Genomic DNA, 57671 nt, shown 5'->3' on the forward strand with positions numbered 1-57671 from the left:
TGGCTAAGCGTGACCTACACAATGTACTGTTTCCAAAGCAGCGCAAAATCCTGACTCATTTTGGTGAAGACTTGCTGTTGGCGATGAAACGACGTGGTTTTACAAAAAAACTGCTGTGTGAACGTACTGGCTTTGATCATAAAACCGTGAACAAAGTCTTCGCCGGTGATCCGGGCGTTGCCATAGGCACTTACTTAAAAGTCATGGCCGTTCTTGGCATGGAAAGCAACTTTGCAGAAATGGCCGCTCATGATGAAGTGGGTATTAAGCTGCAAAATATAAAATTGCTGGAAGGTTCAAGATGAGTCGTGAAATCGTTGAAGTCTATGCCGACTGGGAGCCAATTGAAGCGCCTTTGCTAATAGGGCGGCTTTCTTACAGCGATTCAAGCCGAGGTGGCGTGTTTAGTTTTGCCTACGATAAAGCATTTTTAACTTCAGCCTATCGCTTGCAAATTGATCCAATCCTGACGCTTCACTCCGGTGAACTCTACAACGATGAAGCCGATAAAAACTTTCGTGCATTTCTCGATTCATCTCCCGATAGATGGGGACGTATTTTAATGCAGCGGCGTACGGCCATTGAAGCGCGCAAAGGCATTCGAGCGACAAGTCGATTAAACGAGCTAGATTACCTGCTGGGCGTACACGACTCTTACCGGATGGGTGGTATTCGATTTAAGCGAACAGGCTCGGATGCTTTTTTGGACGACAACTCTGAGTTTACTGCGCCGCCAATGGCTTCTTTGCGAGAGCTAGAGCACGCAGCAATGCAGATTGAAAAAGACGATAACATCGACAGTGACGAGTATTACCGCTGGTTGAAAATGCTGATTTCTCCAGGCTCATCATTAGGTGGTGCAAGGCCCAAGGCTTGTGTCACAGATGAACAAGGCCACTTGTGGATTGCCAAGTTTCCCAATTTAAACGATACCCATGACGTGGGCGCATGGGAGATGGTCTGTTATGAATTGGCTCTGGCGGCAGGTGTTGACATGTATCCAAGTGAGATCAGGCAGTTTTCCTCTGGGCATCATACCTTTTTAACCAAACGGTTTGACCGCGACGGTGAAAAGCGGCTGCATTTTTCGTCGGCCATGACACAGCTTCAATACTATGATGGTGAACAATCTCAAGGTGCCAGCTACTTAGAGATTGCTGAATTTATTTCCAATTCTGGTGCACAAACCGAAGCCGATTTAGCACAGTTATGGCGACGTATCGTGTTTAATATTGCGGTGTCCAACACCGATGATCACCTGCGTAACCATGGATTTTTATTAACAAAGAATGGCTGGAAGTTATCACCCGCTTATGATTTAAACCCGATAGTGGGTAAGCATGGCCTGCATCTGAATATTACCGATGCAGACAACGCTTTAGACTACCAGCTAGCCTTTGATGTGAAAGACTTCTTCAGACTTTCGCAAACCCAAGCCACGCAAATTTACGATGAAGTATTAATGGCGGTTAAGCAATGGCAAACCGTTGCTAAGCGGCTAGGGATCAGCCGAGCGGAGCAAGCCATGAAACAATCAGCGTTTAACGTTTAATGAGTCAGTGAAACACTATTTTCATTTTTCAGCAGATAAAGAAGTTTTAGTTTCACTTTATGCTTTGCCTCATACTCCATGTGTTTTAACACTTCGCTCATCCCTTGGGCTTTTGGGGCAGTTTGGGCAAAGCCTTAGTTCACGCCACTTAGCCACGCACTAACTCTGCCCACAGAGCATTTATTGTTTTGGGCACTATCTACAAACTGGGGCAACTAGCTACCTGCACCCTCAGAAAGCTGCACGATCTGGGCATTTATCTGCCTACTGCGTCCGTTTAGTACTGGCAAACTCCTAACTGAACTTAACAGATCAGTGAGGAAGCAAACGATGAACCCAACTACACAATCATCCACCACATCAACACACCCAGCGCGTCAGCAGCGGATTTTGCGCTTGCCCGAGGTAAAGGCCAAAACAGGCTTTGGCCGTAGCACCATTTATGCCTTGATGGCCAACGGAGAATTCCCCCGTTCCATTCGTATTGGTGCGCGTGCCGTGGGCTGGTTAGAAAGCGATATCGACCAGTGGATTGAAACCCGCCGTATCGGTGCTGCTTATGGCCGTGGATAAACCATCAGCATCAACCCCGTTACCTGCCAGTGAAATGCATAGCAACGCACCAACATTACCGGCTGGTTTTGCCTATAACGCGCAAAACTGGCTGGTGATGCAACCAGCAGGGCAAGATAGTCCTGTTAAAATCTGCTCTTGGTTGCAAGTGGCCGCCCGCACCCGCGATCCGCAAGGGGACAACTACGGCTATTTATTGCACTGGTTAGACGATGACAATCGCCATCGCTATTGGGCTATGCCAGCAGAACTATTGGCCGGAGACGGCAGCGAGTACCGCCGAATTCTACTCAGCCGAGGCATGCGGCTAAGCAACAGTGTCAAAGCGCGGCAGTTGCTCTCGCTGTTTATTCAACAAATGGGCGAACTGGCCACGCAAAAGGCCATCAGCGTCAACTGCATTGGCTGGCATCATAACGCTTATGTGCATCCGCGCCTCACTTTTTACCCAAGCGAACACAGCAACAACCCGCGCATGGTGCTGCAAACCATGCACCCGATAGAAGGCTTTATTCAACAAGGCAGTAGCGATAGTTGGCGGCAGCACGTTGGCCGTTATTGTCTGGATAACCCGCTATTAATCGTTGGTGTCTGCGCTGCACTGGCCGCACCTTTATTGCATTTATGTGGGGTGGATGGTTTTGGTTTACACCTCTACGGTGCCAGCAGTACCGGTAAAACCGCAGCACTGTATCCGGCGTTATCGGTGTGGGGCGAACCTAATCAGCTGCGCCACAGTTGGCGTGCCACGGCCAACGGTTTAGAAGGCACAGCCTTAGCGCATAACGATGCCTTACTTGCGCTCGACGAAATGGGCGAAGTGGATCCCAAGGAGGCGGGCGATGTCGCTTATATGCTTGCCAATGGCCAAGGTAAAACCCGTGCAGGCAAATACGGTGAAATGCGCTTACCCGCTCGTTGGCGCTTGGTGTTTTTATCAACTGGCGAAGTCACACTCGAAAGCCACCTCGCCAGTATCGGCAAGCGTGTAAAAGCAGGCCAGCAGGTGCGCGTGATTGATCTAAGTGCCGATGCCGGAGCGCAAATGGGCGTGTTTAACCATAGCCACGGTATGAACGCCGCCGATTTAGCCGATCACCTAAAACAGCAAAGCCGCCAATATTACGGCAGCGTGGCCTTGAACTGGTTACGGTATTTAACGCAGCACAGCGCGCAGGTGCGGCCCGTTTTCCAAAATGTACGCCAACACTTTTTAGCCAGTTTGCCAACCGAGGCTGATGGCCAAGTGCGTCGGGTCGCCGAAAAGTTTGCCTTACTGGCCAGTGCAGGCCTGTTAGCCATTCAAGCCAAAGTACTCGATTGGCCAACCCAAAGTGTCGAAGCTGCCTGTTTAAGCCAGCTAAACCAATGGATACTCGCCCGCGGTGGTGTGGCTGCCAATGAAGACCAACAAGCCGTTCGCCAAGTACGCAGCTTTATTGAGCAGCATGGCGAAAGCCGCTTTACGCCTAAACAAACCGGTTACAGCAGCCAAGTACGCCAGCGTGCGGGTTGGCTTGATACTTCTGGCCCACAAACCCTCTACCTGTTTTACCCAACCGGCTGGCGTGAAGCTACCGAAGGCCTTAGCCCAGATCGCGCCGCCAAAGCACTGATGGCCGCAGGCTACCTAATCCCCGATGGCAACCGACCACAGCGCAAAGTCAGCCTGCCCGACAACACCCGACCACGCATGTACTGCGTGAAAGGCAACATCTTAGATGACTAAAAAGGCGATAAATCCTGTGTGGGCTTGTCGCCTTGTAGTGTACTGGCAGTAAACATCAGGACTGGGCGAGGTTCAAAGTCTAACGCGGACAATACCGCTAGTGTACTGGTTGTGTACTTAGCTATTCGATACAGCGTGCTGACTAAATCAATGCCATTTCCAGTTTATGTTTGCGCTTCACCCAATCTGGTAAAGAGCGTTCGAGTAAGCGATAAAACTCTGGGCCGTGGTTGTGGTGCTCTAGGTGACACAGTTCATGAATGATCACGTACTCAATACACTCTTTCGGTGCTTTAATTAAGTTGCGGTTTAAGGTCAGCGTTCCGTTTTTCGATAGGCTGCCCCAACGCTTTTTGAGTTGCATTATTTTAATGGTTGGCTTGTTGTCATCTGAATGTTTGAACTTCTCCCAACAATCAGAAAACACCTTATTTAAATGAAAATCGGCCTTTTCTCGATACCAATCACTCAGTAGTGACTCCACATGGTCTGGTTTACCATTGGCAGACGTTACCCAAAAAAAGCCCGCTTTCAGCACCACACTGTTGTCAGCGCCTACTTCAATTTTTAGCCGATACTTCTTACCAAGATACAAATGGCTTTCACCACTGACGTATTTGCGAGAAGGGGTTCTTGGGTCAAACTGGTCAAAGTAGCGAATTTGACGTTTGATCCACCGAGCACGCTTCTTCACCTTGGCTTCAATGGCCTCACGGTCGGTGCCTTCAGGGGCTTTCACAAAAACTGATTTATCAGGGTGAACTGATATTTCCAGCGACTTGCGTTTAGAAAAAGCCAGCTGAAAGGGGATTTCTCCCCCTCCGTATACAACCGCTAGCTTTTCAGCGCTCTCGGCCTGCTTGATGGTTGACGACATCAAGAATGCCTCCGGTGCTTCGCAACCTGCATGGTTTTCTCAATGATTTCGTCCATTTGCTCTAGGCTCAGCGTCACGCCGTATTGCTCTTTGACTTCGTCATAAAGAAAATCGTCAATATCATTCATCGCCGTTTTTTGAACGTCGGCATCATCCCAAAAATCGACCTTCCAATGAGCATCAATTATCTTTTGTATCGCTAACGATGTTTGTGCCGCAATGGCATCAAGCTGAGCATCATCTAACTCGTTGAGTGTTGCCACTTGCTGAAACTGCGGCTTAATTAAGCCAAAGTAGGCACACGCTTCGTCGTTTTCACGAATGCAATCAGGCATATCATCATGCTGCTTCGTGGCCACTTTGTTACGAATATCAATCACTCGGTTGAGATATTCTAAGTCTGAGATGCGCTTAGCCTTAAAGTCATCAATAGCGGCTTGGATCAGCTTCGAAAACTTCTCATAAAACGCAGGGTCTTCGTCCATATTCTCCGAAATGCTGCGCTTCGTGGCGTGGGCGATGGTGTCCGCTTTTGATGCCGTGGTTTTGGTTTGATAAACCCCTTGCTCTTCTTTCACGGCGGTAAACATTTTTTCATCAAAAATATTTACGGGTTCGTTAAGCTGAGTCACTTCATTAGCCTGAATATGAGTATCCAACAGCTTTTTAATTTTCGGCTCGTAATCGCGATAATCAATCGCCTCAGCGTAACGCAACTTAACCGCTGCCTTTAAGTTCTGAAAACGTTTTAAATCGTTTTTATAGGTTTGTAGCTTTTTCTCATCAGAGCTCATGATGAACTGCTCAGACGATAAAGCGATGGCTAAAGATTTACTGTATGCCGATAAACACTCGTAAAACTCTTCACGCAGCTCGTCATCGGCCAACAACACCTCATAGGCTTCTTCGTCTTTTGAGTTTTTAACGGCTTTAAACAAATCCCACAAGTCAGAGTAACGCTGTGGCAGCTTAAACACTTCTTCATTGATGGAGGTGAGCGTGCCTGCTAAGTCATCTTCGTCAAACCCTTCAAAGGCTTCGTACATGGTTAGGGCTTTATCCAGCTCGCCCAATACGCTGGCATAGTCGATGATATAGCCAAACTCTTTGCCTTCGTAAAGGCGGTTAACCCGAGCGATAGCCTGTAATAGCGTGTGCTCTCGCAGAGTTCGGCATAGATACAGCACGGTGTTGCGCGGCGCATCAAAACCCGTTAACAGCTTATCCACCACAATGAGTATTTCAGGATCATCACCGTATTTAAACTGATTGATGATTTGCTTGGTGTACTCCTCTTCAGAGCCAAAGCGCTTCATCATTTTGTCCCAGAATTTACCTACCTCATCGGTTGGTCCTTCGTCCACTTCGTCGTGACCTTCGCGGGTATCAGGGCCAGAAATTACTACCTCTGTGGTGACGGTGCCAATCTCTTGCAAAAACTGCTGGTACTTTAATGCCGCTGGTTTGCCTGGGGCGACTAGCTGAGCTTTAAAGCCGGTACCTTGCCAGTTAGCACGAAAATGCTCGCTGATATCAAAGGCGCGCATATAAATAGCTTGATCAGATTTGTTTAGCATTTCAGCGCGGGCGTATTTCTTTTTAAGGTCGGCCTTTTGCTCTTTGCTTAAATCGGCGGTGTGGCGCTCAAACCAGAGATCGATAGCCGACTGATTCTGCTCCATCTCAACATGTCGGCCTTCGTACAGCAGTGGCAATACTGCTTCGTCGGCAACCGCTTGTTTAATGGTATAGTGCGGCTCAATCAGGCCACCAAACTTGGCAAAGTTATTCTTTTCTTTTTTAAGTAGTGGCGTACCGGTAAAGCCAAGAAAACAGGCATTGGGCAACATTTGGCGCATTCGGGCCGCCAATGAGCCAAAGTTAGTGCGGTGACTTTCATCGACCAATACAAAAATATCGTGCGACTCATCAACAAACTTCTCGGCCACCCAGCCTTTGTCAAATTTGTGGATCAGTGTGGTGATCAGACCCACTTTGTTTTTCAGGTGCTTCACCAAATTTCGACCAGACGTGGCACGTTCGCGACTTAAACCACAGGCCGCAAAGGTATTGCCCAGTTGTTTATCAAGATCATCCCGGTCGGTAACCAAAATGATTCTTGGATTGATAAGCTGTGGCTCTAGCGCCATAGCGCGGGTGAGCATCACCATGGTAAGCGACTTACCCGAGCCTTGAGTATGCCAAATAACACCACCTTGGCGGTTTTCTGAGCTATTGCCGTTATTGGTCAGGCGCTTAATTCGAGCGATGGTCGCTTTAATCACAAAATATTGTTGATAGCGGGCTACTTTCTTAACGCCACCATCAAACAGGGTAAAGCGATACACCAAATCTAATAAACGCTCTGGGCGGCACAGGCTGTGAATGGCATTGTCTTGTTCCGTTACCAAGCGTTTGCCTTCTGCCTCTAGCGCATCAAAAAACGGCCGTGCGGCAGCAAACTCGCCACTGAATAGCTGTGCTTTAGTGTCTTCGTCTAAAGTGGTATTTATGCCTTTATCGACATCGTCCGGTTTGTCTTCTTGCTCTTTCCACACGCCCCAGAATTTCTTAGGTGTGCCAGCTGTAGCGTATTGGGCGGCGTTTTTATTTACTGCCAACACTTGCTGCACATAAGTAAACAGGCGCGGAATATAATCATCACCCTGGTTACGAATATTTTGTGATACGGCTTGCTCTACATCCACTTTGGGTGATTTACATTCAATCACGCTAAAGGGAATACCATTGACAAACAGGACGATATCGGGGCGCACGGTATCGGTGCTGCGTGCGCGCTCAACCGAGAACTCCGCCACCACATGAAAGCTGTTGTTGCTTGGTTTTTTCCAATCAATGTAATTGAGGGTAAAGCTTTTTGAATCCCCCTCAATGGTTTGCTCCATGGCTGAGCCTAAGGTGATTAAATCGTAAATCGACTCATTGGTTTTTTGCAGGCCATCAAACTTAATATTTTTGAGCTTTTGGATCGCGGTTTGAATGTTCTCTTCGCTAAACAGATACTCGCCACCTTTATAGTTAATGCGATTAATCTTTTTTAGCTGCTGACGTAGCACCCCTTCCAAAATCACATTGGCACTGCGCCCACCCCGTTCGGCCAAAGCCTGCTCAGGGGTGAGGTATTGGTAACCTAAATTGATCAACTGTTGCAGGGCTGGAATTTGCGACAAGTACTTTTCGTTAAACTCGAAGCCCGAAGGCTCCGAGTTTGCTGCGTAATTGACTGGAGGTGTGCTCATGCGACGCTCTCCTTAGAAAGCTCCTGACAAGTCTCCTCAGAGAGGTACTGAGAACTACCAACTTGCCACTCACCAGTAAGCAGCTTTTGCATCAAACCGCGCTTTTGGCTGCGGTATTGTTCTAAGGTCTTTTTGAGTAAGCTGATTTCCTTTTGAGCAAGGTTGAGCTTGTAGGTTACGTCTTTTTGCACGTCCATTGCGGGCAATGGAATATCAATTGCGCCAAGATCTTTAAAACTGACTGTCTCACGTACGCTACCCTGAGCACTGTTCTTAATACGTTGGCGTGCTTCACTTGAATTAAGCCAGTGCAAAAAGTAGTCGCTACATACCTTTTTCGTATCTAGTTTAAACACGACGTACATTGGGCTTAAAATGCCGTTTTCCCAGTCATCAAGACGAGCAATAGAACCTACATTGATTCGAGACGGGTTATAAGCGTATTGGCCTTGTTCAACAACTTTGTAATTTGACACGTTCGCGCTGGCCACGCGTCGCTCAAATTGCTCTTCTGGCAACACAAAGCCACTGTGATTTGTCACGCTTAAAACGCGTTCAATCGTACTGTTTTTGTTGCGTTTAGAAACTTCTGTCATCAAACCAGAAGCTGCCGTGCGTTTATAACCAGCACGGTTGATCAAGTTAGAAGTTAACCACTCAAACTGCTTTTCCTTGGCCGCAATTAACGCCTCCGTTTTTTCGATGGCGTTGTCCCAAGTGGTAAATAACTTATAGATTTCAAGTTGCTCATTTAAAGGCGGCACAAGTATCGGGAGTTTGCTTAAAGTATCTTTATTTAGCTTATAGCGGCTTGCGCCCTGCCTACTAATCAGATGTGTAATATCTCTGTGGTGAAAATAAAGAAAAAACCATTCAGAAGAACACTTTTCTGTTCCTTGGATCAGGTGAGCATGATTGTTAACATTAAACTTTCCATTAACTAAAAGCGTTTGGGCTTTTTGCTCTGGTTTTAAAAAATGATCGCCATCTTCACCAATTAAAGCAAACTGTCCTTCAACTAAATGATGATCGATAAAATCCAATACACCGGTAGGTCCATAATACGGATACGAACCTTGAATCTTAGCCCGTTCTTCGGTTGATAATGGTTTTCTTAAATCATTTCTTATTTTGCAAACCTTACCGACAGTTGTAAGTTTCCAACCAGCAGGAACAGTGTTAATTCGACCTAGTTTTTTGAGCAGATCAGTCTTCATTTTTACCACCCTCCAACTTCTTCTGTGCACGCGCCAACTGGGGAATGCCTTTTTCCGGCGTTGGTAAATCCTCTGGCATGGTGCCGCCCAGCTCTTCAATGGTGGCGCGCACTTTGGCACCTACCTCAAAATGAGTTTGGTTGGAATGGGCTTTATTGCTGACCTGATCGCGCTTTAGTTTCTCTTCCGTTTGCGTGGCACGGAACAGGTTTGCGGCAAGCTCGGTACTGCCCATGTGTTGGTGGGCGACCATATTTCCCACTTGGGAAAAATGGCGTGTTGTGTTTAACATCATTTTTCCTCCTTGGCATCTTTGGGTAGCTCCGCCGCTTTGATCAGGCGTTTTTCATCTGATTTCACTCGGCGTTCTAGCTTTTGTAGGTCTTCTTCAGCAGGCAATTCCTCTGGCTTAATGCCACGTTCTGCGAGCATATCGCGCAGGCTTTTGTTGTTTTGCACGTGTTCATCAGTAATCGACCGTTCACCTTGCAGATCATTTTGACGCACGTTGTGATTGGTGATTTCGGTAGCTAGGTTTTTGGCTGCAATGGTCACCGTCGGCAAAAAGTCAGCCAAAGCACGGCTTTTGGGTACGCTAAGCTTATTCTTCATGCTTAGGGTAGTATTACCGCCAAACAATGCAGCATCACCGCGCGAACGAATGCGGCCGAAGCCTCTATCGTCGACACCGCGCTCATAAATATTTTTAGACAGCTCTGTTTCTGACTCTCGAAGCTTCTCTCGCGCTTGAATGCGATCTTGCAGACGTAGCTGTTCTTCAATGAGCTCTTGCTTGCGCGTTTGCAAAGCAAAGTAGGTTTGAGCAAAGGCAATGGCGTCTTTGCGAGGGTTACCATTCTGCGCAATTAAATAGCAGGCGTAACGAGTGAGCATAATATCGTCAATTTCACGCTCTGCACCCGAGCCAATCACAACCATTTTGTTGACGGCAACAAAATGGTTTTCAACCTTACCGCCACTGTTTTCGCAGGCTTCCTTGGCCTTTTCTATTACTTTTAGAAAGTTACGCCACTCACTGTATTCAAGTAACTCTTGAAGATCGCGCGCGAACCAGTATTCAATGCCTGAATCTTCCCAAGTTTGGGAAATCTGATTAAAGCTCTGGTTCAGTTGAGTGATTAATTCTTGATTCATTCAGCCACCTCCGTTGTGTTGCTTTGCGCCTCGTTAGGCACGATATCCTTTAACAGCGCCGCCATTTTGCTGCGAACCTCGGCAAGTTCGCTTTCAAGGCTAGTGATTTCAGCCTGTACCGCCACAATATCGATCTCGACTTCTTCTTCGAAGGTGTCGACGTAGCGCGGGATATTCAGGTTAAAGTCGTTCTCTTTGATCTCCTCAAAGGTGGCTAAATGGGCGTATTTTTCTACTTCTTCACGGGCTGTTACCGCCGCAACAATTTTGTCTAAGTGCTCATCCAGCAGGATGTTTTGGTTTTTCCCTGCTTGGTAATGGTCTTTGCCGCTGGCATCGACAAACAGTACGTCTTTGCAGTTTTCATTGGCGCCGCCTTTTTCACGGGAGCGGTCAAATATCAGAATTGCCACTGGAATGCCGGTACTTGGGAACAAGTTACCAGGTAAACCGATCACAGCATCTAATAGGTTTTCTTCAATCAGTTGTTGACGAATACGGCCTTCAGCTGCGCCTCTAAACAGCACACCATGAGGCACCACTACGGCAATGCGGCCTTCTTTTTCAACGGCGGCTTCAACCATATGGCTGATAAAGGCAAAGTCGGCTTTTGATTTAGGTGGTAGCCCGCGCCAGTAGCGGTTGTATCTGTCGGATTCAACGTCTTCTGAACCCCATTTGTCGAGTGAAAACGGAGGGTTGGCAACCACGTTATCAAACTTCATCAGTCTGTCATTTTCGACCAGCGCTGGAGAGGTGAGGGTGTTACACCATTCGATACGAGCAGAATCTGAGCCGTGCAAGAACATATTCATACGCGCAAGCGCCCAGGTACTGCCGTTGACTTCCATGCCGTAGAGTGAGTAATTGCGGTCGCCCACTTGGCGTGCGGCTTCAATCAATAAACCGGCTGAGCCACAGGCAGGGTCACAAATACGCGCCCCCGATTTTGGTGCGGACAGACGGGCTACTAGCTCAGAGACTTTATGGGGGGTGTAGAATTCACCGGCTTTTTTACCTGCATCGGAACCAAAGCGCTCAATAAGGTAGATATAAGTATTACCAATCACATCTTCAGACACGCGCGACGGGCTCATGTCGAGTGCGGGCTTGTTGAAGTCGTCCAGCAAGGTTTTTAGGCGGCGGTTGCGGTCTTTGGTTTTACCCAAATTGGCTTCGCTGTTGAAGTCGATGTTACGGAATACGCCTTCTAACTTGGCTTTGTTCGCGGTTTCAATATGCTCTAAAACAATGTTGATCAACTCGCCAATGTTGGGTTCGTTTTTACGCTCTAACAATGAATAGTAGTTGGCCAAAAAGGTATCGGTAACGACGGTTTTTTTCTCTTTGGTTGCTGGATCTTCAACTTCTTCTGTCAGTTCAACCATTGGCAGTACAAAACGCTCGCGCTCAAGCTTACGTCTGATACGGACATCGTCGTCACCGTACTGCTTTTTATATTCTGCGTAGTGATCATTCCACACATCGGAGATGTATTTTACGAACAGCATTACTAGGATATAGTCTTTGTATTGCGCAGGGTCTACCGCGCCACGGAAAGTATCGCATGCAGCCCATGCTGCATTGTTGATGTCTTTTTGTTGAATCTTGTCGTTCATATCTTTAGTCATATAAATTCCTCAAATCTGGTCAGTGTCATAAAGCGGGGCAGGCTATACCGATAGCGCCCCGCTAGCTGTAAGTTAAAAGGTTAAGAATCGAGTACGGCTGATTGAGTCCAGGTAATCGACCGCCCAAATGGAGGGTAAATCGATGTACTGTCCTTTATGGTGTACCGTGCAATGACTTCACCTTGCTCGTTTAGCTCTTCACATTCATAGGTATCAGTGTCTTGGCCTTTTCGTTGCGACCACTGACTACTTACGATGTTGAGGGTATGCGATTCAGGTACACCTATTTTCTTTTTGTATTCATCACTCATAAGGGCTCCTATCCTTTAATGTCTTTTGGGTCGTTACCGTGGCTATCTTTGCGTTGTATCTGGCCGTCTTTGCCATGTACAACAAGCTCAGAACCTTCGCGCTTGCTTTGCTCGCGCGCCGCAGCTTCGGCCTCTCGTTTGGTGCTGTGTACGCTTGAAGCGCGTTCGGCACCGCCTTTTTTGTTCGCCCATCCATCAGGATGTGGTACGACATGTCGGGTATTGCCCTTGCTTGATGATGTATTCTTTGCCATAATTTCGGCTCCTGTTTTTTGAAATGAAACGTGGATTAAAGTTTTGCTAAAAGTGCTGTCACACTTTCGGCTCGTCTAAACCCAGTAACTGTCATTACTGGGTATTCATTGCTAAATTCATTAATATTGCGTCAGTTAACACCTCCTTTTTCTTTGCTAATGCATTCATTAGCTTCTGTTCGTTGATGGATAATTGGTAAATCTCAATGATCTTTTTCTGCACATCGAGACTAGGGACGACTATCTCCAGATCCTCAAGTGCAGGTTTGCCAATCATTCTTACCGCCGTTCCGGTTGCCTTACTTTGCAATACTGCTTGTGAAGTCGGTTGATTAATAAACCAGCATAAATACGCTGGCATAACCGAATCACTTTCAACCCGAATTCGCAACAGTGGTGCAGCAATAACAGCATCACTCAACTCATGATCAATCAACGCTGCCGTATTAGTTTGACCTCTAGAGCGAAATGCTAAGTCGTTATGCTTAACTCTGTGATGATCCTTCAAATCTTGCATAGCAATCTGCACTAGCTCTTGGGCATTTAGTCGGTTATCTTCGGTTAAATCCTTCATCTGTATAACAGAGATATTTCCATTAGTGTCTGGTTCAAGCTTTGACCTAAAAGAGTGTCCCATCTGTACAGAGGCAATTTTTTTCAAATTAACTTTCATTGTCACCTCAAATGCGTTGTAATGGCGTTTCTGCAACTTGTGAGTAAGCTTAAGCTGAGATCCTCAAGTTGTCAAATGTTTATTTTGCAAAAACGTCGTTACTGTAAAGTTGTTTTCCGTGTGGCGTTTGGAAATGCTTGAATTGACCGGATACCTGGCTGTAATGAGAGGGTTGAGTGGTCGTTGCCTGGTACCGACATTTATGTCGGTACCAGGTATCTTGCTGATAAAAAATAGTTAAATATTAAGAGACATATAATCAAGCTGGTAGAGCTGTACAAAACGCAACCATCTGGAAATTCCGAATAGTTCAAAGTGAAGCCTGAGTAAAAGCCTAGCGAACAACGGTCTAGCCAAAAATATTGAGTTATTTGACTTTTTGATATTAAAATCGCTCTAACAACACCCCTCCCGCTACCCGTTAGATCAGCGCCCTGTGAGGGGTTACTCTTTTTTAAGGGTTGGTGTCGTTTTCAGGCTTATGATTTTGGAGTGGCAATTTGTCACTTGTTGGTACCCTCATCATTGAGGGCACCAAAACTTGCTTTAATCCACACATCATTCTCCGGTCCACAAAGGTGGTGCAGCAGCGCTATATTGATTTGGTGGCTGATCACGTTGCCATTTCGTTTTTGGCTCTCTTTTCTCAAACCTCTCAGTAATAACCCCGTACATGATTTGCCCATTTGCTCCGGCGAACTGGGCAGGCAAAAGGCGCGATTTTGCTGTTTGGGGTGCAAGGTAGTGCGTTTTCCTGTTTTAGATAAAGGCGTGATGCACCAAAAAATACAGGTGTTGGCCGGTGTGTTTGCTTGCAATTGCAATGTTCTAGTTTGGCTCGTGCCATCCTCATATACCGGTAAAAAATGTGCCGGTAACAAAACCAACCCACCTTGCGCGTGGCCATCAACCTCAGGTAAAGGCAGCCAATACAGGTTTGGCCATTGCTCGGGGCTTTGCCACTTTTCTACGATCACTTGTGTGCCAATGCTGTTCAGCCATTGGTGAATCGGGCAGCCTGGGTGTGCTTGTTTAACGCGCGGTAACTGATAGGCCAGCCATCGGGTTAAACGTTCGGCGGCATTATCGCACTGGCTTAGTGCTGGGTAGAGGGTAAACGCGCCATGTCCAACCAGTAACGCGACCACCTGCTGTATCCATTCTCTATCCCAATCGTTAACACTTGCCCATAACACGTCACTTATCACCTTGTTGTTTTTTAATGACACCTATTTTCAGTGGTCGGGTGCAGACTCAGTGGTGAATTAGATGAAAGAAATGGCCATCAAACTAACCAGTCAAATCGGTTTGTCCTGATTGACCTGTGCGCGGCTAACTGTTTGATATACATAGTCCAATACGGCGCTGTTTGGCGGCATTTGGCTAGTGCAAAAAAATCGAGACGCCAAACGATCGTTTGCATTCTGGGTTTAAAAAATCAAACGGTTTGTACTTTGATGCCGAGGTTGGTTTAGGGTAAAAAAAGTGCCAAACCTTGCTTTGATCCAGTAATGGCAAGGCCTACCAGCGTTGGATTTCAATCGAGAAGCCAAACAGTAAATGGGCTAATTTCCCTGTTTGGCGTTTCGATCCAAAAGCCAAACGGATAGTGGTTTTGGCGTATGGGGGTAAAGGCATGGGGAAGTGTTTAATGAAGTGTTGCTGTTTATTTTGGCTTGGTATTTGATAAAGGGACGTTTTCTAACTTCAGTGAAGGTTGCTTGTTACTGTTGTCATCAATGTACTCAAGGGCGTACCCCATAGCCTTGTAGCTTTTCTCGCGTTTTTTAAACATGCGTTGCAGCATAGGGAGGGCGCAGTCCACATAGTCGTGAATGGTGACTTGTGTTTTTCCTTCCGATTCACGATGAATTCGACCGGCATATTGGGCCAATGTACCTTTCCATGCGATTGGCATGGCCAAAAACAACGTATCCAGTCTTGGTAGGTCAAACCCTTCACCCACATATTTTCCTGTTGCGACGACAACTTGAGCCGATTGCAGATGATTGTCAGCATTCTTGCGTTCGGCAGCTTTCATGGCGCCTTTGAGTACGACAGTGCTTATACCCATCTTGGTAAGTTGTGAGTGTATGTACTCTGCGTGCTCTCTACGCTCTGTAAGGACTAACGGGTGTCCACCATTTTGAACACACTGAGAGGCGTCTGAGACAATTTTTGAAGTGCGCTGTCCATTATCGGCGAGCCAGCGATAGGCATCGCTTATTTTTGGGCGCTCATCTGTTTTTATTAGCTCAGCTGGCGGTATATCGTAGAACTGATGAATCATTACGGTTTGAGTAAATTGCTCATCAGGGCTTTGTTTCACTTTATAGCGAATGGGCCCTGCCGCCATAAAAATGATCTTCTGATGGCCATCTTGTCGCTCTGGCGTTGCTGTTAGGCCCAATACATATTTTGCTCTTACCTCGTTGAGTACCATTTCAAACCTTGGCGCAGACAGATGGTGGCATTCATCAACAATAATGTGGCCGTAGTCTTGGATGAGAGGCGTGATGGAATTGTCTTTTTTATTAACCAAGCTTTGGTAGGTGGCAATGTCGATAATGCCACTCGGCTTTCTTTTACCCCCGCCTATACTGCCAATGTTTACTTCTGGTAGGAACGTGCGTAATCGCGCTTGCCACTGTTCAAGCAGTTGTCGGCTATGAACCAGTATTAGGGTATTTACTTTGCGTTTTACGATCATGCCGATGGCAGTAACCGTTTTTCCAAATGCGGTCGGCGCATGCAAAATACCGAAGTCATGTTTAGATATTGCGGCCACTGCGTCTCGCTGGTTCTTTCGTAAAGTGAACTCGGGGGTAAGTTTTAATAATGGTCTGCCGATTTCACGCTTATCGTCAAACAGTGGCGAAATATTGTGCTCTTGTAGCAAAGCAATCGCGTCATCGAGACAGCCTCGCGGTAGTGCTAGATAACCGTTTTCAATACGAGCACAGGAAATAAACCTCGGAATGCCATGGGTTGAAAAGCGCAACGCTTGTGTTTTAAAAAACACAGGATTAGAAAAACTAGCTAATCGCTTTAGTCCTGCCAGTAGTGGCCCTGGTAACTCGCTTATCAAAAAGTAGATATGGTTGGCCAAGGTAATGGTCACGGTTTTCGGCAAAGACTCTAATTTTATTGGTGCGGCTTTGGCTGTGATTTCCCAAGGAGGGCGGTTGTCTATTAGACCTTGTTCGGACAGTAATAGGGTATTGGGTGAAATGGTTGTTATGAGTTGATCAATACTCGATTGCGTGAGCGTTTTAAGCTCAGCAAGGTACTGCCATTGATCGTCAATCGCATTCAGTTCACTGTCAACAAAGCAGCTACGGCCTGAAAGGCGAGCCTCCTTTTGAAGTGGTAGCGCAATGAGATTGCCAAACCCTCCTTCAGGAAGGACATCTTGGTTAGGAAATAGCCTGTCATAGGAGTCAAACGATAGATTTGGAAATATTTCCATGGCCTTATCAAGCAAAGCGAAACCCAGTGCCCGAGCTTGGTTAGCTGGGATATTGGTTTCAAAAAAGATCCATAAGTGCGCTCCGTTGCCAGAACGCGAGATTTCTATCGCGTGCGGAATATCAAACTCTTGGCACGCTTTAGACATTGCTTTGACTTCTTCTTGCCAACAGCCTTTGTCAAAATCGGCTGCCAACAAATAGCACGTATTATCTTTCAGTAAGGGATACAGCCCCACCACTTGATGACCGGCAAGGTGCCTGTAAATAATGCGCTTGTTTAGTTCGCTAAACTTGCGGTGTGAACAGTCTTGGCATTTAATGCGGGGTTTGTTGCAAACCCCGTTTACCCATTCATTATCACAGGCTACGGAATAGCCACTGCGGCCCTGTTGATTTTGCCAACGATTGGCAAAGATATCCTCTCGTCCACGAAATCGTTGTCTGAATAGGGCGACCTTTTGTTCTGGCGTGAATGTCTGTACTGAACGCTCGTTTTGAGCGCTACGCAAAGCCTCTCTTAATGCGAGAAGCTGCTGCTTTTCGTTTTCAAGCTCAGCTAGCCTGTTATCAATAGCAGAAATGTTTGGGTAGCGAGCGTCATTCATAACAAACTAATTTTGATTCGCAGCGCTATGAAGCGCGAACTTGCGGTGGCTTGATCAGTGACTCTGCTGGAATACCTAACCCTTCATGAAGTTTCCAAATCATTTTTAGCGTGAGTGATCGCTTATGGTTTAGGATTTCATAAACACGATTGCTTTTACCTATCATGGGTTCAAGATCTTTAACCGTTAAGCCTTTGCGCTCCATCTCAAACTTTATTGCCTCAACAGGGTCTGGCAAATCCATTGGGAAATGCTTTGCTTCGTAGGCTTCAACTAACGTAACCAAAATGTCCAGCTTTTCGCCTTCGACGGTATCAGGCTCCGCCATCATTAGGTTTTCGATGTCGTTTAATGCCGCGCGGTAGTCGGCATCTGTTTTAATAGGTCTAATGTCCATTATATTTACCTCTTGTTACTACCTCTTGGCTTTAAATCGTTTGCACATCAATTTTTTATTCGGCTCGTCCATGAGCCTTACCCCTCGGGCTCGCGTTGCTCATGAAAATTCGTTCCCGACGAATTTTTCGTATTGCGCATGGCTGCCGATAAACCGTATGTAAACCACCTTGTAGGCATAATTGATCCAAACGACTAATCGGTATTTATTACCGGCAATGTTAAACACGACACGCCCATCTTTGAGGATGCTGGCATTTCTAAAGTCCTGTTTCATATCCGACGGTGATCCCCAATCAGCGTTTAATGCATGCCTATACCACGCTAAAGTTGGCTCTTTCGCGTCAATGTATTCTGGGCTGTCTTCCCAAAATGTTTTTAAGGTTGATAGTGCGATAATTCTCATAAACAGATGTTAGTCCCATATTGGGACTTTTGCAAGTTTGGCATTTTTGATGCGGTTAGGAGTTCTTACCGCATCCCCGATTGCCCCATTCCTTGGGGCAGTTTAATATCCTCTTATTCACCCTCTAAAGCTTGTGGTATCAAGTGTTGCCCCATTGTCCCAAATGCCCACGGTAAGTGAGTAAATGGGGGCTGCTAGTTTCGCCTGATGGGCTTTTTCGGCATGCGGCTGCGTTTGCCATCGAAGAAGGCCAATACTCTGAACCAATAGAGTGATTCTTCATAACCTAGGCTATGCGTTGGGCGTGCAGGCGGTATGAGCCCCAGTTTGCGTCCTAGGCTGACAATCACGTAGAACGTGAGTTTTAACGTCAGCCAAGGAGCGAGTACCACGAGTACCCTCAGGCAATGCTGGGTAAGTGCGTAGCCTACGCCATGAGGTTGTTCGAGTAAGGCAATGCCAATACACCAACCAAGGCCTGCCAGCATGGCTATTGGAAAGGTAATGGGGGCGAGTCGCATCATAAATTGCATGTTAATGCCCTCCTGCGTGCTGTTGCGAATGTGGCTCAAAGTTCACCAGTGGCTCAACTACATCAGCCACGGTTTGATGGGCAATTCGGCGCTCTTCAAAGTAATCGTGGCGGTCGTAGATACCCTCAACGCCTTTTAGCTTATGGTTAAGACAGCGTTCGGCCACATTGCCTGCAATGCCCAAAGAGGCGGCAAGGCTGCGAAAGGTGCGGCGCAGATCGTGTACGGTGAAGTGTTCAAGTTTGCCCATTTTATTGGGAGGCTGTTTTTTGCGCCCTGGCTCGCGACCAAAGAGTTTAGAAATGGCGCGGTTTAGCGTATCTGGCCCCATATGTGGACGATGGCTTGCTCGTCTGGCTGGGAAAACATAAGGTGAGCCACAAGCGCGGATTTGCAGCTCGTTAAACCAGGCAATGGCTTGGCGTGGTAAGGGAATGCTGATTGGCACGCCAGTTTTACTGCGTTCTTTGGGCAGATCCCATACGCCCGTGGTTAAATCCATTTCACGCCACATGGCTTCGCACAGTTCGCTTTTGCGCACGCCCAATACCAAAAACAGGCAGCAAGCGAGGTAGTTGTCGCGGCCAAAGCTATTGATATGGGTATGAAACACGCTAAAGGCGTAGTGAATTTCCTCTTTGCTGAGCATCCTGTCTTTACTGGACTCCACACCACCGGCATCGTCCACGGTAAATGCTGCGGCGGGGTTGTTCAGCGTTAAGTCGAGCTTTATCGCATGTCGAAACAGCTGCTTCATGTACATCAAGGTATCGTTGGCAATGGTAGGACGGTTACTTTCTCGAATGCGCTCTAATACTTCGCGTACGTCACGTGCGGTCACCTCAGCAATACACTTTATGCCAATGACTGGGCTTATGTCTTTGGTGTAAACCCGATACGGAATCTTGGGATGCTTAAGTCGTCTACTCAGATCGGTTCGATACCAGTCATGAAACAGTTGATCCACGGTTTCAATGTCAGGTAACTCGATTTTCTGTTTTTCCAGAAGAGGATCTATGCCGTCACGTACTTCCTTTCGAAAGTATGCGGCGGCAATTCTGGCGTCTGCCAACGACATTAAAGGAAATTGCCCCAAGGTTGCTTCTCGTCTTCCTTTGGCTGTGGTGTAGCGGATCATCCAGTAAGGCGAGCCTTGTTTGCGGACGCAAAAGTATAACCCTTCACCATCTGAATATTTTTTTGGGTCGGCTTTGCTGTATGCAATAACCTGTTTTGCTGTGAGTTTTCCCATGTTTACTCCATAGTTGCTGAAATAATGGAGGGGGCAATAATGGCTGCCCACCACCGATTTGCTTATTGAATCAGCAGCTAACCTGTTGTGGTGGCGAGTTAAATGCGAAAATTGGGTAACTTACTGCCCACCAATTTGCTCACCGCAAAATGCTTATTGAGCAAAAATGAGGGGACTGCCCACCATTCTGCCCACCACTAAACAGGTAGTTGGTAACGGACATCTGCAAACCGATTTGGACGGGAAAAATAAAAAAGCCCTGTATTTACAAGCAAATAACAGGGCTTCTAAGACATTCTTGGACGGGTAAAAAAACTATTCGATATTTTGGATCTGCTCTCTCATTTGTTCAATCAATACCTTCAGTTCCACAGCGCTTTGAGTGGTTTCAACCACGATAGATTTCGATGATAGGGTGTTGGCTTCGCGGTTGAGTTCTTGCATTAAGAAATCGAGTCGACGGCCAATAGGGCCTTTTTGTTGCATCTGACGGCGCACTTCCTTAGTGTGGGTCGCGAGGCGATCGAGTTCCTCAGCCACGTCGGCTTTTTGTGCTAGAACAACAATTTCCGCCTCAACACGCATGGGGTCAAGTTCCACTTTCGCCGCGGCCAATTTATCCAATAAGTTTTGTTTTTGCGCGGCAATGATCTCTGGTAGTTTCGCCTGCACTTCTACCACAATGGCGTCGATCGCATCCAAACGTTGTTCAATAATGTCCTTTAATTCCGCGCCTTCACGCAAGCGCACCTGAATCAGCTCTTCAACCGCCTGATGGAATAAGTCTACGACCGCTTTTTTGATCTTATCGAAGTCGGTACTTTCTTCGCTCAAAATCCCCGGCCACTTCAAGATATCCAACGGATTGGCTGGATCAAGGTCTTTAAACCAAGTGCCAAGAGAATCAATGGCCGACGCCAATGCTTGCGCGTTTTCAGGGTTAATTGTGAGACCCGTAGCGGCTTTATCGACCGCTTGAAAGCGCAACTGACACTCGAGTTTGCCGCGATTAAGTTTCTTGCGTAGCACATCACGAAAAGCAAATTCCAACTCGCGAAAATTCTCTGGCAAACGGAAATTAGGCTCTAGATAGCGTTGGTTTACCGAGCGCACTTCCCAGCTAATGCTGCCCCAGTCGTATACAGCTTCTTGGCGTGAAAAGGCGGTCATGCTTGCAGTCATATTGAGTTCCTAAGGTGAGGCAAATTGAAAGATGAAAAAACAATATTGTAGCCTAACCCCACCGGCTTCAACAGAGCCCGCTTCTAAGGGGGTTTTGTTCTATCAGGGGCGCAATTTTACGTCAGTTCGTTATAATTGCGCCCTTATGACGATTCGATAAAAGAGAGAATAAGTATGCGCCCAAGCGGAAGAGAAGTAGACCAGTTACGTCCCCTGAAAATTACCCGCAACTTCACAAAACATGCGGAAGGTTCCGTGCTTATTGAATGTGGCGATACCAAGGTTATCTGTACCGCCACGGTTGTACACGGCGTGCCACGATTTCTGCGAGGCAAGGGTCAAGGCTGGATAACAGCAGAATACGGTATGTTGCCACGCTCTACGGGCAACCGTATGGACCGCGAAGCCGCTCGAGGTAAACAAGGTGGCCGTACGGTCGAAATTCAGCGTCTGATTGGCCGTTCTTTGCGTGCGGCGGTGGATCTGAAAAAACTCGGTGAAAACACCATCACCATCGACTGTGACGTCATTCAAGCCGACGGTGGTACGCGTACTGCCTCGATCACTGGCGGTTTCGTCGCACTGGCCGACGCCATGCGGGTATTAGTCGAAAACAAAAAAATTAAACAAAACCCCATTGTGTCGCAAATCGCGGCGATTTCAGTGGGTGTGTACAAGGGCGTTCCCGTATTGGACTTGGATTACCCAGAAGACTCGAATGCCGAAACGGACATGAACGTTATTATGAATGATAAGGGCGGTTTTATTGAAATTCAGGGCACGGCTGAAGGTGAGGCGTTTAGTGACGAACACATGATGGGCATGTTAAAAGTGGCACGTAAGGGCATCGCTGAAATCATTGAAGCGCAACGCGCGGCTTTGTTTGATAAATAAGCGGTCTAATTGCGAGCCAAGTGGATCAATATAACCGACTCTTGGTGAGTATCCGCGTTACATCCGTAAATCCAGCTTAGGCTGGATTTTTTTATGCGAAGGATTGGCGTTTATTGTCAGTTATTGTGCGTGTTTTTGCGCCTCACACGGCCCCTGATCTCTGCGATTATTCTTGGCACCATAAGAATAAAAATAAGGAGAAGAACAGTGAGCCAACGAATCAAAACAGGCCTGACAGGCGCCTTGTTACTCACCAGCTTGACTGTGGCAGCCCAGCAAAATCCCCCCGACGTAACCGGTAAATGGCAGCTACAAAATGCCGATCAGACCCAAGCAACATTGGAAGTGGCGGTAAATAAGGTCGCAAAAGAGATGAATTTCTTTATCAGAGCCTTGGCCAAACCGGTTCTTCGCGAACAAACGCAGATTTGTGATCAATGGCAATTAGATTGGCAAAAAGCGCAATTCCAGTGGCAGTGCGACGACACTGAAACCGAGGTGGTACCCATGATTGCACAGGGCGAGAAGATCAAAACGGATGACGAAGGGGTGGATATTTTTGCAACCTATCAGCACACGGCAGACTCCGTGGTGGTGATTTTAACGTCAGAGCGGGGTAAAAGAACCAACACATGGCAACGATTGAACGATCAGAGACTGCTTTACACCGCTAAACTGGAATCAGAGAAGCTACCGACGCCACTAACCTGGTCATTGAATTACCGACGAGTTCCTTAATACGTACTGACAACGCAGATTAAAAAAGGCGCAATTTAGCGCCTTTTTTAGTGAAACGGTTTGCGCCAAGCAGACGGCTTATTGCTGTTACTCTTATTGCTGTTATTTACGAGGTAGTTTGCAGGAGTTGATCCCCAACAAAGTGTATAAACCACAAAAATTAAACAACCCTGTCAACAAAGGCAATACGCCAATGTAACCCCATACACCAATTACATTGGTTAAGGCTAATGCGATCAGTGCCGCGCCAACAATGATTCTCAATGCCTTATCTATGCCGCCAACGTTTGCTTTCATGATTGATTTCCTTATTTTAAAAGATGAGATAATGATAGAGCGTTATAGGATAACATTATTTTAAAAACATTAGATATATCTAATTTAATAATGTTGTGTTTATTTTCTTCTCTCGCTCGTCATTGCTCTGTGGTCGCTTTGTAGCGTCATGCCCAAAAAAAAGAGCAAACTCAATGAGCTTTGCTCTTTCTATACAACCAAAACAACGCAACAGCGCTTTTAACGCATCACGGCACCGTCAGGGGCAAAGTCAGCCGCTTTCAACGGTGAATGTGACTGGATGTATTCTACCAGCACATCGGCGTCGACATAGCCTGAGTTCACGTAGTTAGGGTGATTGACAATTTTAGGATAGCCATCACCACCCGAAGCGGTGTAGTTGTTCATGGCGATACGATACGTCTGGCTGGCATTCAGCGCTTCGCCATTGATCATGATATCCGTTGCTTGATCGTCTTCTAGGGTCAAAGATACACCATCAAATTGAGCAAAGGCACCGGTACCCGCTTGTTTCGCCGCCGCCGCAGACAAATACTCAGTCAGCTCATCTGCGGTGAAGTCAACATAAGAGACCATGTTGCCGAACGGTTGTACTTTCAACACGCTCTTGTAGGTCACAGTGCCTTTTTCAAGGTTATCGCGAATACCGCCAGAGTTCATGATGCCGATGTCTGCGTTGACTTTTTCTTTCATGGCAATGGAAATAAGGTTGCCTAGGTTGGTTTCTTCGTTTCGTACCACACTGCGATCACCGACAAAATCCACTTCGGAAAAACCAATTTCAACGTTTAATTCCGCTTGGCCTTTTTCTTGGAAAGGTGTCAGCATTTCCAGCATCGCAGGGTCCTGAGCGATTTCATTTTCTAAGAAAACACGCACAGAATTGCCATCCGCGTCTTTGATTTTCTTTTTCAAATTTACTGGAATCAAACGGTATTCGTAGTCAACAATGTCACCGTTTTTATAGACGAAATCCAAACGACCGACGTATTTACCCCATTCGTGCGCTTGAAGAATCAAGGTACCGTTTTGCTCATCTGGTTCAAATAAAGGGTTTTGAGAGTGACCACCAACGACCACATCAATGCCTGGAACCGCACGGGCTAGAGCAACGTCACCGGGTGCATTGCCACCGTGATCGCCATTTTTATAGTGCCCCATATGCGTCACTGCAACAACAAGATCGGCTTTTTTACGCAACGTTGGAATGAGGTCTTTTGCCACTTCAATAGGCGACTCAATCTTAATGCCATCAAGGTATTCTGGGTTGCCCAGTTTGACGGTATCGTCCGTTGTGAAACCGACCACAGCGACTTTTAAATCGTCTACTTGGAAAATTTGATAGGCATCAAACAGAGGTTTGCCGGTTTTTTCATCTAAAATGTTGGCTGATAGGAAGGGAAATCCCGCCCATTCTTGTTGTTGTTTTAAGACCGACAAAGGGTTGTCGAACTCATGGTTGCCCAGTGCCATGGCGTCGTAGTTAAGCATTTTCATACCACGGAAATCAGGCTCAGCGTCTTGCAAATCGGATTCAGGCACACCTGTGTTGATGTCACCACCAGACAGTAATAAGGAATTCCCCTCATTTAATGACACCTCTTCACGAATGTTATCGATCAGGGTTTTGCGTGCCGCCATGCCGTATTCGCCATTGCGATTTTGCCAGAAGCGCCCGTGGTGGTCATTGGTGTGCAAAATGGTAACGCGATACTCTTTGTCGGCTTCCCAGTCGGGCTGTTGTGGCCCCACGACAGAACAGGCAGTAATCGACAGTGCAACACCTGCGACGGCAAGATGTGCGAAAAAACGCTGAGTGGACGGCATGATTGAGTTCCTTAAATAATAAAAGTCGGCTGTATTTTTGCTCGCAGTGGCTAAATGACACTATGGAGTGACTTTTTATTTAACCAGACTAAAGAAAATGTATCGTATATTGATGACAAGTTCGAGAGACAGAGCGTCATTTTTGACCAATTGTGCAATATCTTGTTTTTAGCGGCCGCTTTCTTTATCAAGCAGGGCTTGTTTGCGCTCCAATCCCCAACGATAGCCGCCAAGATTGCCGTCGCTTCGTAGCACCCGATGACAGGGAATTAACACAGCAATACGATTTTTACCGCAGGCTGTGCCGACCGCACGCACAGCGTTAGGTCGATCGATTTGGGTGGCGAGTTCGCCATAACTGCGGGTGCTACCAGCCTGAATCGTCAATAAACGCTGCCAAACTTCTTTTTGAAAGTCGGTGCCGTGAAGGTCGAGAGGCAAGTCGGGGCACGGCGCTTTGGAGGAAATATGGTGATCTAACGCAGCTACCCAATCGTTGAGCGCTAGGGACGTTTGAGCGTTGGACGGTCTTAATTCAGCATTTGGAAATTCGTTATTCAATAGAGACACCAAACGTGTTTCGTCGTCACCAAATTGCACACAGCAGACGCCTTTCTCTGTAGCGGCCATGATCATCCACCCTAAGGCGGTACGACGACAGGCATAATCGATTCGACTTTTACTCAGGTTCTGCTTTACTTGGGCCATGATGTGTTCTCGATACAATAACAGTGACATCCAACATTATATTTTTCGGTTGATGTTTTAAACAAAAAATCTTTACCGTTACAGGTGTAAGTCACTTAAATAAATTAAATTGATTTAATAGGCGTTGGCCTGCATAATTTTTCACCTATTTTGTATTGATTAAAGAGAACACAACCATGACAACAAAAGTAATGGCCTTTGGCGAAGCCTTGATTGACTTTCTTTCTAACGGCGCCACTCAAGCGGGTGAGTTAGAGTCTTTCACGAAATTTCCCGGTGGTGCGCCAGCCAATGTGGCTGTTGCCGTGGCACGTTTGGGTGGAAACAGCCATTTTGTCGGTCAAGTGGGCGAGGATGCGTTTGGTCATTTCTTAAAAACGTCGTTGGACGATTATGGTGTGGACACCAGCAAGATGCTGATGACACAAGAGGCCAAAACCGCTTTGGCGTTCGTCAGTCTGGATAACACCGGTGAGCGCAGCTTTGAATTTTATCGTAGCCCATCGGCAGACATCTTGTTTCGTGACAGCGACTTTGATGGCGCTTGGTTTGCCGACGAACAGGGCGTGTTCCATACCTGTTCCAACACCTTAACGGACGCTGATATTACTCAAGCCACTACTGCGGGTGTGAAAATGGCGCGCGCGGCCAATTGGATTGTCAGCATCGATGTGAATTTGCGTACTAACTTGTGGCCCAACGGTCAGGTAAACACGCAACGCGTTATTGATTGGATGCAAAGCGGCGATGTGGTCAAAGCCAGTTTAGAAGAGCTTGCCGTTATGGCGGAAGACCCTTTTGCGTTGATTAATGACAGCCTTGCGGCAGGTGTGAGCTTGTTCGTGTTGACCGACGGCGGCAACCCAATTCGCTTTTACACGAAAGCTCACGGTGAGCATAAAGTTGTCACGCCAAAAGTGGCCGTAAAAGACACCACCGCAGCGGGCGATGCTTTTGTGGGTGGCTTGCTGTACAAACTCGCAGAGTTAGGCGGCGACAGCGCGTCGTTGACGCAGTTAACCGCTTCACAGTTGGTGGACATTGTACGTTTTGCGGCCGCTTGTGGTGCGGATTCCGTGACCAAGCTGGGGGCGTATCCGTCTTTGCCTAGCTTGGCGGAAGCAGAAGCGCAATTAGCACGTTTTTAAGCCACTTTGCTGATGCCTACTGGCTTGCTCCCAAGGAGAGAGCAGGGCACTATGATGTGACTTAATCATACAGACCTCGGAGAGCAAGATGACGTCGGATTTGAATTGGTGGAAAGGGGGAATTATTTATCAAATATACCCACGCAGTTTTATGGATTCAAATGGCGATGGCATCGGTGACCTGGTGGGCATTACGGGTAAATTAGAGTACGTCGCTTCGTTGGGCGTCGACGGGATTTGGTTATCGCCTATTTTTACCTCGCCCATGAAAGACTTTGGCTACGATGTGTCGGATTACCGAGACATCGATCCCATGTTTGGCACCTTGGCGGATTTTAAAGCGCTGACTGAACGTGCCCATGCCCTGGGTTTACAGGTGATGATTGATCAGGTGATCAGCCATTCCTCTGATGTGCATCCTTGGTTTGAAGAGAGCCGACAGGATAAAACGAACCCCAAAGCGGATTGGTATGTGTGGTCTGATCCCAAGCCCGATGGTTCACCGCCAAATAATTGGTTGTCGATCTTTGGTGGCAGTGCCTGGAAGTGGGACAGCCGTCGTCTACAGTACTATTTACACAACTTTTTAGAATCCCAGCCAGACTTCAATTTCCATCATCCAGAAGTGCGTCAAGTGCATCTAGACACCATGCGGTTTTGGCTAGACATGGGCGTTGATGGCTTTCGCCTTGATACGGTGAATTTTTACTTCCACAGCCAAGGTTTGGAAGATAATCCTCCGGTGTTGCCCGGCGAACCTAAAACCATGGGTGCACCGCACGATAATCCATACACTTATCAGCGCCATGTGTATGACTTGAGTCGCCCTGAAAATGTACCGTTTTTACAACAAGTGCGTGCCCTGCTAGAGGAATACCCCGGTCGTGCCATGGTGGGGGAAATTGGCGATGATTTTCCGCTAAAACGGATGGCGGAATACACGTCCGGAGGCGATAAACTTCATATGGCCTACACCTTTGATTTTCTCAATAAGCCTCATTCCCCCGAGTACATTCGTACCACTTTGACGAACATGAACGAGACGGTAGCAGATGGTTGGCCGTGCTGGGCATTGTCGAATCATGATGTGATGCGCGCTCGTACTCGTTGGGGGGGCGATGCGACGGATGGCGAGCAGTATGCGCTAACGGCGATGGCGTTGATTCTGTCGTTGCGCGGCAGTGTGTGCTTGTATCAGGGGGAAGAACTCGGTTTGCCTGAAGCGGACGTGCCGTTTGAGCGTATTCAAGACCCTTACGGCATTCCTTTATGGCCGGTGTTCAAAGGCCGTGATGGTTGTCGAACGCCTATGGTGTGGGATGAAAGTGAACAAGGCGGATTCTCCACGGTCGAGCCTTGGTTGCCTGTGGACCCGCGCCATTTATCACTCAGTGTCGCGGTGCAAGAAGCAAACTCAGACGCCTTGCTACACAAGGTGCGCAGGTTGATTTACTGGCGTCAACAACAGGCTGTATTGCGTAAGGGATCACTTACTCTATTGCCGGTAGATAATGAGCAACTGGTGGCGTTTGTGCGGGAATATGAAGGACAACGTCTGTGGGTGGTGTTGAACCTGACAGGAGAGACACAGCAGGCGACATTGGAAGCAAACCTTCAGCCTGTGACGGGGCATGGTTTTCGTAGTCACTTAACCGGTCTTACGCTGACCTTGCCGGCCTATCAAGTGGGTTATTACACCCAATAGCTGGCGATATCCGCGTCCAAATCCATATGATACGCCATCTGAGCTTGCAAAAGCTCGGCTGACGATAGGGCATCGGTTAACGCATGGTGCGCTTTATAGCGTGGCAGTTTGTAACGCTGTCGGCAGGCATCTAAGCGCAAAGAAGGCGGTTGCCCAAAGCGTTTCCACCAAGGCCGATGCATCACCTGCCGTTCAATGTCCATGGTGTCCAGAACCGGAAAGTACAGTGGATAGCCGTATATTTTCATTGAAGCTTCGAGCAAAAATTGTCGTTCGATCGAGACGCAATGCACGACCACGACTTGTTGTGTTAATGCCTCAAGAATATCGTCTAAAATCGCCTCTAGCCTAGGCGCTTCGGCCAACTCGGTGTGCGTAATTTCATGGATGGTGACGGATTCTGCGTTCAGTGATCGTTCAGGCTTGGCCATCCAATATTTGGCGCCTTGGCAACGAATGGTCTGATGATTAAGAGGAATCAGACCAAGACTGATGATTTCATCTTGGCTTGGTTCCAGCCCTGTAGTTTCCAAATCCAAAGCCAGTAATGGCGTGTCTTTGAGGGGTATTTGCGCGGCGATCATACCGGCTTCATAAAAGCGTTTGAGTGGGCCTTCGGGTGCTTCTTTTGCCCAATCAGCGTACATGGCTTGCCAATCTTGCTGATTTTTTGGTGGGATCTTTTTAACACAAGCGGTCTTTGTGGTGGCTTTGTTCATCAGCTGCGTTTCCCTGCGTAGCGAAATTTAATAAATTCCTGCTGACGAGACACAATATGAAAGGCATCCCTTAAGTGGCGTTTCTCAAAAGACGAAAGGTTTTCAGGGTTCACTTGGTTATTGGGTTCTTCGCCGGCTTCAATTTGTTCTTTTTGATTGCGAATCCGCACCATGCCAATCATTTCCAGCGCTAAGGCCAGGTCTTTGGCACGGCCGTCTGGTAACAATCCTGCTTCTTCAATGTCTTCGATGCGCTCTAGGGTGTTGAGTTTATCACTGCCGCAGGCAAGGGCGTGCACACGGACAATATCAATGATGGGGGCGATGCCGCGCTCTTTCAGGTTGAAGGTGTGCGACTGTTTGCCGCCTCCATCCAAGACAAATTGGCGGAAGAACCCCAAAGGCGGTTTACGCTGATTGGCGTTGCGGGCCATATAGGTTAAAAAACCTGAGTGTTGTTTGACTTCTTGGCGAATGTGGCGGTTGAGTTGTTTGGCAAGCGTTTTATCGCCGTAGATACCACGCAGATCGAAGAAAATCGACAGGTGCAACAGGGCTTCCGCTTTGGGTTTTTGTATCCAATCGCTAAAGTAACCTTTCCAGACTTTCAATGGCTGACGCCAGCGTGTGTTGGACGCCATGATGTCGCCCGTACAAAGGTCATAACCACAGTCGTCTAGGTGCTGACATACCCAGTCAGACAGTGCTTTGAAGTAGTCACCGTGCTGTTCAGGGTCGTATTTGTCGCTTAGAATCAGCGCGTTATCTTGATCGGTTTTGATGGTTTGCTCTTCTCGGGCTTGCGATCCTAGGGCAATAAAACAATAAGGCACCGGTGGTGGGCCAAACTTTTCTTCGGCCAGCTTGAGCAAGCGTTTTACAAAAGCCGTACCAATATGCGACATGGCATTGCCGATCATTTGTGTATTGGCATCGGCCAGCACCAGCTGAGTGAAGGTGTGGGTCATTTTACGACTGATATTTTTCAGTCCTTCAATGCTGGTTTGTTTGTAAATATCACTGATCAAATAGACACTGCCATGACTTTCTTTTTGAATCAGATCGCCCGTGCTGATCACCCCAATAGGACGGCCATGTTTAATAATGGGAATATGGTGAACATTACGTTCCATCATTTTCAGCACGGCTTCTGACGCGTAATCACCACTGTCCATGATAATAGGGTCATGGGTCATAATGCTGGAAATAGGGCAGTCGTAGCTGAGCCCCTGCGCCACGGCTCGGGTGCGCAGATCGCGATCCGTGACAATGCCAATCAGTTCATCGTTTTCAGTGATCAACAAACTGGAGACACGATGTTCGGTCATGATTTGCGCCGCGGTACGAATATCAGAAGATTGATCCGTACTGATGGGTTGACGACGCAATAAGCTCACAACGGGGCAGGTCATTAAAGAGACATCTGAGCTCTGTGAATCCATGGCAATGCGCAAACGGACTTCGCGAGCCAGTTCAAAAAAGTCGGAAAAGGTATCGTTTTCTTCATAGAATTTAAGAAACCAGCGTGCAGGAATGCGGTACAGCAAGCTGTCTTCTATGGTACGCATGGCTTGTGAAGATTTTCCCCCACGCAATAACGAGAAGTAGCCAAACAGCTCCCCTTCGTTCATACGTCGAATCATTTTATTTTCTTTACTTAATACCTCAATGGCACCACTGCGAATGAAAAACAACGCGTTGTTCAAGGCGCTGGGGGCGATCACCCATTCGCCTGCTCGCACGTATTGAATTTCCACTTCTTTACTCATGTCATGCAGTTGCGGGTCGTCGGCGATGTCGTCAAAGGGCGCGTGTTGGCACAACGCATCGAGTATTTCGGTTAATTCAACGTCCATCGTGGTTACTACCTATGAGTTGGGTGATCAGTGTTAGAAAAAAGGCGTGACCATGGTCACGATGCCAATGATAAGAAACAGTGCGCAGGCCAGCTGCCTTGTACGATTGGCATCGATCTTATTCATCAACCAATGCCCTGCGAAAACCACTGGCACATTTGCGAGCATCATGCCTAACGTGGAGCCTATCAAGACCAGCCAAACACCGCCATAGTGCGCACCCAATAAGACGGTAGCGATTTGTGTTTTGTCGCCAATTTCGGCAAGGAAAAAGAGCAGGAAAGACGCCCCAAAGGCACCGTATTTCAGCATCTTGCTGTCATCGCTGTTGTCTTTATCGGGAATTAATAACCATAGACCGACAGCAATAAAGCTCAGTCCAACGACCCAGTTTAAAGCGCTGTCAGGGATCCAATGTGACAGTTCGACCCCTAGCCAAGCGGATACGCCATGGTTGAATAGGGTCGCCAATAAAATGCCCATAACGATGGCCATTTTCGAGGTAAAACGCGTCGCGAGGAATAGGGCTAAGAGTTGGGTTTTGTCGCCCATTTCCGCTAAAGCCACAGTAAAGACGGAGGTGAAAAAGGTGTCCATTTCAATGTGTATCCTAGGTGGGCGATCAAACAAAAGACAACAACTCGGGCCCACCTGGCCAAGTGTGTGTCTTAAGTCTCATCAATCCTACGACTTGTGCCGTGTTAGGACTTCTTTGCCACGAGCATGAGGCTCAATGATGTTGACAAAGAATCTTTGCGTTTTCTGTCTGCGTTACGCTAACAATACGACAAAGAAGATTACTCCCCCAAGAGAGCGATGATAATAGGGTATTTCCCTAAAGAAAACAACGCGAGGAACCGAGGTTGCTCGCGTTGTTTTGTGTGCTTCTTTCTCCATTGCTGGTGAGAAGCAGGATGTCAGCCTTACTTTTTAAGGCGTGAATCAGCGACTATTTGTATAAATGCATGTCGCTCTTCAGACCCTTCCATAAGCTCACACACATAATAAGCATGAGGACAGTAAACGGCAGACCAATCGTAATGGCCGCGGCCTGGATCGCACTAAGGGCTTCAGAGCCACCCCCAACAAGCAATGCAATCGCGATAACCCCTTCCAAAACGGCCCAGAAAACGCGCTGAATCATGGGCGCATCGGTTTTACCACCGGCGGTAATACCGTCGATAACCAAAGAGCCTGAGTCGGATGAGGTAACAAAGAATACCAAGACCAACACAATGCCGATAAAGGAAATAACAGACGTCATGGGAAGGTTTTCAAACATTTGGAACATAGCCAAAGACGAATCTGTGATGCCATTTGCCAATACGCCAATGCCGTTTGCAGACTGATCAAGGGCAGAACCCCCAAAGATCGACATCCAAACCAAAGACACAGCGGTGGGTACTAACAGAACCGCGATAACGAATTCACGTACTGAACGGCCACGAGAAACGCGCGCGATAAACATACCAACGAATGGCGACCAAGAAATCCACCACGCCCAATAGAACACAGTCCAGCCATGGAAGAAGGTTTCATCTTCACGACCAATCCAGTTACTGAGAGGAATAATGTTATCAACGTAATTGAATAGGTAAGAGCCCATCGCAGAGAAAATAGCGCCTGTGCTGCCCACAATCACAATAAAGATGGCGAGCACGGCAGCGATTAACATGTTGACGTTAGACAGCAGTTTTACGCCGCCTTCTAGGCCACGTGCTACTGAGATAATTGCCACACCGGTAACACCACAAATGACAAGGATTTGTGTGGTTAGAGTATTGGGCACATCAAACAAGAAATGCAGGCCACTGCTGGCTTGCAGTGCACCAAAGCCTAAAGACGTGGCCAAACCAAAAATGGTGGCAATAACCGAAATCACATCAATAATATGACCGATAGCGCCCCATACTTTCTCACCAAACAATGGGTAAAAAGCCGAACGAATCGTTAGAGGAAGCCCTTTATTGTAGGCAAAAAATGCCAAAGACAAACCGACAACCGCATAAATTGCCCAAGGATGCAGCCCCCAGTGGAACATGGTGGCGCCCATGGCCAACTCTCTCGCCTCGGGAGTGTTTGGTGCGACATCAAATGGGGTGCCGTACCAGCCAGTATAATAGGCAACGGGCTCTGCAACACTCCAGAACATCAAGCCGATGCCCATGCCAGCGGCAAACAGCATAGAGAACCACGTGATGGTTGAATGATCCGCTTTGGCGTCTATGCCACCGAGGCGTATTTTACCAAAAGGCATCACAATCAAGAGTAGGCAGAATAGAACAAAAATATTACCAGAAACGACAAACAACCAATCAAAGTTACTGATTGACCAATTCTTGGCGCCAGCCAATACACTACTGGCGTCGGTAGGAAAGAGAATGCTGCCAACGATAAAAGCAAAAATAATGATGGCACTGGTGGTAAACACCGGGTTTAGTACATCAAGGCCAAGAAACTGAATGTTATCCTGCCCCACTTTATAAGAGGTGTTGTATTCGGACCGACCCTTGTCGGGCACTTTATGACTCATGAATTTCTCCTGAATGGACGCAAAGCATTTCAGTATTCTGGTAACGGCGTCTTTTGTTCCTTCTCATCACTTATTCCTATTCTGTCCCGGTTAGATTAAAAAACCATGACAGTGCGGGTGGTTACCCGTATGAGAATAAAAACGAGGGTATTGTTATAGAGTAGTAAACGACGTCGTTCGGAGTAGCCTGTTGAATTGCTTATCAAATTGTGGGTTTTAAATAACAAAAAAAGCCATCTTGGGATGGCTTTTTTTGTTATTAGCAATGTCAAGGGTACATCAATTTAGTTAGATGTCAAATTACAGTCAATAATTTGACTCATTCTGATAAGAACAATTCAAGCAACTCATTAAGAAACAACTTGCCTTTTTCTGTGGTTTTTACGCGTTTTTGCTGCCATTCATACGCGTCTAAAAGGCCACGTTTTAGGGCTATTTCACCCGCGTTAAGCAGGTCTTGCGGTACTTCTTGATAAGTAAAGCGTTCGTAATCGGCTAATTCGAAGGTTTCAAATAGGCGTAGACGGTTCATCATAAATTCTAATGGCAAGTCTTCTTGCGCGATGGCGTCCTTAATGATGAGGGCTTCGGGTAAGTTATGTAAGTAGTGATTGGGGTGTCGTGTCTTTCGTGTTCGAAAGATCTGTCCATCGGCTAAGGTTATTTTACCATGAGCGCCGGCGCCGATACCAAGATAGTCCCCAAAGCGCCAATAGTTCAGATTATGTGCCGCACGTTTGCCGACTTTTGCGTTCGCCGATACTTCGTATTGGTCATAACCATAATGAGTTAAGCGCGCCTGACCGGCGTCTTGGATTTCCCAAAGGGTATTGTCTTCTGGTAAAGCGGGAGGGCGACGATAAAACTCGGTATTTGGCTCTATAGTGAGTTGATACCAAGATAGATGCTCTGGGTTTAAATCGATTGCCAGTTGCAGGTCTTCCATTGCCATAGCACGGCTTTGCTCGGGTAAGCCATGCATCAAATCGAGGTTGATATTGTCAAAGCCTGCGGCTCTGGACTTATCCACAGCATGAATGGCTTCGTCACGGTTGTGGATTCTTCCTAGGGTTTTCAACAGGTTTGGCTGAAAACTTTGAATGCCAATGGATAAACGATTGATGCCCGCTTGACGAAAGTGACGAAATTTTTCTTGTTCAAACGTGCCCGGGTTGGCCTCCATGGTGATTTCAGCATTATCCACCCAAGTCAGCTTGTCACGCAGTGCGTCCATTAACTGATAGTAGAAGTCTTCACTCATTAGGCTGGGCGTTCCACCACCGATAAACGCGGTTTGGATAGGTCGACCTGCTACGTAAGCAAGGTCCACGTCTAAGTCGGCCAGCAACTGAGCAAGGTACGCGGCTTCAGGCAGTTTGCCATCGTGTTCAAAGCGATCCGCTTGGTGTGAATTGAAATCGCAATAGGGGCACTTTCGTACGCACCAAGGTAAGTGAATATACAGGCTCAGCGGTGGTAACAAGGTACTCACAGGCGTTGACCTTGCTCTTTTTCAGCTTGGAACGAGGCGAGCAACTGCTGTAAGGCTTGAGCACGGTGGCTGATTTTGTTTTTAATGTTTTTGGCGAGACTCGCGGCACTACAACCTTGCTCTGGCACATAGAAAATAGGGTCGTAGCCAAAACCTTCTTGCCCTTCATGGGCAGTGAGAATACGACCTTCCCATACACCATGGAAGACTTTGGGTGTTGGGTCGTTTTGATGACGCATGTAGGCTAAGACGCAGTGGAAGCGTGCCGTACGCTGTGATTCTGGTACACCGTCTAGTTTTTCCAAAAGCAACGCATTGTTGGCGTCGCTATTGCCGTGTTCTCCGGCGAAGCGGGCGGAATAAATACCGGGAGCGCCATTAAGATAATCCACCTCAATACCAGAATCATCAGCCAGTGCCGGTAGACCTGTATGAGCACAGGCATGGCGAGCTTTTAAAATCGCATTTTCAATAAAGCTTAAGCCGGTTTCTTCTGCCTCTTCAAAATCAAACTCGTTCTGCGGTTTGACTTCGATGCCTACGTCGGCCAGTAACGCATTGAATTCTTTAATCTTGCCAGCATTGTTGCTGGCTAAAACGAGAGTGTGGCTCATGGTATTGTCCTGAATTGTGTGGTGCCGTTGGGCGTCAGTTAACGACTAATATGAAAAATGGCGGTTTCGCTGAATAGGTTGGGCATAGAGCGAATCCACCAGTGGTCTTTTAACTGCCCATCCACCGCCGCCCAGCGCAAAATTTTGATGTCTTTTTCACGACACAGACGTTCAAAGTCTTGGAAGGTGAAAAAGTGAATGTTGGGTGTGTCGTACCAGTTGTATGGTAAAAATTCTGACACGGGCATGCGCCCTTTTAACGCCAAATGCATGCGACTACGCCAGTGCCCAAAATTGGGGAACGTAATGATGCATTCTTTGCCGATACGGAGCATTTCATCAATCAACAGGTCTGGACGACGAAACTGCTGTAGGGCATGGGTCATCAGCACTAGGTCAAAGCTTTGGTCATCAAAGTTGTGCAAGCCTTCATCGATGTTTTGTTCTAGTACCGGAATCCCTTTCGCAATACAGGTATTGAGGTCGTCGTGACCAATTTCTAAGCCATAGCCTTTTACCTGTTTGTTTTGAATTAGGTGATGAAGCAGTTCTCCAGGGCCACAGGCCAAATCCAGCACTCGAATATTGGGTTTGACCCATTCATCGATCATTTCTAAATCAGAGCGCATCGGTTTTCTCCGTCAGGTGGCTGGCAACACGGGTTAAAAAAGTACTTAGCACGGCCATATAGCGTGGAATTGGAAACAAAAAGGCATCGTGACCTTCGGTGGCTTCGATCTTAGCGTAAGCAACCGACTTTCCAGCTTTGACCAAGGCGTCGACAATCTCTTCGCTGCGCTCAGGGGAAAAGCGCCAGTCCGTGGTAAAGGAGACCAGTAGAAACTCACATTCTGCTTTGCTAAGCGCGGCCGCCAGATCCCCATCGGTATGCGCTGCAGGATCAAAATAATCCAATGCCTTGGTCATCAGCATATAGGTGTTGGCATCAAAACGTTTGGTGAACGCTTTTCCCTGATAGCGCAGGTAGCTTTCCACCTCAAACTCAATATCGTAATTATACTGATAGGTGTCATGTCGCATTTGGCGACCAAATTTTGCGCCCATGGCATCATCGGATAAATACGTAATATGACCGAGCATGCGTGCCAACCCAAGTCCATTGGTGGGTATCGAGTCGTTTTGCAAATAGTGGCCATCACAAAACTCTGGGTCACGTCGAATGGACTGACGGGCCACTTCGTTAAAGGCAATGTTCTGCGTTGACAGCTTAGGAGCAGAAGCAATAATCACGGCCGCTTTGAGGCGAGTGGGGAAGCGCGTACTCCAGTCTAGAACCTGCATACCGCCTAGACTGCCCCCAACAATGGCGGCAAAGGTTTGAATGCCCAGCTTATCCGCTAAACGTGCCTGACTTTCGACCCAGTCTTCAACGGTAACAAGAGGAAAATCAGCTTCCCAGCGCTGGCCAGTGTCTGGATTAACGGTCGTTGGGCCTGTTGAGCCGGAGCAGCCGCCTAAGTTGTTTAAAGACACAACAAAAAAGATATTGGTATCAATGGCTTTACCGGGACCAATGGCGGAGTCCCACCACCCTGGTTTTCTATCTGACATGGCGTGATAACCCGCAGCATGGTGATCACCGCTGAGAGCATGACAGATAAGAATGGCATTAGAAGCGATGCTATTGAGCGTGCCATAGGTTTCGTAGGTAAGCTGATATGAGGACAGTGTTTGTCCGCAGGAAAGCGCTAACGGTGTATCGAATTGCGTCACCTGTGGCGTCACAATTCCTACAGAGTCGGCTGGAATGACGTCCGGCATAGAGTTTTATTGTCCTAATGAAATGCTCGAATTCCCAAAAAGAACAGTGGGAAAATCCATCGATGAATGATGCCATACAGTCTAGCGCCTGCACTGTATGGCATCAAGCAGTTGATCACCCCCACCATGGATTTCAGTGTATTGCCTTTGCTTTTATTGACAGGAACCGTTAAGCCTCTCTGAGTGTAAATACCTGAGTTTTCGTGGCGAGCTGGGTTGAAAGCTGCTGAATTTGTTGGGTCTTGTCGGCTAAGACATCAATGGATTGAGTGTCCTGATTAAGCTGACGAGCGATTTCGACCATTTCCGTACTCATTTGCACGGCGGTACTGGCGACGTCTTGAATGGCACTGGCCATTGTGTCGGTAGACTGCGATCCTGTCATGGCAAAATGTTCAATATCACGAATGGCTTCTTCGGCTTTTTGGCCATTAGTGCTGATGGTTTTCAGATTTTCTTGGCCATTTTCCATGGTGCTGATGGCGGTTTGGGTAGAGGATTGAATGGTGTTGACGATGTCCGTGATTTTGGCGGTGGCATCAACGGTTTTTTCTGCCAACGCTCGTACTTCATCGGCGACGACAGAGAAACCACGACCGGCTTCCCCTGCGCGCGCGGCTTCAATCGCCGCGTTGAGCGCCAGTAAGTTCGTTTGACTGGCGAGGTCGTTGATCATGGCAATCACATTATCGATATTTTTTGATAAGCGTCCCAACTCATCCAGTTGTTGGCTGGTGGTATGCACAATGCTTAGGGTGTTGTTGATGCTGCTGATCACAGTGCTAATAATGTCTGCACCAGATTTTGCGGATAAATACGTATCACTGGACTGCGCGCGAATGCTGTCGGTGGTAGAAGACAATTCGGTTAAGCGGCTGGAAATGTCATCGGTGGCCTTGGCAAGCGAATGGGTACGTTCGTTGACTAGGTGGTTGCTGCTGGAAATGCGTCCGATGGTATTGTTTAAATCGGTCGACATGGTATCCACGCTGCTCGTCGTTGAGACGACATCCTTCAGTACGTCGCCTAGTCCCATTGTCATTTCATTGAGTGACTGGCTGAGTTGGTCAAACTCGTCATTACGTTTGCTATTGACGGTCGCCTGTGAAGACATGTCACCTTGTTTGACCTTCTCAAGATCATGAATAATGTTACGTAACGTGGTGTTAACACTGCGGCCAATAGCGAGCATTAACAGCGTAGCAATAAGAATAACGGCAATGCTGACGGACAATAAAGTGACACTGGCTTGGTTGGAGCGCTTTTCGGCCAGTGCTTCTGCGTCGATGAGTTTTCCTTCCATCAGTTGTTTAGAGGTAATTTGACTGAGTGTGAACTGCATTTTTTGTGAGTTATAAGTGTTTTCAATAATACCTAGCTTAACGTATTCCTCCCCATAGGCGATGAGGGCATCTCGGTATGCGTAGGCTTTGACACCATGGGTGTCTTGAAAACCAAAGTTGTCAATACGGGTCTCAAAACGAGAAAAACTGTTGTTAAATTCTTCTAAGTTGGCCTCTGATGGATCAGATAAATAGCTGGCTTCCGCTTTGCGAACATTCGTAAATTCGCGTTTTAGAAGGCTGAGTTTGCGCACGTCATTGCTCAGCTCCGCTCCCATCATATCAATACTGCCGCGCAGTCCTGAAGTGGAGTCAAAACCTATGAGGTGACGTTCCTTGATCAGCGCCATTAACGCTTGGCTGTAGAGCGTGATGGAGTCTAGATTGTTTGTTAAGGCGTCTTTTAATGCTTTGCTTTCGGCTCGGTTGATGTTTTTGGTGAGCATTTCTGCGTTGATGTCGATTTGCTGGTAAGCACTTTTTACATAATCGTGGTAATTATCAGCGGTAATGGAGCGCAGTTTGTCAGCAATTTCGAGCATGCTAATACTGAGCTGATCATTGGATGTTTGAATTTTAGACAGTTTCTTCAGTTCATCGTTGGCGCTTTGTTGAGAAGACAATCCATTCATCGCCACAAAAGTGACTATGATGAAGCCAATAACAGCGGTTACCAGTAAAGAGAGGAGTTTGGTTTTAAACGTCAGATTTGCCAGCATAATGGCGATTCCTAATCAGTAAAGGGTGAGGTAAAGCACACGTTGGTGTGTGTGTCTAATGGGCTGTATGCAAACATCGTGCAAGGAAATACAAAAAGTTACATAAGAGAGGCGTTTAGCGATGTATTAGCAGACGCGGCGGTTGGCGAGAGGAAAAAAGGCAAAAACGCCAGACACAAAGAGCACACAAAAAACCGAATGGGCTTTAATGGTGCATCGTGTGGTATGTGTAGAGGAGCAGGGCATCATTATGGGTACCCTGCTTGGATCTGTTGAGTTTACTCAGGCGAAAGGTTGGGTGACTTCAAATAAGCGATACACCAGTTGGCCGGCGTTTTTTTCTTTTACCAGCGACCAGTGATCAGGCAACAAGGGAAGGCTCGCTTCTTTTTCCATTTCAATATAGACATGGGCACGTGGCGCTAACCAGCCTTTTTCCAGCAAAGGAATGATTTGCCCTAGCCAGCCTTTACGAAAAGGAGGGTCTAGAAACACAATATCCAGGGCGTGGGGAACGCTAGACTCCAAAAACACCGCTGCGTTTTGTGCGACAACAGTGGCATTGGTGGCGTTGAGCGTCGCAAGATTGGCGGTCATTTGCTGGGACACGGTGCGCGAGTTATCAACGAAGGTCACGTGTTTTGCGCCACGAGATAAGGCTTCTAACCCCAAGGCGCCTGAACCACAAAACAGATCCCCACATACGGCACCAGGTAAATAGGCATTGATCCAATTAAACAGGGTTTCACGCACGCGATCTGGAGTTGGACGCAGCCCTTCGATATTGGGTACTGGCAACTGACGGGAACGCCATTCACCGGCAATGATGCGCAATTTTGAGGCCTTTGCCTTACTTTTATTCGAGGCATTATTCAGCGTGTTTTTCTTCATTGGTCAACTTGAGTCTCTTGATGGGGCGAAGGAATGGGTAGGCGCGCTAAGGCCGCTCTATAGTCTTCTATAGTAAAGGTATCGAGTGTGTTTTTGTAGTTTTCTGCAAAGGTGGCCAAGGTCAGGGAGCCGTTTTCGTCAGTCACTTGAGTGGCGATCGTACGCCACCAAGTCGGTGACAGTGCTTGTTGCTCAAGATATTCTCTTAGGGCAACGAGTTGAGCTTGAAAAACATCGGTGTCTTGGCTCGATGTGTGTTGAGTGTCCGCTTTCCAGAGTTGCAAACTGAGCCAGTTTTGTATCGATTCTACAGGGCTGAGCGAAGCGAGGTCGTTTGTTGGCACAGGGGATTGATAGCGCTGGCTAATCTGATCGAGTGCATTAACAAGGCGCGTTTTCGTCTCATCAGATGCATAGCCAATAACAAAAATGGTTGATGCCGAGTGTTGCAGAGCAGCATAGTACGCTTTTATTTGCGCCAACGTGTGAAGAGGGTATGTGGGATCATTGGCTTTCTGCTGGCGTTGCCATCGGTCAAGTGTGCGGTATTTAAAGTCTGGCTTGTTCAGCCATGGTGTGACTAAGGACAAGGTCGGACGCAAATACGCCAACTCATTGCTCATGGTTAGACTGATGGTTTGGCGTCCAGGCTCGTAATGACTGCTGACCTGTGCCGCTAAGGGGCTGAGCCGTTGGTTTATGGGAGACGTACTAAGAGGCAATGAATCACTCATTAGCATGGCGAACGTGGTTTGCGCCAAGGACAAATCTTCATCGACCGTTTGAAATACAAGGCTGACGTCGAGTTTATCGCTTTGTTGCCAAGCGTCTTGTGTTAACCAGACGATAGGGATACCTGATGCGGTCTCGGTATTGTCTATGTTGGGCGTGGGTAAGGCGCTGTTTGGTGCAGTCAAATTGAGTAGCCAGATGGCCAAGGTACAAAACAGCATAATAGCGGCTAAAACGGGACGGCTAAAAAGGGGTTTGCTAGTGTCGGCCATAATGCACCCTAAAACGGTGTGGGTTAAGATCTGGCCTAAGAAAACTAAGCCTGTTTGCAAGTCAGAATGATGTTAAAATAATCGTTTTTATGTGTCCATGTACGTCGCGTTGGAATAAATCATAGCATTTCAGCGTTGCTTGTTGCATCAGCCAAAATAAAGAGACCAATTGAATGGAAATTGTTAATCAAATTATTGCTTTTTTCACGCCTTATTTGGGCGAGAATGCGCGTTATGTTCCTGCCGCAATCGGTACGCTGTTAGCGGTGATTGCGTTTTTTATTCGTCGTCGTTTCGTGAATAAAATGCATGCAGATATTATTGAGGCGAAGAAAAAGGATATAGAAGCGTCTAACACAGGCGAAAAAGACGCAGAGTCATCAGAAGTGTTGGGAAACAACGCCGAAGCAACAGCAAAAGCGGCGACGGCAGAGTCTGTGGTGACAGATGAACCGGTGGAAGTGCCCACGGTAAAAGATGGGGTAGATGGCAAACCGACGCAGCCATTGGCGGATAAAGTGGCTAACAAGGTGCCGGATAAAGCGCCTGAAGAAAAAGCCAGTCAGCCAGCACAACCCACTTTATCTTGGGCGCAACGGATTAAGTCAGGGTTGTCACGGACTCGAAGTGGACTGGGTAATGGCTTGTCTTCTGTGATTGGGACAAGCAAAAAGGTCGATGACGATTTATTAGAAGAACTGGAAACCCAGTTATTAATGGCGGATGTGGGAATGGATGCCACGCAAGCTTTGATGAAAGGGCTGACAGAAAAGTTAAATCGTAAAGAATTGAAAAACGCGGATACCTTGTTGAGTCACCTAAAAGCGGACATGGAAGGTATTTTAGGTGCATCGCAGCAGGTTTTAGAGCCAACCCATCAAGATGGTCCCTTTGTGATTCTTATGGTTGGGGTCAATGGGGTCGGTAAAACCACCACCATTGGTAAGCTGGCGAAAAAATATCAGGCTGAAGGTAAAAGTGTTATGTTGGCGGCGGGCGATACTTTTCGAGCCGCTGCTGTTGAGCAATTACAGGTATGGGGTGAGCGCAACAATGTGCCTGTTGTCGCTCAGCATACAGGTGCCGATTCTGCTTCTGTGATCTACGATGCGATCGAGTCGGCAAAAGCCAAAGGCGTGGACATTGTGATTGCCGACACCGCTGGTCGCTTACAAAATAAAGCCAATTTGATGAATGAACTGTCCAAAGTGGTTCGGGTGATGAAAAAGCTCGACGTGCAGGCGCCCCATGAAGTGATGTTGGTATTGGATGCGGGAACCGGACAAAACGCGATCAGTCAGGCGAAGTTATTCTTAGAAGCGGTAGGTGTGACAGGGATTACGCTGACAAAACTAGACGGTACGGCAAAAGGGGGCATCATCTTCGCCATTGCGAAACAATTTGCTCTGCCAATACGTTACATTGGTGTTGGTGAGCAAGCGGATGATTTACGTCCTTTCGTTGCGCAAGAGTTTGTGGATGCGTTGTTTGATAACGAATAAATTTTAGTATGAGGGGTGCGGGTCTAGCGTGGAAATTGAATTTCAGCGAGTAGGAAAAAAATACGAGAGCGGGCAAGAGGCTTTATCTCAAGTGAGCTTTCATCTTCAGCAAGGTGAAATGGCTTTTCTTACAGGGCATTCCGGCGCAGGCAAAAGCACCCTGATGAAATTAATGATGATGATTGAGCGCCAAACGTCGGGGCAAATCTTGATCGATGGTGTGGATTTACGCACCTTAAGTCGCCGGGCTATTCCCCAACATCGACGGCGTGTTGGGGTTGTGTTTCAAAATCACCAGTTGTTGTTTGATCGCAGTGTTTTTCACAATGTGGCTTTGCCATTGCAGGTCAGTGGTGCAGACCCCCAACAAATTGCGAAGCGTGTTCGTGCGGCATTAGACAAAGTTGGCCTACTCGACAAAGAGAAATACAATCCAATGGCGTTATCGGGTGGTGAACAGCAGCGTATTGGTATTGCCCGAGCGGTGGTCAATAAGCCTCAGCTTCTTTTAGCCGATGAACCCACAGGGAACCTCGACCCTAAGTTGTCGGCGGAAATTATGAACCTATTCCAAGAGTTTAACCGAGTTGGGGTCACGGTATTGGTGGCCAGTCACGATTTGGCCTTGGTTGCTCGTATGCGCCATCGTGTGCTGACCTTAAGTCATGGTCGCATGGTGAATGATGGGGGCTTTGGCTCATGACACAAAGACCGAATCAGCGCGGTGCCACTCGACAGTCCGTTAAAGCCACTCAACATCATTGGCCAACACGATCGGCGTTTCAGCCTGGTAAATACTTTCGCCAACACCAGGCGACATTAGCAGAAAGTTTTATGCGTTTGGTGCATTACCCATTGGCCAGTGTGATGACAGTGATGGTCATCGCGATTGCTTTGTCTTTGCCCGGTGGTTTGTATGTTTTGTTAAAAAATGTGCATGCAGTGACGGATCAATGGGAGCAACAGTCGGTCATTACGCTGTACCTTTTTCCTGAGTTAGAAGACACGCAAGCACTGGCACTTTCCCATCGTTTGTCTGCACAGGAAGAGATTGCATCGGTGGAATACATTTCTAAAGAGGAAGGCTTACGCTATTTTGAGCGTTCGAGTGGCTATGAACAAATCATGTCTGCCTTGCCTGAAAATCCTTTGCCTATTGTGTTACGAGTCCTTCCCAACGAAGTGGTCGATGTTGCCACCTTGCCTAACTTGCAAGCTTTACGCGATCAATTGGCGTCACAAAAAGAAGTGGATCATGCAGAGCTAGACGCACAATGGTTACAGCGCCTCGCCAGTATATTGAGCTTTGGACAACGTTTTTCTTATGCATTGTCGATATTGCTAATAGTGGCTGTGTTGTTAATTGTCGGCAACACCATACGTATGGCAGTAGAAAGCCGTCGTGACGAAGTGCTGGTAATGAAGTTGGTTGGCGCAACCGATGCCTATATTCGTCGGCCTTTTTTGTATATGGGATTTTGGTTTGGCGTGCTAGGAGGGTGTTTTGCTAGCCTATGCATTCTTGTGCTCAGCTGGTGGGTGAGCTCACCGGCCGAGCGGCTAATAGAGCTTTATCAAAGCGGTTTTCAGTTACAGACTTTTAATGCAGATGAGATTGTTTTGTGTTTAACTATTAGCGCGCTTGTGGGAGTGATAGGTGCATGGATTGCCGTTAATCGACACATTGCCAATATTGAGTTGCAATAACGATTGCTTAATGCTTTTTTGATTAAAAAAACATTTTTAACACTATTTGCACCTCACTTTCGTATACAGAACAGCCGTATATTAGGCAGCGCATTGTAAATAATGGGGTTAAAAGCAGGCTCTTCAAGAGGATCGCCATGATTTATTCTTATTTAAGTCACATATAAACCGGCGTTACTTGCTAGTATTTTGGCATGTTATAATTTGTCACAGACAGTATGAACCATTAAAAAGGTGGAAACAGAGATGGGTAAAGCTCTCCAACCTACAGACATGATGATTCCAGGTCAAAACCTTGAATCTTACATACAAGCCGTTAGCCGTATTCCAATTTTAACGGCGGACGAAGAAAAGACGCTTGCTGAGCGTCTTTATTACAAAGAAGATTTAGAAGCAGCACGTACACTGGTTATGTCGCATCTACGATTTGTTGTGCACATCGCAAAAAGTTATTCAGGGTATGGTCTGGCTCAAGGTGACTTGATCCAAGAAGGCAATGTTGGTTTGATGAAAGCGGTGAAGCGCTTTAACCCTGAAGTGGGTGTGCGTCTGGTGTCTTTTGCTGTGCATTGGATCAAAGCAGAGATACATGAATTTATTCTGAAAAACTGGCGCATTGTGAAAGTGGCGACCACAAAAGCACAACGCAAAATGTTTTTTAATTTGCGCAGTGCAAAGAAGACCTTATCTTGGTTTAGTAACTCTGAGGTAGAGTCTGTGGCCAGTGATTTAGGCGTGACGCCAGAAACCGTTCGTCAGATGGAAGGGCGTTTAAGTTCTTCTGATATGGCGTTTGACGCATCCGCGGATGACGATGATGAAAGTGCGTTTCAAGCACCCGCTCAATACCTAGAAGATCACCGAGCAGACCCAGCAACCTTACTAGAAAACGGTAATTGGGAAGAAGATTCCAATCAGCGCCTTGAGCTTGCTATGGCCGATCTGGATGAGCGTAGTCGAAACATCCTTGTACAGCGTTGGTTGTCCGATGGCAAATCAACCTTGCATGAGTTAGCGGATGAATACGGTGTTTCCGCTGAACGTATCCGACAACTTGAAAAAAATGCCATGAAGAAAATACGCCTAGCCATGGGTGATGGTCAATTTGATTGATCGCCTTATAGGCACCGAAAGCCCTCAATGTGAGGGCTTTTTTGTGTCTAACGTGCTCTCTTAGATTATTGACTACGCAGCTGGTTGCCTGAGACAAAGCGCCAGGTACGAATGATTTCCAGTTTATCTACTTCTGTTTTGAGTTCGCTCGGAAAGTGTTGAAAAGGTTCCGCCAGTCGCACAATGCGCATGGCGGCATCGTCGAGTACTCGAATGCCAGACGAATGCAGTATTTCGATCTCATCAACGTATCCGTTAGGCAATAACATCACCGCAAGACGGAGTTCGCCGTAGAGGTGGTTGCGTTTCGCTTCCTCTGGGTAATGGATATTGCCAATGCGTTCAATGCGACGTCGCCAATCGTCTAGGTATTGTGCATCAACGGCGGCTTTGGCAGAGACAGAGGTGAGGCGACGTACCCGAGGGCGTTTTGCATAGGCTTGACGTTGTTGGTCGAGTAGAGCTTCCAATGTCGCAATGTCGTTGGAAATATGACTGGGAATCTGAGTTTCTCCACGAAATTCTTCTTCCAGTGTTTTAGGCTGAACGTCCACATCGTTGACCACTTCAAACACCGCGCCTTGTTGAGTGGCAATGAGGTTCGGTTGATCAATAGGTTGAGCAGAGGCCAGTTGCGGTTGTATAGGTGGCGAGATTTCTTGAATCGTATCGGATAAAAAACGTGTGTTTTCCGTCGTCGTCAGTTTTTGCTTACGTACTTCGGTACCGCTGGTTTGTTGATTTGCTTGTGCAATAAAGTCTGCCTCGGTGGGCGCTTTGGTTGAGTGCTGTACTAAGGTAATTTCGAGAGTTTTTGGCTTAGGACTCGGTAGCGTAAAATCAAACCCAATGATCATCACCATAAGCACGTGCAGGCTAATGGCGATGAACAGGGTAATGGAAAAGGTGTCTATGGCTCGCATGACATTAAGCTACAAGGCGTTTCTCAATGGCATCGATAAGTTGCATGGCAATGTTTAGACCAAATTGTGTATCGAGTTCACGCACACAAGTCGGGCTGGTGACATTGATTTCAGTAAGGTAATCACCGATCACATCAAGACCCACAAACATTAAGTTTTTCTCTTTCAGGGAAGGAATCACCTGATCACAGATCCAACGATCTCGATCTGATAATGGTTGACCTTCTCCACGCCCACCGGCGGCCAAGTTACCACGGGTTTCACCAGACGCAGGAATACGAGCCAAGGCGTAAGGTACAGGCACTCCGTCAACGACCAGAATGCGCTTATCTCCCTGTTTTATCTCAGGAATAAACTGTTGTGCCATGATTTGCTCAGTGCCTAGATTCGTCAGGGTTTCGATGATAACGCTGACGTTAGAATCATCCGGCTTGAGACGGAAAATGGAGGTGCCGCCCATGCCATCTAGGGGTTTGAAGATGACATCACCGTGTGTTTTATGAAAGGCTTTTAGTAAGTCTGCTCGACGTGTTACCAACACCTCTGGACAACACTGTGGGAACTGAGTGGCAAAAAGCTTTTCATTGCAGTCGCGTAGACTTTTCGGATCATTCACCACCATAGCGCCGTCACGCTCGGCTTGCTCTAGAATCATGGTGCTGTAGACGAATTCGCTATCAAACGGTGGGTCTTTGCGCATTAGGATGACGTCTAACTCGCCCAATGCCATTTTGCTTTCTTCGCCAAGGTCATAAAAATGCGCTGGATCCTTGTGTACTTGAAGTGGTCGAGTCATGGCGTAGGCAACACCATTTTCCAGAAACAAATCTTTTTGTTCCATATAAATGAGCTGCCAGCCTTTCTCAGCCGCGGCCCATAGCATGGCTAATGACGTGTCTTTTTTGTAATTGGTGGACTCGATTGGGTCCATAACAATGCCGAGTTTAATGGTCATATGGCGATCCTAAAGCAAGAAGCAACGCATGGCTGCTTGGTCTAATCTGTTGATGTAATGATGCTATAGAAATATGGGGGCGCTGAGAAGAAAAAACACCCATGCAAGACAGATAGTTTTGCGAGAGGAGCGTTAAGCCAAACGGATCAACCCGAATGGCTTAACAGAAGGTCTTACCAGAAGGTCTTACCAAGAGTTCGAGTTTTGATCCGCGTCTAAGAATAGATCGCTTTCCGTTAACCCATCTTGTTCATCCGTCGGTTTGACTGTCGCTGCGTTGTCGGTATTAAGTGCGTCTGTATTGGCCGCTTCTTCTGCTGCTTTAAGTTCGTCTAAAGCGGTAACGGGTTCCGTCACGGTTCGTACAGGTTTAACAAACTCTTCTTCAAAGCCCAATAGTTGAGGGCGGTAGATACGGAATGCACGCATAAGCTCTCCTTTGGCATTGAACAAGCGAAACTCTGAGAAAAGCTGGTCATAATCAGCGTTGACATAATCTTGGCGTGCTTGAAACAGCTCATTTTCACTGTCTAGCACGTCCAGTAAGGTACGACGCCCCAAGCGAAACTGCTTTTCATACGCCAGTTGTGATTCTTTTGTCGCAATGACGTATTTTTTCAGAAATTCTTTTTGTCTACTGGTCGCTTCATAGGCGGCCCAAGAGAGGCGCACTGTTAATTCCGTATCGCGGATAGTTTTTCGACGTATCTCAGAGGCTTGTAGGCTCTGTTGTACCGCGGCTTCTTTTCTACGTTTGTAAGTGCCGCCGTTATACAAATTGTAATTGAGACGAACCATAGCCAGCAGGTCTTCACTTGCACCTTCGTCACCGTCAATGTTGTCATCCCATGTACGCTCTAAAACAAAATTGATCGTAGGGTATTTTTCAGCTTCAGTGGCTTTTTCAAGACTTTTGGTTGCTTCAATGTCCCAGTAAGCGCCTTCGATTGCTGGGTTTTTCTGTAGTGAGGCTTGAATTGCTGACTCAAGATCCTGTGGTACCAGCTCTTGGTCAGGTACTGGGTAAATTAACTCTTCAGGTGGCAGTTCACCGACAATATTATTGTAGTTACTTTCGGCATTGATAAGGTTATTCATGGCCGAAGCATAGTTCGCCTGTGCTTTGGCGAGGCGGGCCGTAATTTGATTTAGATCCGACTGGCGACCAATCCCTGAGTCACTTTTGAGCTTAATTTGCCCATAAATACGGTCGTGGGTTTTAAGGTTTAATTCTGCCAAAGACACCAGCTCGCGATAACGTAAAATATTCGCGTACACCTGAGCGACTTCGAGAGCCGTGTTTTCAACCGCAATAAGAGCATCCCAGCGGTCTGCTTCAGCTTCGCTGTTTAAGCGTTCAACGTCGTTTTTTGTAGAAAAGCCATCGAAAATAGGCTGGTTCAACGACAGCGTAAGTTCGCGACGTGTCAGGCTGATATCATCAGAGCTCGATTCGTCAGCGTACGTTGTTTCGCGACCAATCCCGGCGGACAAATCGATACTAGGGTAGTATCCAGAACGACGAGCAATGTCGGCATTTTCTTGAGATTCTCGGTACGTTGCGATCGCTTGCCTTACGGTCGGGCTATTTTCTATTGCCGTATACGTCGCTTGCTCAAGAGAAATAGCGCTGGCTGTGGAAGACAGTAACGTCATTCCTACGTATGCTGTGCACGTCATTGCTATTCGATAAAACATATCACCACCTTGTCTAGATTTTTATCAGCATTAGGAGAGAGATCATAAAGCGACTTGTCTGCTAATTATGTTGCTGTTTTGTTGTATAAGGGAAATTATATATCCCCCCACAATGTATTAATGACGCTAAGCGCAACCACAGGTGCCGTCTCGGTACGCAGTACTCTGGGTCCAAGTGTTATTGCATAAAATCCATGTTTTTCAGCATGTTGTACTTCATTTTCTGTTAAACCACCCTCTGGTCCAACCAAAAGTGCGACCGTATTATCCGTCGGTTTTTGTCTATCACGAATCGGTTTGGCGCTATGATGATGCAATGTCATTTTTAACATATTGTTACATTTCTCAGTCCATTGCACGAGTTCAATAGGCGGATATACGGTAGGCACACAGCCGCGACCACATTGTTCGGCGGCACTGATGGCAACCTGCTGCCAATGCTGTAGACGTTTTTCGATGCGATTATCTTGCAATTTCACTTCACAACGTTCGCTAAAGAGTGGCTGAATAGCAAACACGCCGGCTTCGACCGCCTTTTGAATCGCGTAATCCATGCGTTCGCCACGGGACAGGGTTTGCCCGATAGTGACTTTGATCGGTGATTCGTTGTGTAAGGCTTCAAAGTCATGAACTTGGATACTGGCACTGCGTTTTCCCACATCGATCAACACCGCATTGAACTGCCCCCCTTTACCATTGAAAACGCGTAATGGATGACCTCCTTTTAGGCGCAGTACTTTACAGAGGTGTTGGAAGGACGCTTCAGGCAAAGCAAGGGTGGTATTCTCATTGAGTTCGGTGTCGATATAAATTCTGGGAATCCGCATGCGTTGTCCTATAAAGCGTCAAATAAAAAGAGAATAGAAGAATAATACAAGGGCACAAAAAAGCCCCCATCTACGGGCAGCGATTCAACCTAGGTTGAACCGCGTGAGCAGAAGAGGGCTTTATAGCGGAAAAAGACGAAATTATAAACCAGCGGCTGTGCGCAATGTGTCGGCTTTGTCGGTTTTTTCCCAAGTGAAATTTTCTCCTTCACGGCCAAAATGACCGTAGGCCGCCGTTGGCAAGTAAATGGGACGTTTTAGATCGAGCATTTTAATCAGGCCGGCTGGGCGTAATTCGAAGTGCTCACGTACCAATTGCGCGATAACGGCGTCGCTGACTTTGCCCGTGCCAAACGTATTAATACTAATAGACGTTGGCTCTGCCACACCAATGGCGTAAGAAATTTGGATTTCACATTTGTCAGCAAGGCCGGCCGCGACGATGTTTTTCGCCACATAACGCCCTGCGTACGCTGCAGAGCGGTCAACTTTCGACGGATCTTTACCAGAAAACGCACCGCCGCCGTGACGAGCCATGCCACCATAAGTGTCGACGATGATTTTACGCCCCGTTAAGCCACAATCACCTACTGGGCCGCCGATGATAAATTGGCCGGTTGGGTTGATGAAGTATTTGGTGTCTTTCGATAACCACTCTGCTGGTAAAACTGGTTTGATAATTTCTTCCATGACGGCGTCGCGCAAGTCTGCTTGTTTTACGGCAGAACTGTGTTGTGTTGACAACACCACGGCGTCGATGGCGCACGGCTTGCCGTTTTCATCGTAGCGGAAAGTCACTTGGCTTTTTGCGTCTGGGCGTAAGAAGTCTAATGTGCCATTTTTACGCACTTCGGCTTGACGCTGAACTAAGCGGTGCGCGTAAGTGATAGGAGCAGGCATTAATACGTCAGTTTCATTGGTGGCAAAACCAAACATTAAGCCTTGGTCGCCGGCACCCAGTTCTTTTTCATTGGCTTCGTCAACACCGACGGCAATATCAGCGGATTGTTTGCCAATGGCGTTCATGACCGCACAAGATTCCCAATCGAAGCCCATTTCTGAGCTGTTGTAACCGATTTCACGAATCACGCCACGGGCGATTTCTTCAATGTCGACCCATGCATTGGTGCGTACTTCACCTGCGACAAGCACCATGCCGGTTTTTACTAGGGTTTCACAAGCCACACGAGCTTCAGAATCTTCCGCTAAAATGGCATCCAAAATCGCATCAGAGACTTGGTCTGCAATCTTGTCAGGGTGGCCTTCTGAAACGGATTCAGAGGTAAACAAAGAATATTCGGACATGAGAAAAACTTCCTCTTTAGCTGAGTGAGTTGCTAAACAGGCATAAAAAAACCTGTTTGGCATAAAAAATACTAAACAGGTCTTATCTGAATCTGTTTAGCTGAATTTATATAGCGTCCGCAAGCCGAGACAAATCGACGCTTTAGGCTGCGAATAATGAACCAGTGTTGGTTAAATATCAACCCAGAGGGTCGATTTTAATGAGGCAAAGCGGGGATTTTTTGTTAGGATGGGGCGTATTTTAATGCTGTTTCATTTTCTTTGCCCAATGTTTGGGCGTTACCCTGTCGTGCTAGCATTGCATGGTGGTGTTATCCCATAGAAAATGTTGCTTCTATTGTTCGTTAAGCCATCAGGAGTGGAATAACCATGTCGTCTCGGAAACAACTTGCTAACGCCATACGTGCATTGAGTATGGATGCAATACAAAAAGCCAATTCAGGTCACCCAGGTGCGCCAATGGGCATGGCGGACATCGCTGAAGTATTGTGGAACGATTTTCTTAAGCACAACCCAAATAATTCAAAATGGGTAGATCGCGACCGCTTTATTTTGTCCAACGGTCACGGTTCTATGCTTATCTACTCTTTGTTGCATTTGTCAGGTTATAACCTGCCAATGGAAGAGCTAAAACAGTTTCGTCAGTTGCATTCTAAAACGCCCGGCCATCCTGAGTATGGCTACACCGAAGGGGTAGAAACGACGACTGGCCCATTGGGCGCGGGTATCAGCAATGCTGTGGGCATGGCCATTGCTGAGAAAACCTTAGCGGCTCAGTTCAACCGCGAAGGCCATACGGTAGTAGATCACAACACGTATTGCTTCCTCGGTGATGGTTGTTTGATGGAAGGTATTTCCCATGAAGCGTGTTCACTTGCTGGCACCTTGGGTTTGGGTAAGTTGGTTGCTTTTTGGGATGACAACGGCATCTCTATTGACGGTCATGTTGAGGGTTGGTTTACAGACGACACTCCTAAGCGTTTTGAATCCTACGGTTGGCACGTGATTGCCAATGTGGATGGTCATGATTCTGAAGCGATCAAAGCGGCTATTGAAGCGGCGCAAGCCGAAACCCGTAAGCCAACATTGATTTGTTGTAAAACGGTGATTGGTTTTGGTTCTCCTAACAAATCCGGCAGCCACGATTGTCACGGCGCACCACTAGGCGATGCTGAAATCGCGGCGGCGCGTGAATTCCTAGGTTGGCCCCATGCGCCATTTGAGATCCCTGCCGATGTGTACCAAGGTTGGGATGCAAAAGACGTGGGTTCTGCTCGTGAAGCAGAATGGGACGCAACATTTGCGTCCTACCAAGCGGCTTACCCGGAGTTGGCGGCGGAATTTGAACGTCGTGTTGTGAAAGGTGAATTACCGGCAGAGTTCGAAGCGAAAGCACAAGCCTTCATCCAAGAGTGCCAAGACAAGGGCGAGAACATTGCCAGCCGTAAAGCGTCTCAAAATGCCATCGGTGCTTTTGGTGCGATTTTGCCAGAATTGCTTGGCGGTTCAGCCGACCTTGCTGGTTCCAACTTGACCTTGTGGTCCGGTTCAAAAGGCATTCAAGACGACGCCGCAGGCAACTACATCTATTATGGTGTACGCGAATTCGGTATGAGCGGCATTATGAACGGTGTGTCTTTGCACGGTGGTTTCATTAACTACGGCGCCACTTTCATGATGTTCATGGAATACGCTCGTAATGCGGTTCGTATGTCGGCTTTGATGGGCATTCAGAACGTGTTTGTTTACACCCACGATTCCATCGGTCAGGGCGAAGACGGTCCAACGCATCAGCCTGTTGAACAGCTTGCTAACTTGCGTATGACACCGAATATGTCCGTATGGCGCCCCTGTGATGCGGCAGAAACGGCAGTAGCATGGAAAGCGTCGATTGAACGTCGTGACGGACCTACGTCTCTAGTATTTTCTCGTCAAGGTTTGCCTGCTCAGAGTCGTACGGCAGAGCAGCTGTCTGATGTGGCGAAGGGTGGATACGTGCTGCAAGATTGTGCTGGCACACCGGATTTGATCTTGATTGCAACCGGTTCAGAAGTGGGTCTTGCTAAGGCGTCTGCAGAAGCGCTTGCTGCGAAAGGCAAGAAGGTTCGTGTGGTCTCCATGCCATCCACCAATGTGTTTGACACACAAGACGCTGAATACCAAGAATCTGTCTTACCACGTGCTGTGACGAAGCGTGTTGCCATTGAAGCGGCGCATGTGGATTTCTGGTACAAGTATGTGGGCTTTGAAGGCGCTATCGTCGGCATGACTACCTTTGGTGAGTCTGCGCCTGGCGGCGACTTGATGAAGCACTTTGGCTTCACCGTGGATAACGTCGTAGAGACAGCCGAAACGCTTTTGGCTTAGTCCCGCGCTATCTGACCTAAAAGGAGACGCGTTTAAGCGTCTCCTTCTTCTTTTGCGATGAAGTAGTGAAAATATGTTGCGAGTCGCTATTAATGGTTATGGCCGTATCGGGCGCTCGGTATTACGAGCCTTATACGAAAACGGTTACCGCGATCACATTCAAGTGGTGGCGATCAATGAATTGTCCGATATTGAGACAATCAGTTACTTAACGCGCTATGACACCACTCATGGTCGCTTTCCTCAGCCTGTTTCCGTCGATAATAATACTCTGTTGATTGGGGACGATGCGATTTTATGCTTCTCTTGTGCATCACCTAGTGAACTGGATTGGTCGGCGTTACAGCTTGATTTGGTTTTAGAATGTTCTGGCAGCTTCTCTGGTCGTGATGGCGCTCAAGATTACCTAGATGCAGGCGTGCCTAGGCTTTTATTGTCTCAACCTGCCGCGGCGGATGTAGATGCGACGATAGTATATGGTTTTAACCATCAAGACATTCAGGCTGCCCACAATATTGTATCGGCGGCGTCTTGTACCACCAATTGTTTGATTCCTGTATTGGATGTGGTGAAGCAGTGCGCCGGTGTTGTCCATGGTATGACGCAAACCATTCATTCTGCGATGAACGATCAGCCAGTGATCGACGGTTACCACACCAAAGATTTGCGTCTGACGCGGGCGGCCTTAAGCTCAATCATTCCCGTTGATACGGGGTTAGCAAAGGGTATCACACGAATGATGCCCGAATTTGATGGCAAAATAGGTTGTAATGCAGTACGTGTACCAACATTAAATGTCTCCGTGATTGATTTGGTGTTACGTACCGAAAGCCCTGTCACGGTTGAGCAAATCAACCGACAACTTGAACAGGCGTCGAAGACTCAATACGCAGGTTTAATGGGCTTTACAAAAGAAGCGCATGCTTCTGTCGATTTTAACCATGATCCACGTTCTGTGATCATTGACAGCACACAAACTCAAGTCATCGATGGTTGTATGGTGAAGTTGCTGTGTTGGTTTGATAATGAATGGGGATACGCGAACCGAATGCTCGATGTGGCTCAACATTGGGCGAGCGTGATAGCACAACCACAACACGATGAGTAGATTAAAACGTTAAACGATGAGGGTATCGTAAATGACAGTAGTGACTATGCAAGACCTTGACCTAGCGAATAAGCGGGTTTTGATTCGTGAAGATTTAAATGTGCCAGTCAAAGAAGGCAAGGTGACCAGTGATGCACGTATTCGTGCTGCGTTGCCGACGATTAAACTGGCCTTGGCTGCGGGTGCAAAAGTGATGGTGATGTCTCACCTTGGACGACCCACAGAAGGTCAATATGAAGAAGAGTATTCGTTGCAACCTGTCGCAACGCACTTAGCAGACTTGCTGGGTCAGGATGTACCACTGGCCAAAGAGTGGCTTGAAGGCGTTGACGTAGAAGCCGGTCAGTTGGTGTTACTAGAAAACGTGCGTTTCAATGCGGGTGAGAAAAAAGATGACGAAGCACTGGCGCAAAAAATGGCCGCTTTGTGTGATGTCTTTGTAATGGATGCTTTTGGTACGGCTCACCGTGCTCAGGCATCTACCCATGGCGTCGCGAAATTCGCGCCTGTTGCGTGTGCTGGCCCCTTGTTGTCTGCTGAGTTAGAAGCGTTGGAAAAAGCCTTGGCAACCCCAGCGCGCCCTATGGCGGCGATTGTCGGTGGTTCAAAAGTATCGACTAAGCTGACCGTATTGGAATCTTTGTCTGAAAAAGTGGACCAGTTAATCGTCGGTGGTGGTATTGCCAATACCTTTTTGGCGGCGGCTGGCTTCCCTGTTGGTAAATCTTTGTACGAAGAAGACCTGATTCCTCAAGCTAAAGCCTTGATGGCGAAAACCAGTATTCCACTACCAGAAGATGTTGTTGTCGCCACGGCGTTTGCGCCTGATGCCGAAGCGACGGTAAAAAACGCCGCGGATGTTGGCCCTGATGATATGATTCTAGACATAGGACCAAAAGCGGCGGTGGCCTTTGCGGCTTTGCTGGAAGAGTCTAAAACCATCATTTGGAATGGCCCAGTGGGTGTGTTTGAATTTGATCAGTTCGGTGGCGGTACCAAAGCGTTAGCCATGGCGATTGCCAATAGCGACGGTTTTTCCATCGCGGGTGGTGGTGATACCTTAGCGGCGGTAGACAAATACGATATCGCCGAGCAAGTGTCGTACATTTCGACGGGTGGTGGTGCTTTTTTGGAGTTTGTTGAAGGAAAAGTACTTCCAGCGGTTGCGATGTTGGAATCACGCGCGCAAAATTAGTATCAAAGAATGGCAAAGATCATTCTAAAACACGTTATAAGTGATAAAGGGTGAAGCAGCCCAATTTGCCGACGCCTTTGTGTGTCGGCAACCATAAACTAGAGAGTGACCTATTTGCTGATAGCCGAATAGGATAATAACGATAAGGCGTAAGCCACACAGTCTGTGAAAGCAGCCTTGTGATTAAAAATACAGAGTTATCGACACCATAACTCGACTCGTTATGAACACAATCAAGACAAATTGTCAGAGGAAATCTTTTTATGCCTTTAATTAGTATGCGTCAACTGCTCGATCATGCTGCGGAACACAGTTATGGTTTACCGGCTTTTAATGTGAATAACATGGAGCAAGTAAAAGCCATCATGGAAGCGGCTCATGAAGTGAATTCACCAGTGATCATGCAGGCGTCTGCTGGTGCTCGTAAATACGCGGGTTCTCATTTTTTACGTCACCTTATTGCCGCTGCCATTGAAGACTACCCACACATTCCTGTTGTGATGCACCAGGATCATGGTACATCACCTGCGATTTGTCAGCGCTCTATCCAGCTGGGTTTTTCTTCTGTCATGATGGATGGCTCTTTGATGGCGGACGGTAAAACGCCAGCGACTTACGATTACAATGTGGATGTTACGCGTCGCACGGTTGAGTTTGCTCATGCGTGTGGTGTTTCTGTTGAGGGTGAACTGGGAGTATTGGGATCACTGGAAACAGGTGAAGCGGGCGAAGAAGACGGTGTTGGCGCATCGGGTATTTTGACCATGGATCAAATGCTGACAGACCCACAAGAAGCGGTTGATTTTGTTAACGCTACGGGTATTGACGCTTTGGCTGTTGCCATTGGTACAAGTCACGGTGCATACAAATTTACCCGTCCACCAACGGGCGATATTCTAGATATTGAGCGTATTGCAAAAATTGTAGATTTGTTACCGAATACACACATTGTGTTGCATGGTTCTTCTTCTGTGCCGCAAGATTGGTTAGAGATCATCAACGAGTTTGGTGGTGATATTCCAGAAACTTATGGTGTGCCAGTGGATGAGATCGTTAAGGCGATTCGTTACGGTGTTCGTAAAGTTAACATTGACACCGACTTGCGTTTGGCTGCTACAGGCGCAATTCGTCGCAGTCTTGCCGAGCACAAAGGCAACTTTGACCCACGTAAATACTTAACCGAAAGTATTCGTGCGATGAAAGCGGTGTGTATTGATCGTTATGAAGCGTTTGGTTGTGCTGGTCAAGCGTCTCGTATCCATACTATGGATCTGGAAGAAATGGCAGTGCGCTATGAGCGTGGCGAATACGCGGATGGCCGCTCTTTCTAAGATGCGTTAATAAGGCGTTAGGCCAGAATTAGCTCTGCTTAGCGCCTCACATTGTTGATAATGGCAAGATTATAGACAAACTCAGGTCACATTTTTGGTGTTTTGAATAAAAAGTGAAAAAAATGGTTGACCAGAAAAACCATTTGCCTATAATGCTCGCCATTCCTTGCGGGAGTGGTGGAATTGGTAGACACGCTGGATTTAGGTTCCAGTGCTTCACGGCGTGAGAGTTCGAGTCTCTCCTTCCGCACCATATTTAAAAAAGCTGACTTTATGTCGGCTTTTTTTATGCCC

General features: G+C 47.3%; 51 protein-coding genes, 1 tRNA gene and 1 riboswitch (1 of these 53 only partly in view). Of the genes, 17 read left to right on the top strand and 35 right to left on the bottom strand.

Annotation, left to right across the window (positions count from 1 at the left end; genetic code table 11):
• The 4 genes from LG368_RS07540 to LG368_RS07555 all read left to right on the top strand — a co-directional run.
• Nucleotides 1-305 carry the 3' portion of a helix-turn-helix domain-containing protein gene (locus tag LG368_RS07540; RefSeq protein ID WP_004249763.1) on the top strand. It extends 1 nt beyond the left edge of the window, so the window shows 305 of its 306 coding nt (coding positions 2-306); the start codon is cut by the window's left edge — 2 of its three bases fall inside, at nt 1-2; the stop codon is at nt 303-305.
• Nucleotides 302-1552 (top strand): type II toxin-antitoxin system HipA family toxin, encoded by a 1251-nt coding sequence (locus LG368_RS07545; RefSeq protein WP_226754122.1) that lies wholly within the window; start codon nt 302-304, stop codon nt 1550-1552. Before LG368_RS07540 ends, LG368_RS07545 begins: the two co-directional genes overlap by 4 nt.
• Nucleotides 1553-1882: 330 nt before the next feature.
• Nucleotides 1883-2125, top strand: a complete 243-nt coding sequence (locus LG368_RS07550) for a helix-turn-helix transcriptional regulator (RefSeq protein WP_007146785.1) — start codon at nt 1883-1885, stop codon at nt 2123-2125.
• Nucleotides 2112-3854 carry a DUF927 domain-containing protein gene (locus LG368_RS07555; RefSeq protein ID WP_226754123.1) on the top strand — a complete coding sequence of 581 codons (1743 nt, stop codon included), beginning with the start codon at nt 2112-2114 and terminating at the stop codon, nt 3852-3854. Before LG368_RS07550 ends, LG368_RS07555 begins: the two co-directional genes overlap by 14 nt.
• 142 nt (nt 3855-3996) lie before the next feature.
• Here LG368_RS07555 and LG368_RS07560 read toward each other — a convergent pair whose 3' ends face one another.
• From LG368_RS07560 to LG368_RS07635, 16 genes are all read right to left on the bottom strand, one after another.
• Nucleotides 3997-4731 carry a M48 family metallopeptidase gene (locus LG368_RS07560; RefSeq protein ID WP_226754124.1) on the bottom strand — a complete coding sequence of 245 codons (735 nt, stop codon included), beginning with the start codon at nt 4729-4731 and terminating at the stop codon, nt 3997-3999.
• The gene (locus LG368_RS07565) at nt 4731-7991 is read right to left on the bottom strand and encodes a type I restriction endonuclease subunit R (RefSeq protein WP_226754125.1); all 3261 of its coding nucleotides are present in this window, start codon (nt 7989-7991) and stop codon (nt 4731-4733) included. The genes LG368_RS07560 and LG368_RS07565 overlap by 1 nt, the downstream gene beginning before the upstream one ends.
• Nucleotides 7988-9208 carry a restriction endonuclease subunit S gene (locus LG368_RS07570; protein WP_226754126.1) on the bottom strand — a complete coding sequence of 407 codons (1221 nt, stop codon included), beginning with the start codon at nt 9206-9208 and terminating at the stop codon, nt 7988-7990. Before LG368_RS07570 ends, LG368_RS07565 begins: the two co-directional genes overlap by 4 nt.
• The gene (locus tag LG368_RS07575) at nt 9198-9503 is read right to left on the bottom strand and encodes a DNA-damage-inducible protein D (protein WP_226754127.1); all 306 of its coding nucleotides are present in this window, start codon (nt 9501-9503) and stop codon (nt 9198-9200) included. Before LG368_RS07575 ends, LG368_RS07570 begins: the two co-directional genes overlap by 11 nt.
• Complete coding sequence (gene dinD / locus LG368_RS07580; protein ID WP_226754128.1) at nt 9500-10363, bottom strand: DNA damage-inducible protein D; 864 nt, start codon at nt 10361-10363, stop codon at nt 9500-9502. The genes LG368_RS07575 and dinD overlap by 4 nt, the downstream gene beginning before the upstream one ends.
• Nucleotides 10360-11994, bottom strand: a complete 1635-nt coding sequence (locus tag LG368_RS07585) for a type I restriction-modification system subunit M (protein ID WP_226754129.1) — start codon at nt 11992-11994, stop codon at nt 10360-10362. The genes dinD and LG368_RS07585 overlap by 4 nt, the downstream gene beginning before the upstream one ends.
• An 80-nt stretch (nt 11995-12074) precedes the next feature.
• The gene (locus tag LG368_RS07590; RefSeq protein WP_005085357.1) at nt 12075-12305 is read right to left on the bottom strand and encodes a hypothetical protein; all 231 of its coding nucleotides are present in this window, start codon (nt 12303-12305) and stop codon (nt 12075-12077) included.
• Between the two features lie 8 nt (nt 12306-12313).
• A complete protein-coding gene (locus LG368_RS07595; RefSeq protein WP_005085359.1) occupies nt 12314-12559 on the bottom strand; it encodes a DUF2188 domain-containing protein in 246 nt (81 codons plus the stop codon).
• Between the two features lie 94 nt (nt 12560-12653).
• A complete protein-coding gene (locus LG368_RS07600; protein WP_226754130.1) occupies nt 12654-13232 on the bottom strand; it encodes a restriction endonuclease subunit S in 579 nt (192 codons plus the stop codon).
• 503 nt (nt 13233-13735) lie between these two features.
• The gene (locus tag LG368_RS07605) at nt 13736-14428 is read right to left on the bottom strand and encodes a hypothetical protein (RefSeq protein ID WP_226754131.1); all 693 of its coding nucleotides are present in this window, start codon (nt 14426-14428) and stop codon (nt 13736-13738) included.
• A gap of 470 nt (nt 14429-14898) precedes the next feature.
• Nucleotides 14899-17307: a TOTE conflict system archaeo-eukaryotic primase domain-containing protein gene (locus LG368_RS07610; RefSeq protein ID WP_226754132.1), complete on the bottom strand. Its 2409-nt coding sequence runs from the start codon at nt 17305-17307 to the stop codon at nt 14899-14901.
• Nucleotides 17308-17332: 25 nt separating this feature from the next.
• Nucleotides 17333-17704: a helix-turn-helix domain-containing protein gene (locus LG368_RS07615; protein WP_000354815.1), complete on the bottom strand. Its 372-nt coding sequence runs from the start codon at nt 17702-17704 to the stop codon at nt 17333-17335.
• 99 nt (nt 17705-17803) lie between these two features.
• Complete coding sequence (locus tag LG368_RS07620) at nt 17804-18109, bottom strand: type II toxin-antitoxin system HigB family toxin (protein WP_226754133.1); 306 nt, start codon at nt 18107-18109, stop codon at nt 17804-17806.
• Nucleotides 18110-18303: 194 nt separating this feature from the next.
• The gene (locus tag LG368_RS07625) at nt 18304-18642 is read right to left on the bottom strand and encodes a hypothetical protein (RefSeq protein WP_226754134.1); all 339 of its coding nucleotides are present in this window, start codon (nt 18640-18642) and stop codon (nt 18304-18306) included.
• 1 nt (nt 18643) lies between these two features.
• Nucleotides 18644-19894, bottom strand: a complete 1251-nt coding sequence (locus tag LG368_RS07630) for a tyrosine-type recombinase/integrase (RefSeq protein WP_226754135.1) — start codon at nt 19892-19894, stop codon at nt 18644-18646.
• Nucleotides 19895-20209: 315 nt separating this feature from the next.
• On the bottom strand, nt 20210-21076 hold the full coding sequence (locus tag LG368_RS07635) for a YicC/YloC family endoribonuclease (protein ID WP_226754136.1): 867 nt from the start codon (nt 21074-21076) through the stop codon (nt 20210-20212).
• Nucleotides 21077-21250: 174 nt separating this feature from the next.
• On the opposite strand from LG368_RS07635, the gene rph reads away from it, so the two are divergent.
• Nucleotides 21251-21970 (top strand): ribonuclease PH, encoded by a 720-nt coding sequence (rph, locus tag LG368_RS07640; protein WP_226754137.1) that lies wholly within the window; start codon nt 21251-21253, stop codon nt 21968-21970.
• A gap of 207 nt (nt 21971-22177) precedes the next feature.
• Nucleotides 22178-22708, top strand: coding sequence for a hypothetical protein (locus tag LG368_RS07645; protein ID WP_226754138.1), 531 nt, complete (start codon nt 22178-22180; stop codon nt 22706-22708).
• Between the two features lie 102 nt (nt 22709-22810).
• On the opposite strand, the gene LG368_RS07650 is transcribed toward LG368_RS07645, so the two are convergent.
• The 3 genes from LG368_RS07650 to LG368_RS07660 all read right to left on the bottom strand — a co-directional run bounded on the left by LG368_RS07650 (nt 22811) and on the right by LG368_RS07660 (nt 25540).
• Complete coding sequence (locus LG368_RS07650; RefSeq protein WP_226754139.1) at nt 22811-23005, bottom strand: YgaP family membrane protein; 195 nt, start codon at nt 23003-23005, stop codon at nt 22811-22813.
• 219 nt (nt 23006-23224) lie between these two features.
• On the bottom strand, nt 23225-24832 hold the full coding sequence (gene ushA / locus LG368_RS07655; RefSeq protein WP_226754140.1) for a bifunctional UDP-sugar hydrolase/5'-nucleotidase UshA: 1608 nt from the start codon (nt 24830-24832) through the stop codon (nt 23225-23227).
• A 168-nt stretch (nt 24833-25000) separates the two neighbouring features.
• A complete protein-coding gene (locus LG368_RS07660; protein ID WP_226754141.1) occupies nt 25001-25540 on the bottom strand; it encodes a methylated-DNA--[protein]-cysteine S-methyltransferase in 540 nt (179 codons plus the stop codon).
• 176 nt (nt 25541-25716) lie between these two features.
• On the opposite strand from LG368_RS07660, the gene LG368_RS07665 reads away from it, so the two are divergent.
• Both LG368_RS07665 and LG368_RS07670 read left to right on the top strand, forming a co-directional pair.
• Nucleotides 25717-26688 (top strand): carbohydrate kinase family protein, encoded by a 972-nt coding sequence (locus LG368_RS07665; protein WP_226754142.1) that lies wholly within the window; start codon nt 25717-25719, stop codon nt 26686-26688.
• Between the two features lie 88 nt (nt 26689-26776).
• Nucleotides 26777-28393 carry an alpha-glucosidase family protein gene (locus LG368_RS07670; protein WP_226754143.1) on the top strand — a complete coding sequence of 539 codons (1617 nt, stop codon included), beginning with the start codon at nt 26777-26779 and terminating at the stop codon, nt 28391-28393.
• Here LG368_RS07670 and LG368_RS07675 read toward each other — a convergent pair.
• The 11 genes from LG368_RS07675 to LG368_RS07725 form a co-directional block, all read right to left on the bottom strand.
• Nucleotides 28381-29112 carry a 3'-5' exonuclease gene (locus LG368_RS07675; protein ID WP_226754144.1) on the bottom strand — a complete coding sequence of 244 codons (732 nt, stop codon included), beginning with the start codon at nt 29110-29112 and terminating at the stop codon, nt 28381-28383. The two genes, LG368_RS07670 and LG368_RS07675, sit on opposite strands and share 13 nt — an antisense overlap.
• Nucleotides 29112-30968, bottom strand: coding sequence for a putative nucleotidyltransferase substrate binding domain-containing protein (locus LG368_RS07680; RefSeq protein WP_226754145.1), 1857 nt, complete (start codon nt 30966-30968; stop codon nt 29112-29114). Before LG368_RS07680 ends, LG368_RS07675 begins: the two co-directional genes overlap by 1 nt.
• A 33-nt stretch (nt 30969-31001) precedes the next feature.
• Nucleotides 31002-31565 (bottom strand): TMEM165/GDT1 family protein, encoded by a 564-nt coding sequence (locus LG368_RS07685; protein WP_226754146.1) that lies wholly within the window; start codon nt 31563-31565, stop codon nt 31002-31004.
• A gap of 10 nt (nt 31566-31575) precedes the next feature.
• Nucleotides 31576-31786: riboswitch (yybP-ykoY riboswitch) on the bottom strand.
• Nucleotides 31787-31917: 131 nt separating this feature from the next.
• Nucleotides 31918-33501, bottom strand: coding sequence for a BCCT family transporter (locus tag LG368_RS07690; RefSeq protein ID WP_226754147.1), 1584 nt, complete (start codon nt 33499-33501; stop codon nt 31918-31920).
• Nucleotides 33502-33820: 319 nt separating this feature from the next.
• Nucleotides 33821-34993 (bottom strand): radical SAM family heme chaperone HemW, encoded by a 1173-nt coding sequence (gene hemW / locus LG368_RS07695; protein WP_226754148.1) that lies wholly within the window; start codon nt 34991-34993, stop codon nt 33821-33823.
• Nucleotides 34990-35607, bottom strand: a complete 618-nt coding sequence (locus LG368_RS07700) for an XTP/dITP diphosphatase (RefSeq protein ID WP_226754149.1) — start codon at nt 35605-35607, stop codon at nt 34990-34992. The genes hemW and LG368_RS07700 overlap by 4 nt, the downstream gene beginning before the upstream one ends.
• Before the next feature lie 38 nt (nt 35608-35645).
• Complete coding sequence (gene metW, locus LG368_RS07705; protein ID WP_226754150.1) at nt 35646-36236, bottom strand: methionine biosynthesis protein MetW; 591 nt, start codon at nt 36234-36236, stop codon at nt 35646-35648.
• Nucleotides 36226-37389: a homoserine O-succinyltransferase MetX gene (gene metX / locus LG368_RS07710; protein WP_226754151.1), complete on the bottom strand. Its 1164-nt coding sequence runs from the start codon at nt 37387-37389 to the stop codon at nt 36226-36228. The genes metW and metX overlap by 11 nt, the downstream gene beginning before the upstream one ends.
• Nucleotides 37390-37558: 169 nt before the next feature.
• The gene (locus tag LG368_RS07715; RefSeq protein WP_226754152.1) at nt 37559-39451 is read right to left on the bottom strand and encodes a methyl-accepting chemotaxis protein; all 1893 of its coding nucleotides are present in this window, start codon (nt 39449-39451) and stop codon (nt 37559-37561) included.
• A gap of 282 nt (nt 39452-39733) precedes the next feature.
• Entirely contained in the window at nt 39734-40342 is a 609-nt protein-coding gene (gene rsmD, locus LG368_RS07720; RefSeq protein ID WP_226754153.1) for a 16S rRNA (guanine(966)-N(2))-methyltransferase RsmD, read from the bottom strand.
• Complete coding sequence (locus LG368_RS07725) at nt 40339-41346, bottom strand: hypothetical protein (protein ID WP_226754154.1); 1008 nt, start codon at nt 41344-41346, stop codon at nt 40339-40341. The genes rsmD and LG368_RS07725 overlap by 4 nt, the downstream gene beginning before the upstream one ends.
• 173 nt (nt 41347-41519) lie before the next feature.
• Here LG368_RS07725 and ftsY point away from each other — a divergent pair, with 173 nt between their 5' ends.
• The 4 genes from ftsY to rpoH all read left to right on the top strand — a co-directional run bounded on the left by ftsY (nt 41520) and on the right by rpoH (nt 45668).
• Nucleotides 41520-42848, top strand: a complete 1329-nt coding sequence (ftsY, locus tag LG368_RS07730; protein WP_226754155.1) for a signal recognition particle-docking protein FtsY — start codon at nt 41520-41522, stop codon at nt 42846-42848.
• A 28-nt stretch (nt 42849-42876) separates the two neighbouring features.
• A complete protein-coding gene (gene ftsE / locus LG368_RS07735) occupies nt 42877-43551 on the top strand; it encodes a cell division ATP-binding protein FtsE (RefSeq protein WP_226754156.1) in 675 nt (224 codons plus the stop codon).
• Nucleotides 43548-44555, top strand: coding sequence for a permease-like cell division protein FtsX (ftsX, locus tag LG368_RS07740; protein ID WP_226754157.1), 1008 nt, complete (start codon nt 43548-43550; stop codon nt 44553-44555). Before ftsE ends, ftsX begins: the two co-directional genes overlap by 4 nt.
• 246 nt (nt 44556-44801) lie before the next feature.
• Nucleotides 44802-45668 carry an RNA polymerase sigma factor RpoH gene (gene rpoH / locus LG368_RS07745; protein ID WP_226754158.1) on the top strand — a complete coding sequence of 289 codons (867 nt, stop codon included), beginning with the start codon at nt 44802-44804 and terminating at the stop codon, nt 45666-45668.
• Between the two features lie 65 nt (nt 45669-45733).
• On the opposite strand, the gene LG368_RS07750 is transcribed toward rpoH, so the two are convergent.
• From LG368_RS07750 to metK, 5 genes are all read right to left on the bottom strand, one after another.
• Complete coding sequence (locus tag LG368_RS07750; RefSeq protein WP_226754159.1) at nt 45734-46591, bottom strand: energy transducer TonB; 858 nt, start codon at nt 46589-46591, stop codon at nt 45734-45736.
• 4 nt (nt 46592-46595) lie between these two features.
• On the bottom strand, nt 46596-47546 hold the full coding sequence (gene gshB / locus LG368_RS07755; protein ID WP_226754160.1) for a glutathione synthase: 951 nt from the start codon (nt 47544-47546) through the stop codon (nt 46596-46598).
• A gap of 186 nt (nt 47547-47732) precedes the next feature.
• Complete coding sequence (locus LG368_RS07760) at nt 47733-49226, bottom strand: TolC family outer membrane protein (RefSeq protein WP_226754161.1); 1494 nt, start codon at nt 49224-49226, stop codon at nt 47733-47735.
• 113 nt (nt 49227-49339) lie between these two features.
• Complete coding sequence (locus LG368_RS07765; protein ID WP_226754162.1) at nt 49340-50071, bottom strand: 16S rRNA (uracil(1498)-N(3))-methyltransferase; 732 nt, start codon at nt 50069-50071, stop codon at nt 49340-49342.
• A gap of 141 nt (nt 50072-50212) precedes the next feature.
• Complete coding sequence (gene metK / locus LG368_RS07770) at nt 50213-51376, bottom strand: methionine adenosyltransferase (protein WP_226754163.1); 1164 nt, start codon at nt 51374-51376, stop codon at nt 50213-50215.
• 369 nt (nt 51377-51745) lie between these two features.
• Between metK and tkt the strand changes: the two genes are divergently transcribed.
• The 5 genes from tkt (at nt 51746) to LG368_RS07795 (ending at nt 57630) form a co-directional block, all read left to right on the top strand.
• A complete protein-coding gene (tkt, locus tag LG368_RS07775; protein WP_226754164.1) occupies nt 51746-53743 on the top strand; it encodes a transketolase in 1998 nt (665 codons plus the stop codon).
• Nucleotides 53744-53816: 73 nt separating this feature from the next.
• Complete coding sequence (locus LG368_RS07780) at nt 53817-54851, top strand: type I glyceraldehyde-3-phosphate dehydrogenase (protein ID WP_226754165.1); 1035 nt, start codon at nt 53817-53819, stop codon at nt 54849-54851.
• Nucleotides 54852-54882: 31 nt separating this feature from the next.
• Nucleotides 54883-56046, top strand: coding sequence for a phosphoglycerate kinase (locus tag LG368_RS07785; RefSeq protein WP_226754166.1), 1164 nt, complete (start codon nt 54883-54885; stop codon nt 56044-56046).
• Between the two features lie 263 nt (nt 56047-56309).
• Complete coding sequence (gene fba / locus LG368_RS07790) at nt 56310-57377, top strand: class II fructose-bisphosphate aldolase (protein WP_226754167.1); 1068 nt, start codon at nt 56310-56312, stop codon at nt 57375-57377.
• Nucleotides 57378-57545: 168 nt separating this feature from the next.
• Nucleotides 57546-57630 (top strand) — tRNA-Leu (locus tag LG368_RS07795).
• The last annotated feature ends 41 nt before the right edge of the window (nt 57631-57671 follow it).

This window comes from Marinomonas algarum (genome assembly GCF_020532605.1).
GTDB classification, from domain to species: domain Bacteria; phylum Pseudomonadota; class Gammaproteobacteria; order Pseudomonadales; family Marinomonadaceae; genus Marinomonas; species Marinomonas algarum.

Bases quoted from the DNA above. Each gene is read 5' to 3' on its own strand.
- LG368_RS07545 (WP_226754122.1), top strand. From the start codon at position 302: ATGAGTCGTGAAATCGTTGAAGTCTATGCCGACTGGGAGCCAATTGAA.
- LG368_RS07550 (WP_007146785.1), top strand. From the start codon at position 1,883: ATGAACCCAACTACACAATCATCCACCACATCAACACACCCAGCGCGT.
- LG368_RS07555 (WP_226754123.1), top strand. From the start codon at position 2,112: ATGGCCGTGGATAAACCATCAGCATCAACCCCGTTACCTGCCAGTGAA.
- LG368_RS07560 (WP_226754124.1), bottom strand. From the start codon at position 4,731: ATGTCGTCAACCATCAAGCAGGCCGAGAGCGCTGAAAAGCTAGCGGTT.
- LG368_RS07565 (WP_226754125.1), bottom strand. From the start codon at position 7,991: ATGAGCACACCTCCAGTCAATTACGCAGCAAACTCGGAGCCTTCGGGC.
- LG368_RS07570 (WP_226754126.1), bottom strand. From the start codon at position 9,208: ATGAAGACTGATCTGCTCAAAAAACTAGGTCGAATTAACACTGTTCCT.
- LG368_RS07575 (WP_226754127.1), bottom strand. From the start codon at position 9,503: ATGATGTTAAACACAACACGCCATTTTTCCCAAGTGGGAAATATGGTC.
- dinD (WP_226754128.1), bottom strand. From the start codon at position 10,363: ATGAATCAAGAATTAATCACTCAACTGAACCAGAGCTTTAATCAGATT.
- LG368_RS07585 (WP_226754129.1), bottom strand. From the start codon at position 11,994: ATGACTAAAGATATGAACGACAAGATTCAACAAAAAGACATCAACAAT.
- LG368_RS07590 (WP_005085357.1), bottom strand. From the start codon at position 12,305: ATGAGTGATGAATACAAAAAGAAAATAGGTGTACCTGAATCGCATACC.
- LG368_RS07595 (WP_005085359.1), bottom strand. From the start codon at position 12,559: ATGGCAAAGAATACATCATCAAGCAAGGGCAATACCCGACATGTCGTA.
- LG368_RS07600 (WP_226754130.1), bottom strand. From the start codon at position 13,232: ATGAAAGTTAATTTGAAAAAAATTGCCTCTGTACAGATGGGACACTCT.
- LG368_RS07610 (WP_226754132.1), bottom strand. From the start codon at position 17,307: ATGAATGACGCTCGCTACCCAAACATTTCTGCTATTGATAACAGGCTA.
- LG368_RS07615 (WP_000354815.1), bottom strand. From the start codon at position 17,704: ATGGACATTAGACCTATTAAAACAGATGCCGACTACCGCGCGGCATTA.
- LG368_RS07620 (WP_226754133.1), bottom strand. From the start codon at position 18,109: ATGAGAATTATCGCACTATCAACCTTAAAAACATTTTGGGAAGACAGC.
- LG368_RS07625 (WP_226754134.1), bottom strand. From the start codon at position 18,642: ATGCAATTTATGATGCGACTCGCCCCCATTACCTTTCCAATAGCCATG.
- LG368_RS07630 (WP_226754135.1), bottom strand. From the start codon at position 19,894: ATGGGAAAACTCACAGCAAAACAGGTTATTGCATACAGCAAAGCCGAC.
- LG368_RS07635 (WP_226754136.1), bottom strand. From the start codon at position 21,076: ATGACTGCAAGCATGACCGCCTTTTCACGCCAAGAAGCTGTATACGAC.
- rph (WP_226754137.1), top strand. From the start codon at position 21,251: ATGCGCCCAAGCGGAAGAGAAGTAGACCAGTTACGTCCCCTGAAAATT.
- LG368_RS07650 (WP_226754139.1), bottom strand. From the start codon at position 23,005: ATGAAAGCAAACGTTGGCGGCATAGATAAGGCATTGAGAATCATTGTT.
- ushA (WP_226754140.1), bottom strand. From the start codon at position 24,832: ATGCCGTCCACTCAGCGTTTTTTCGCACATCTTGCCGTCGCAGGTGTT.
- LG368_RS07660 (WP_226754141.1), bottom strand. From the start codon at position 25,540: ATGGCCCAAGTAAAGCAGAACCTGAGTAAAAGTCGAATCGATTATGCC.
- LG368_RS07665 (WP_226754142.1), top strand. From the start codon at position 25,717: ATGACAACAAAAGTAATGGCCTTTGGCGAAGCCTTGATTGACTTTCTT.
- LG368_RS07670 (WP_226754143.1), top strand. From the start codon at position 26,777: ATGACGTCGGATTTGAATTGGTGGAAAGGGGGAATTATTTATCAAATA.
- LG368_RS07675 (WP_226754144.1), bottom strand. From the start codon at position 29,112: ATGAACAAAGCCACCACAAAGACCGCTTGTGTTAAAAAGATCCCACCA.
- LG368_RS07680 (WP_226754145.1), bottom strand. From the start codon at position 30,968: ATGGACGTTGAATTAACCGAAATACTCGATGCGTTGTGCCAACACGCG.
- LG368_RS07685 (WP_226754146.1), bottom strand. From the start codon at position 31,565: ATGGACACCTTTTTCACCTCCGTCTTTACTGTGGCTTTAGCGGAAATG.
- LG368_RS07690 (WP_226754147.1), bottom strand. From the start codon at position 33,501: ATGAGTCATAAAGTGCCCGACAAGGGTCGGTCCGAATACAACACCTCT.
- LG368_RS07700 (WP_226754149.1), bottom strand. From the start codon at position 35,607: ATGAGCCACACTCTCGTTTTAGCCAGCAACAATGCTGGCAAGATTAAA.
- metW (WP_226754150.1), bottom strand. From the start codon at position 36,236: ATGCGCTCTGATTTAGAAATGATCGATGAATGGGTCAAACCCAATATT.
- metX (WP_226754151.1), bottom strand. From the start codon at position 37,389: ATGCCGGACGTCATTCCAGCCGACTCTGTAGGAATTGTGACGCCACAG.
- LG368_RS07715 (WP_226754152.1), bottom strand. From the start codon at position 39,451: ATGCTGGCAAATCTGACGTTTAAAACCAAACTCCTCTCTTTACTGGTA.
- rsmD (WP_226754153.1), bottom strand. From the start codon at position 40,342: ATGAAGAAAAACACGCTGAATAATGCCTCGAATAAAAGTAAGGCAAAG.
- LG368_RS07725 (WP_226754154.1), bottom strand. From the start codon at position 41,346: ATGGCCGACACTAGCAAACCCCTTTTTAGCCGTCCCGTTTTAGCCGCT.
- ftsY (WP_226754155.1), top strand. From the start codon at position 41,520: ATGGAAATTGTTAATCAAATTATTGCTTTTTTCACGCCTTATTTGGGC.
- ftsX (WP_226754157.1), top strand. From the start codon at position 43,548: ATGACACAAAGACCGAATCAGCGCGGTGCCACTCGACAGTCCGTTAAA.
- rpoH (WP_226754158.1), top strand. From the start codon at position 44,802: ATGGGTAAAGCTCTCCAACCTACAGACATGATGATTCCAGGTCAAAAC.
- LG368_RS07750 (WP_226754159.1), bottom strand. From the start codon at position 46,591: ATGCGAGCCATAGACACCTTTTCCATTACCCTGTTCATCGCCATTAGC.
- gshB (WP_226754160.1), bottom strand. From the start codon at position 47,546: ATGACCATTAAACTCGGCATTGTTATGGACCCAATCGAGTCCACCAAT.
- LG368_RS07760 (WP_226754161.1), bottom strand. From the start codon at position 49,226: ATGACGTGCACAGCATACGTAGGAATGACGTTACTGTCTTCCACAGCC.
- LG368_RS07765 (WP_226754162.1), bottom strand. From the start codon at position 50,071: ATGCGGATTCCCAGAATTTATATCGACACCGAACTCAATGAGAATACC.
- metK (WP_226754163.1), bottom strand. From the start codon at position 51,376: ATGTCCGAATATTCTTTGTTTACCTCTGAATCCGTTTCAGAAGGCCAC.
- tkt (WP_226754164.1), top strand. From the start codon at position 51,746: ATGTCGTCTCGGAAACAACTTGCTAACGCCATACGTGCATTGAGTATG.
- LG368_RS07780 (WP_226754165.1), top strand. From the start codon at position 53,817: ATGTTGCGAGTCGCTATTAATGGTTATGGCCGTATCGGGCGCTCGGTA.
- LG368_RS07785 (WP_226754166.1), top strand. From the start codon at position 54,883: ATGACAGTAGTGACTATGCAAGACCTTGACCTAGCGAATAAGCGGGTT.
- fba (WP_226754167.1), top strand. From the start codon at position 56,310: ATGCCTTTAATTAGTATGCGTCAACTGCTCGATCATGCTGCGGAACAC.